The sequence below is a fragment of the Bacillus sp. G402 genome (assembly GCF_051172515.1).
In the GTDB taxonomy this organism is placed as follows: domain Bacteria; phylum Bacillota; class Bacilli; order Bacillales; family Bacillaceae; genus Bacillus; species Bacillus altitudinis.
This window is the reverse complement of the sequence record NZ_JBPIZC010000001.1, coordinates 1316515-1372144: the sequence shown is the minus strand read 5'-3', so window position 1 is coordinate 1372144 and position 55630 is coordinate 1316515. Positions and strand designations below refer to the sequence as shown.

Below are 55630 nucleotides of genomic sequence, written 5' to 3'. Positions count from 1 at the left end.
AACAGAAGTCCGAAACGGTTGAGGTGTAACTCAAAAACCCCCTGTAATTAACGGCAGGGGGTTTTAGCGTGCGCTCTCAACTTCTGGTCATCATTCTGAAAAAAAGAAAAAGAGCTAATCTCAAATCATTAGCTCTTTTCCAGCAATATTAAGAATGTTCTGTTGAACTTTCTGTTTCTTTCATTGGACTTACTTCAGCAAAGATGAATAAAATAACCGTAAACACTATGGCAAGAATGGAAGTTAACGTAAAATCATAAGCAGCTCCATTCATAGATGCAACGATGTAACCAGCCATATGTGTCAGCAGAAAAGTCCAAATGAGGGTGATAATGTAATGCATTATTCCACCGTCCTTTATGTAACAATCTATTGACTATCATACCATAGATACGAGTTCAGAGAAAAGACTGTTTTCCGCCTTTATGTGACCATTTTGAGACCTTCTACTATAAAAATAAAAAGAATTCTTCTGTCTTTAGGGGATTTCCTTATTCCTACAAGAGTTGTTGTTCATATCATAGAAAGCAGAATCACTGAAAGGAGGCTGGCCATATGGGTGTAAGCGAACGTTTTTTCCAGCTTGGTTCCCAGTGGAACGTCATTCACCTTCCTCAAAAACCAAATGGCTTTGGCATTCTAATCCTCGGTGACCGAAATCACTTTGTGCAGGAAAATACATCATTCTGGCTTCAGCATTACGGAAGAAACCAGCTTTTAACTGCTTTAAAGGATGAAGGATATACATTGTTTAATAGTCATCTTCATGGGAATCACTGGGGATGTGAAGATGCTGTTTTTAGTGCGAAACAGCTTGTTCATCACACATTAAAACAAGAAATATTAAACCGGGAAATTCATGTGCTGGCAGAGGGAATGGGTGCACTTGTCGCCATGAGTCTTGCCGAAGAAATGCCAGAAGTGCTAAGGTCTATAGCCATGATGAATCCATGTTTACACCTGCAAGCACAAAGAGAAAGAGAAAAGGAACACAAATTCTTCTACAAACAGTTCATGAAAGAACTCGCACAGAGCTATGGGTGCTCTGCAAAGGAAGCAGAAACGTATCCACTTCCTTCTTGCCCCGTTCATTCAGCTCATGTACCGATTCATATATGGCAGAGACTAAACGGCGCACCGTATGCCTATGAACTACACGCAAAGCCTTTTATTGATCAGCATATGATGAATCCAGACCATTGTCAGATGGACCTTACCTTGCATATGTTTGATCATCCAAGAAGAATCTTTCAGTCCATTCACAAGTTTTATAAATCGCATGAAAGAGAATTGTAATGAATAGGATGATAACAGCCCTTCATGGAAAGGGCTCTTCTTTTTATTCGATATGCTAAAAAAGGGGACATGAACATGGAAACAGGACTGATCATAGGTGCAGATGAATTTTTTGGCCTGACACTTTGTGAATATATGATGAAAGAGGGCATACAAGTGGATATCACATATCCTAAGGAGCAGTCAGAGGAGCAAAAAATGTTATTAGAAGAGCGGATGATGTGGCTTGGCCGCAATGATCTTGTCCGCGTTATTGATGGTCAAGATAGGAAAGAGGCATATGACCTGATCTTTTTTCAATCAGATGATTCAATGAACAGAGAGACAGACCTCGAAGCGAAGCATGGCATATACCGCTTGTTTTACGAAGAACCCCAAAGCCATTCGCATGAACAAAGCGTTTCGGCTGTTATCCTTCCACGCATGTTTGGTCCGTGGTCACTCCATGAAGAGAGACGAACAAAGGATGATCACGCATTTTTTGTAGAAGATGTCGCAAAGGAGCTTTTAAAGTGGGCACGGACTGATCAAAGGCAGGAAATGATCCATCAATTGAAGGTAGAAAGACAAACAGGTGACAAACAAGCAGAAGAAATCATAGCAGAATGGAAAAGACAAAACTCAACATTTTTCGACAAAAAGCAAGAATGATCTTCCATCTTATCTTTTTTCAGTATAAAATAAACCTATATTTAACATACAGGTTCATGCCTGCGTGTTGCAAAGGGAGTTGAACATGGCATGAAGTACCAGCGGCTTGTCATGATCTTTTCGTTCCTTCTTCTTATGCTATCTGCCTGCTCGCAGGCGCCGTTAAAAGGACATATTGAGAAGGTGGGTTTACTCGTCCCCGATACGATTAATGATCAAGTTTGGGGAACGAAAGGTTATAAAGGCTTATTAAATATCCAATCAACATTTGGTGTAGATGTTTATTATAAGGAAGGGATGGTCGACAAGGAGAAAATCGTTGATGCCATTGAAGAATTTCATAAAAAAGGAGTCAATTTGATTATTGGCCATGGCAATGAATACAGCGAAATTTTCAACTTGATCAGTGAAGATTATCCGAAAACACAATTTATCACGGTCAATGGAGGCAAGCCTCAAGCTGATAATGTCACAAACGTCACGTTTAAAGGAGAAGCAATGGGCTTTTTCGGAGGCATGACAGCAGCGCATATGTCCAAAACAAAAAAGATTGGTATTCTGGCTACATATGATTGGCAAAGTGAAGTAGACGGTTTTATCAAAGGTGCAAAATATCAGGACGAACATGTGCAAGTCCTAGCGGAATTTGTCGAAAACTGGGATGATGCTGACAAAGCGGTGAACCTCTATCAAAAATTGAAAAAACAAGGTGTAGATGTTGTGTATCCAGCAGGTGATGGTTATAATATCCCTGTCATTGAACAAATCAAAACCGACAATTTATCTGCGATCGGATATGTCACTGATCAATCCAACCTTGGAAGCCATACGGTGTTAACTAGCACAGTACAGCATGTCGATAAAGCGTACAGTATCATTGCGAAGAAGTTTAATGAAGGCAAGCTAAACGAACAAGGTGAGTACTCCTTTGACTTTAAAGAAGGAGTGATCGAAATGGGGAAATTTAGCTCAACCATAGACCGCGCTTTTGTGAAAGACATTGAGAAGGATATTGCGAATTACAAAAAAACAGGCAAACTGCCAAATGAAAAGTGAGGACGTTGAACATGCAGCACGAAAAATCGATGGAGTTTTTACAAATTGCGATGAAGTATTTTCCACAAGCAAAAGAAGAATTAGATAAAGCAGGGATTCAGCTTGATCCACAAGCACTTCAGCCGCTTCTCTCTTTGTTTACATCTGTCATGCAAGAGGCATATGAGCTTGGAAAAGCAGATGCAGCATCAGAAAAAGCCACAGAATAGTGGCTTTCAGCGTGTAGACAAACCCTCGCATTCTTTGTCAGTCCTGCGCGCTGGTGCTCACGAATGACAAATTCGCTCCGTGCAAGTAGCTGTCCTTCCTAGACTGCAAAGGTTTTCTATCACGCTGAGAAGAAGACAAAGGGCTAAAATATTTTAGCCCTTTGTCAACAATCAAAAAAAGCCACAGAATAGTGGCTTTTTTTTATGATAATTTTTTCTTGAATGCACTAATCATAGGACCAACATCTTTAAACACAGGCTTCAGCTCATCGATGGAGTTCATAATGTTTCCAATTTGATTCATGACATGCATGTAGTCAATGGAGTCATCACTTGAAGAAGTCTCTGCACGCTCCTCCTTTTTTTCTGTCTTGCTTTTCTCTTTTTCAAGTGGCTGACCAAACATCATTGCTGAGAAAATATCCTTTTGCGCCATATCACATGTTCCTTTCTACTATTGGTATATCATTAATCTATGAAAAAAGTGAGAGGAAAGGTTAGACGTTTGTATTGCCAAGGAGAAAAAAATAAGGTAAAATTAGTACCAGATACTAATATAAGATCACAATATCACATGCTCGTATGAGTAAAAGGAGTCTTATTCAATGAATGCTGGAATTATTGGCCTTGGCCGCTATATACCTGAAAAAGTATTAACAAATCGTGATTTAGAAAAAATGGTTGAAACTTCTGACGAGTGGATTCGTACTAGAACAGGTATAGAAGAAAGAAGAATTGCATCTGATGATGTCAATACATCTCATATGGCGCTTGCTGCTGCAAAAAAAGCATTAGCTGACGCAGATGTGGCTGCAGAAGATATTGATATGATTCTTGTAGCGACAGTTACGCCAGATCAAGCATTTCCGACAGTCGCTTGTATGATTCAAGAGCAGCTCGGTGCACATAAAGCATGTGCAATGGATATTAGCGCTGCCTGCGCTGGCTTTATGTATGGGCTTGTTACTGGAAAACAATTTATCGAATCAGGCACTTACAAACACGTGCTTGTCGTTGGTGTAGAAAAGCTTTCTCGCATTACCGACTGGGATGACCGCAACACAGCTGTTTTGTTTGGAGATGGAGCAGGTGCTGCTGTACTAGGAACAGTCAGCGAAGGCAAGGGAATTCTATCATTTGAGCTTGGAGCCGATGGAAGCGGCGGGAAGCACTTGTACTTAGATGAAAAAGATCATACAATCATGAATGGAAGAGAAGTATTTAAATTTGCTGTGAGACAAATGGGCGAGTCAAGCGTAAACGTGATTGAAAAAGCTGGACTATCAAAAGAAGACGTAGACTTCTTGATTCCGCATCAAGCAAACATTCGCATTATGGAAGCAGCACGCGAACGCTTAGAGCTGCCAGTTGAAAAAATGTCGAAAACAGTCCATAAATATGGAAACACATCAGCAGCATCCATTCCAATTTCACTATGTGAAGAAATCGAAGCCGGAAAAATTCATGACGGCGATGTGATTGTAATGGTTGGTTTTGGTGGAGGATTAACGTGGGGCGCAATCGCTATGCGATGGGGCCGATAAAAGAGTGGGGTGCACAAATTAATGGATAAGAAACGAGTAGTTGTTACAGGATTAGGTGCTTTGACACCTCTTGGCAACGATGTAGAGACAACATGGAAAAATGCTGTAGCAGGTGTATCAGGTGTTGGCCCGATCACACGTGTTGATTCAAGTGAATATACAGCAAAAGTAGCTGCAGAACTAAAAGATTTTAACATCGAAGATTACATGGAGAAAAAAGAAGCGAGAAAGATGGCACGCTTCACACAATATGCAGTCGTTGCTGCTCAAAAGGCTTTAGATGATTCACGCCTTGAAATTACAGATGAAAACGCACCTCGTGTTGGGGTATGGGTTGGATCTGGTATTGGCGGACTTGAAACATTCGAAGAGCAATTCGAAGTGTATTCGAATAAAGGAGCAAGACGCGTAAGCCCGTTCTTCGTTCCAATGATGATTCCAGATATGGCAACAGGCCAAATTTCAATTGCACTTGGCGCAAAAGGGGTTAACTCTTGTACTGTAACAGCATGTGCAACAGGAACAAACTCCATTGGTGATGCCTTTAAAGTCATTCAGCGCGGAGATGCAGATGCGATGATTACAGGTGGAACAGAAGCACCGTTAACGAAAATGTCGTTTGCTGGTTTCTGTGCGAACAAAGCTCTTTCGACAAATCCTGATCCAGAGACAGCAAGCCGTCCATTTGATAAAAACCGTGACGGATTTGTCATGGGTGAGGGAGCGGGAATTGTTGTACTTGAAGAATTAGAGCATGCGTTAAAACGTGGTGCGACCATTTATGCAGAAATCGTTGGCTACGGCTCAACTGGAGATGCATACCATATCACAGCACCTGCTCCAAACGGAGAAGGCGGCGTACGTGCAATGAAAGAAGCCATTCGTGATGCAGGTTTAACAGTGGAAGAAATTGATTATATCAATGCCCACGGAACAAGCACACCGTATAATGATAAGTTTGAAACAATGGCGATTAAAGAAGTGTTCGGAGAGCATGCGAATCAGCTTGCGATCAGTTCGACAAAATCAATGACAGGTCATTTACTTGGCGCAGCAGGCGGAGTAGAAGCGATTTTCTCTGTTCTGGCGATTAAAGACAGTGTCATTCCGCCAACGATTAACCTTGAAACACCAGATGAAGAATGTGATCTTGATTATGTAGCAAATGAAGCACGTTCAAAAGAAGTACAAGTGGCTTTGAGCAACTCACTTGGTTTTGGCGGGCACAATGCGACAATTATCTTCAAAAAATACGAAGCGTAATATGTCTTAAGAAGGTGGCGATCTATAAACAGATCGCCGCCTTTTTGCATATGATGAAAATGGAGGTGTTCAGCGGTATGGGTCTGATCAATACACAATATCTCATCCAACAATCATCATCATTTCAGGAGCTGGCGGCACGTTTTGTCCCTTATTTTAAAGGAGCGGAGAAAAAAGAAGGATCATCTATTCTCGCCCATTTACAACATCACGGAATGGTTCGATCATGGAACGCCTGCCAGGAAATGATCGACAAGCTCAAAGAAAAAGGGTATTTCAAGCTTGTGATGAAAGAATACAAAGCGCTGCAAAAAAAGTGGGGAGGTCCTGATGTCCCTGTCTTTATTTTGCCTGTTAATGAGAGCAGCAAAGAGATCAGAGAACAATTTTACTTTCAATCCGGCATGGCATTTGATGACAAAATCTTTCTTTTTTTATCCCCGCATACACCGAAGGAGCGAATCGGTACGTTGCTGACGCATGAATATCACCATGTATGCAGGTTGCATTTTCTCACGAAAGAAGAAAAAGATTTTACATTCCTTGATACAATCATGATGGAGGGGCTCGCTGAATATGCTGTGTATCATAGATATGGAGAAAGCTATACAGCAAAGTGGACGACTTTATATGACGAATCGCAGCTGCAGCGCATGTACAAGAAATGGGTATCCAGTCACCTTTATCAGAAAGTGCAGGACGACGAAAGGCTGATACAGAATCTCCTTTATGGAAAAGGGAACTACCCCAAAATGCTTGGCTATGCCACTGGATTTTATATCGTGAAAAAGTATTTCGATGAGCACCGAATCAGCGAGGAGTCTATGATTGCGGAGCCAGCGGAAACGTTTTTAAAGGCGATAGAATCATAAAGACAATCATTCGCAAAAAAAGTGACATATTACAATTTTACTAAATACTTCTTGATTTCGTCATGCTGATGTAATAATATACAAATATAAATTTTGATAATTCTTTTTATTCTAAAAAGACGGAATTTTTTGATTCGGTTCATTTGATCTATGGAGAAAGGGGCGAATGCATGAGCACACTGCTTGAAGTGCAAAACTTAAAAACCTATTTTTTTCGAAAAAAGGAACCAATACCTGCTGTTGATGGCGTTGATTTTAGTATCAAAAAAGGGGAAACAGTCGCATTAGTCGGTGAGTCTGGGTCTGGTAAAAGTATTACGTCTTTATCCATCATGGGTCTGATTAATGGGACTGGTGGGAAGATTATGGATGGTTCCATTATGCTTGATGGAAAAGACCTTGTTACATATAGTGAAAAGGAATTGTGCAGTATTCGCGGTAATGATGTATCCATGATCTTTCAGGAACCCATGACCTCACTTAATCCCGTCTTAACCATCGGGGAACAAATAACAGAAATCCTCATTTACCACAAAAAACTTTCAAAAAAAGAAGCGACCAAAAAAGCGATTGACTTGCTAAAGCTTGTAGGCTTTTCTAGGCCAGAACAAATCATCAAAGATTACCCGCACCGTTTATCCGGCGGTATGCGTCAACGAGTCATGATCGCCATTGCGCTAAGCTGTGATCCGAAGCTCCTCATTGCGGATGAGCCGACTACTGCTCTCGATGTGACCATACAAGCCCAGGTGCTGACCTTAATGAAAGATTTATGTTCGACCTTTGGTACATCTATACTTCTCATTACGCACGATTTAGGTGTTGTGTCGGAAGTAGCAGACCGTGTCATTGTCATGTACTGCGGACAGGTTGTTGAAAATGGAACCGTTGAAGAGTTGTTTGATCAGCCGCTTCACCCATACACAGAAGGACTGCTTGAATCCATTCCGGTCATTGACGGAGACATTCAGCCATTAACGGCGATAAAAGGAAATGTCCCTGCGCCAGATCAGCTTCCCGCAGGATGCCGTTTTGCGCCTAGATGCCCGAAAGCCATGGAACGATGCATAGGTGAATTGCCCAAACTGACAACCTTTGAAAATGGTAGAAGCGTCAGGTGTTTCTTATATGAGGAGGCAAGCCAAACATGACACTTGCTGAAAATCAACCATACATGACAGATCGATCTGAGAAAGAAACCATCCTGGAATTAAAAAATATACGAAAACACTTTCCGATTAAAGCTGGCGTGCTGCAAAAGAAAGTAGGAGCAGTCAAAGCGGTTGACGGCATCGACTTAAACATTTATAAAGGCGAAACGTTAGGCATCGTTGGAGAGTCTGGATGCGGTAAATCCACATTAGGACGGACGATGATTCGTTTATATGAACCAACAGAAGGACAAATTCTATTTAAAGGGCAAGATATTTCTCATGTATCTGAATCAAAACTAAGACAATCAACAAGGAAAAACATCCAAATGGTTTTTCAAGATCCCTTTGCATCACTCAACCCTAGAAAAACACTTCGAAGTATCATCAAAGAACCCTACAAAACACATCACTTATATTCCTTAAAAGAAAGAAATGAAAAAGTAGAACAGCTTTTATCCAAAGTCGGCCTTCACCCAAGTTTTGCGAATCGATACCCGCACGAATTCTCCGGCGGACAAAGGCAACGGATCGGTATCGCTCGTGCACTTGCCATGAATCCTGAAATGATCATAGCAGATGAGCCTGTTTCAGCGCTTGACGTCTCCATTCAGGCGCAGGTCATCAATTTGATGGAAGAGCTTCAAGAAGAGTTTGACCTCACCTATCTATTTATCTCTCACGATCTCAGTGTGGTCCGCCACATTAGTGATCGAGTGGGCGTCATGTATCTTGGCAAAATGATGGAACTTGCGGATAAGCACAGCCTGTACGATGATCCGCTTCATCCGTATACACAGGCGCTTTTATCTTCCGTTCCAGTCACCCGTAAAAAAGGTCAGGTGAAAAGGGAACGGATTATGCTGCAAGGAGATTTACCAAGCCCTGCAAATCCGCCAAAAGGCTGTGTGTTTCATACAAGATGCCCACACGCGAAAGAAGTCTGTAAAGAAAAAGTACCAGAATTTCAAGAATTAAAAACGAACCACTTTGTGGCCTGCCACCTCTACGACGCTTGATCACGCTTGTATGATCTCATCTTTGAGAGGGGGGATGAAACGGGCTTCTGTCATCATTTTTTAAAAAAGATAGGGGGAATTGTCTATGAAAGATAGAAAGAGAAAGTCCATTTTGGTCAGTTTACTGCTGATCTTTACATTGCTCCTTGCTGCTTGTTCTGGTGGAAATAAAACGTCTGGAGACAGTGAAAAGAAATCCACAGGTAAACCTGTACAAGGTGGAGATCTTGTCATTGGTTCGATTGCAGAGCCTACATTATTTAACTCACTTTACTCAACAGACGTGGCAAGTTCTGATATTGAAGAGAGAATCTATAGCTTTTTACTGCAAACAGATGGAAAGCTTAACCCACAGCTGGCGTTGGCAGAAGATATTAAAGAATCCGATGACGGCAAACAGTTTGATGTGACCATTAGAAAAGGCGTGAAGTTTCATGATGGAGAAGAACTGACTGCTGATGATGTTGTGTTTACATACAGCATTCCGATCAATAAGGATTACAATGGTGAGCGTGGATCAGGCTTTGAAGTATTAGAGTCTGTCAAAAAAACAGGGGACTATTCGGTCGAATTTAAGCTGAATAAAAAAGATCCATATTTTTATAACGTCACGCTAGGAAGCTATGGCATTTTACCAAAGCATATTTTAGGTGATGTCCCTATAAAGGATCTTGGAGAAAATGAATTTAACCGAAAAAATCCAATCGGCTCTGGCCCATTTAAATTTGCCGAGTGGAAAGAAGGAGACTATGTCAAACTTGAAGCATTTGATGACTATTGGGATGGACGGCCATACCTTGATACAGTCACCATTAAAACGATTCCTGATCAAAATGCAGCCATGGCTCAGCTATCCGCAGGTGATATTGATTTCTTTGCAGTGCCTGGAGCAGAACTGCAAACAGCTGAAAAAGTTAGTAACATCAAAATCGAATCTGATCTAGGGCTTAATTATTCATATATTGGCTGGAATCAGAAAAACGAACTGTTCAAAAGCAAAAAAGTCCGCCAAGCGCTTACCCATGCCATTGACCGTCAAACAATTGTCGATCAAGTGTTAAATGGAGACGGGAAAGTAGCCAACATCCCAGAAAGCCCGTTGTCATGGAACTACCCTAAAAATGAAAATGTCCCAGTATTTGAATTTGATCAAGAAAAAGCGAAGAAGATGCTGAAGGAAGAGGGCTGGGAGGATACAGATGGAGACGGTTATCTTGATAAAGACGGTAAGAAGTTCTCCTTCGTTTTGAAGACGAACCAAGGAAACAAAGTCCGTGAAGATATTGCTGTCGTTGTCCAGCAGCAGCTCAAAGAAATTGGCATTGAAGCAAAACCGCAAATTGTGGAGTTCAGTGCATTAATCGAACAAACAACTCCGCCAAAATGGGATTATGATGCGTTATTACTCGGCTGGAGCTTAGCGACATTCCCTGACCAATACAGCATTTTCCATTCAAGTCAGTCTGAAAAAGGCTTAAATAACATTTGGTATAAAAATGAAGAAGTCGATAAGCTGCTAGTTGATGCCAAAAACTTGAGTGATCGTAAAGAGTATTCAAAGGCGTATGAAAAAATTTATGAGCTGATTGCAGAAGACCAGCCGTATACGTTCCTTTATTATGCCAACTCACATCGCGCGATGCCATCTAATCTACAAGGCTACTCTTACCACCCGAAAGATGAATATTACAAAATCGAAAAATGGTGGATTGAACAGTAGTCTGCAAGTGAAGAAGGGGAGGTGTCTCCCCTTTTTTCATCATAGTATGGCCATCCGATGAAAAAGGAGTTGTGCACATGGTTACATATATCATTAGAAGGACACTTCTTTCCATCCCGATTTTGTTTGGTATTACGATTTTGTCCTTTGCGATTATGAAAGCAGCACCAGGCGATCCGATGTCACTCATGATGGACCCGACCATTAGTGCCGCAGACCGGGAAGCCTTTATTGATAAGTACGGGTTGAACGATCCTGAATATGTGCAATATATGAAATGGCTCGGTAATATGCTTCAAGGTGACTTTGGCACATCCATCGTAAAAAAAGGAACGCCCGTGGCTGATTTGATTTTTGCCCGGCTGCCAAATACCCTCATCCTCATGATCTTTTCTACATTAGTTGCCCTGATCATTGCCATCCCATTTGGTGTTCTTTCAGCAAAACGTCCGTATACAAAACTTGACTATGGTATTACGGTTACATCATTTATCGGACTGGCTATTCCGAATTTCTGGTTTGGTTTGATCCTTATAATGGTGTTATCAGTGAATTTAGGATGGTTTCCGACCGGGGGTGTCTCTACCTTAAATGCAGATTTTAATCTATTTGACCGGCTTCATCATATTATTTTACCTGCCTTTGTTTTAGCAACGGCTGATATGGCAGGCCTTACACGTTATACAAGGTCAAGTATGCTCGATGTGATGCGGCAGGATTACATTCGCACGGCGCGAGCGAAAGGTTTTAGAGAGAACAAAGTCATCTTCAAACATGGATTGAGAAACGGTCTGATGCCTGTTATTACGATCTTTGGACTCATGATTCCATCCTTTATTGGCGGCGCAGTCGTGGTGGAACAAATCTTCACATGGCCAGGGCTTGGGAAACTGTTTATCGATTCTGCTTTTTCAAGAGATTATCCCGTCATTATGGCGATGACTGTTATCTCTGCTGTGCTCGTGGTCGTTGGAAACTTAATAGCGGATATTCTCTATGCGATCGTTGATCCGCGTATTGAATATTAGAAGGGAGCTGAGGCACAATTGGCACAACCTAATATGGGAACACCTCCTGTTGATCTCAAATTAAAAGAAGGCCTTCCGCCAAAACCAGAGACGATGCTTCGTTTATTTTGTGAGAAATTTTTCAAAAATAAATTGGCGGTTGCCGGCTCCGCTATTTTATTGATCATTATCTTTTCAGCTATTTTTGCCCCGGTGATCGCACCTTACGCACCGGAACAGCAAGACTTGTTGAAACGGCTACAGCCTCCAAGTGCAGAGCATTTTATGGGAACCGACAAGTTTGGTCGAGATATTTTTTCAAGAGTGCTATACGGAGCGAGGGTGTCTCTATTAGTTGGCTTTGTCTCAGTAGTCGGAGCCATCACCATTGGTACCGTCATTGGGGCGGTAGCGGGATACTTTAAAGGTTTTGTCGATTCTGTGCTCATGAGAATGGTGGATGTCGTATTGTCTATTCCAGATATTTTTCTCTTGATCACGCTAGTGACAATTTTTAAACCGGGTATTGATAAATTGATTTTAATCTTTGCGCTGACTGGCTGGACAACAACCGCCAGGCTGATCCGCAGTGAATTCTTGTCACTTCGCACAAGAGAATTCGTACTCGCAGCAAGAACGATCGGAACGAAAAACCATGTCATCATCTTTTCGCATATTTTACCGAACTGTATCGGCCCTATTATTGTGTCTGCTACATTAAAAGTCGGTTCTGTTATTTTAGCTGAGTCGACACTTAGCTATCTAGGGTTCGGCATCCAGCCTCCAACGGCGAGCTGGGGAAACATGCTTCAAGATGCACAAAATTTCTCCATTATGGTGCAAGCATGGTGGTATCCACTGTTCCCAGGTTTACTGATTCTACTTACCGTTTTATGCTTTAACTTCTTAGGTGATGGACTGAGAGATGCCCTTGATCCTAAAAAGCTAAAATAAGGTTCTGCTTATAGAAAATCGTGAAAGGACTCTGCGAGACGTTCTCCTTTTCCCAGGAAATAAAGCCGTCCTTCCGTCAGGGAGAAGTTTTAATAAAGTTGGAATAATTTCTCTATCCCTTGCCCATACTGTGGACAACAGTTTTTAAAAAGTGAGGGATTGGTTATGTTATTTCTTCATGACGTATGGGTGAATTGGTTTGAAGGGGAAGAGAATGGCTATAATGTGTGCCATTTTCATGAGTGGCGCAAGGAGGACAGCGTGGAGCTGTTAGATCAAGTACCTTTACTCAAGGTGCAGAGTCCTTTGTTTGATTACATAGAGAATGATCTATCAGAGCTGCCGAAGACGCTGCTAGAGTCTGTATTTGAGAAATCATATATTCGAAAAAATCATGAACGCCGTAAATTAGAGTATTGCTTTGTGGTCACGGACGGGATTAGAATCATCGCTGTGGATACGATTGGTTATTCCATCCCTGTGAGAAAGAGCCGATTGATTCCAAGACAGGAGCAATTGGTGTATGAAATGGTGAAAGATGTGAAGGCAGAGGAGTATGAATTCACAACAGACAGCCTTGAATCGACGAAAGAATATCACATCCTATCATTACCACCGCAGCATATCAGCGGATTAACGAGAAAAGAAAGACAGCTGAAGCAGCTGATGTTTATGGCGTTAGATCAACTAAAGGGGCTTCAAAACCGGGCAGAAATTGCCTATTGGTATACAGAATGGAATCCGCGCATGTACAACCAGATCAAACGAATGTCTTTCGAGGAGATTTGGAACATGCTTTATAACGAAACCATTGATGGATGGTCAGAAAACCATTTAGCCTTTTGTGAAAAAATGATTAAAGGACAGCCATTTTTTGAAAAACTTTGGGAAATGGAAAACGAATCAAAAGTGAATTAGAAAAAGCTTGCAGCTGAATATGCTGCAAGCTTGTTTTATTTGCGTTTCCGGCCAAGACCCATCGCATTCTCCATTTTTTTCAGCATTTTGTTTGCCGCACGGTTAGCCTTTTCAGCACCTTCATCTAAAATGCGGTCAAGCTCATCTGACTCAATGAGTTCATAATAGCGATCTTGAATCGGTTTCAAAGCATCCACGACAACGTTCGCAAGATCTCCCTTAAATTCACCATAACCTTTGCCTTCGTATTTTTGTTCAAGCTCTGCAATCGATACGTTCCCTAATACAGAATAAATCGTCAGCAAGTTGGCTATTCCAGGTTTGTTTTCTTTGTCATATTTGACGATGCCTTCTGAATCAGTCACAGCACTTTTGATTTTCTTTTCAAGCTGTTTTGGCTCATCTAATAAGGTAATGAAAGATTTTTGGTTCGGATCAGATTTGCTCATTTTTTTCGTTGGGTCTGTTAAAGACATAATCCGAGCGCCTTCTTTTGGAATTTTGACTTCAGGTACAGTAAAGATGTCGTTATACTTTCGGTTAAAGCGTTCAGCAAGCGTTCTCGTTAATTCAAGATGCTGCTTTTGATCTTCTCCTACAGGAACTAAGTCCGTACCGTATAACAAAATATCGCCAGCCATTAATGGCGGATACGTTAATAGTCCTGAAACGACTGCTTCCTTACCAGCAGATTTGTCCTTAAATTGAGTCATTCTTTCTAATTCTCCAATATAAGCGACACATTGCAGCATCCATCCTGCCTGGGCGTGGGCAGGTACCTCTGATTGGATAAACAATGTTGCCTTCTCAGGATCAAGTCCCACTGCCAAATAAAGAGCGGCTAAGCTTCTTATATTTTGTCGAAGGGCTAAACGATCCTGACTCACCGTAATGGCATGCTGATCGACCACACAAAAGTAGCCGTTGTAATCATGCTGAAGATCGACAAATTGCTTCATCGCTCCAATGTAGTTCCCCAATGTCACAGAACCGCTAGGCTGAATGCCTGAGAAAATCGTCTTTTTTGTCATACTAAAACCTCTTTTCTTCAATATAAAAAGGCCCACCCATCACTTTTCAACAGAAAAGGGACGAATGAACCGTGGTACCACCCTTGTTATTTCAAATCAGAAATCACTCAAGACGTTGATATCGGAGACTGCTCCGTCTAAGCCTACTCACTCTATCAAGTGTTCGGTTAGCTGCTCCAAAGCCCATTCCATACATGCCATTATCTGCTTGCACCAACCGCAGACTCTCTGTAAATGGTGAATATATGTACTCTTCTTTTTCATCGCAACAGTATGTCTATCTATTATAAAGGATGACCATGAAAAAGTCACGAAGCCTATTTGTGACCTTCTCATCATGTCGTTTGACACTTAAAATTTTAGATAAAATAGTAACTATCTGTCAGAATTTTTTAAAAAAGGATGATTAATTATATGTATAAAACATTATTCCTGCTGAATTTGTTAAATTATTTTAATCAATTTACGCTTTAATTTGTTGAAGTGATTGAGACTTTAGTTTATAAAAATCAATCTTTATCCCCATTTACGTTTTTTAAAAATATGTGAAATTGATATTGCAATAAATTATTCTATTCATTATAATGAATTTGTTCACACGTTTGTGCTAGGCTCTTTACATAGTGAAAATTCAGAAAAAACAAAAGAAATAGAAAGTAAGCTATTCAGGGACTTTTTTACGCTATTTCTTAAATCTGAATCTCATCTTCTATCGAGACCTTTGAACTAAAAACATATTATAAGGGGGAATACAGTTGAAAAAGCGTTGGTCTGTTGTTACTTTAATGCTTATTTTCACACTTGTATTAAGCGCTTGTGGTTTCAGCGGAAACAAATCAGGCGACAGCACGAGCAGTTCTGGAGAGGCTAAAACAACATTAAATGTGAATATCTCCACTGAGCCTTTTTCTCTACATCCGGGATTGGCAAATGATTCAACTTCAGGAAGTGTCATCCGTCAGACTTTTGAGGGATTAACAAGAATTAACGCTGAAGGTAAGCCAGAAAACGCAATGGCTTCTGATATCAAAACAAGTGATGATGGTAAAACTTACACATTCACACTTCGTGATGCAAAATGGTCTAATGGTGACCCTGTCACAGCACAAGACTTCGAATATGCTTGGAAATGGGCATTAGATCCTAAAAATGAATCTCAATATGCTTACCAGCTTTATTATATTAAAGGTGCTGAAGCTGCTAACAAAGGGGAAGCAAAAGTTTCTGATGTTGGCATTAAAGCAAAAGACGACAAAACGCTTGTAGTTGAGCTAGAGAATCCAACACCGTTCTTTACTGAACTAACTGCATTCTATACGTATATGCCAGTCAACAAAAAAGTGGCTGAAAAGAATAAAAACTGGTACACAAATGCTGGTGAAAACTACGTATCTAACGGACCATTCGTTCTTTCTAAATGGAAGCATGGCGGTTCTATCACACTTGAAAAGAACAATGAATACTGGGATAAAGACACTGTGAAATTGAAAAAGATTAACATGTCTATGATCAAAGATACAAACACTGAACTTAGCATGTTCAAAAAAGGCGAACTTGACTGGGCTGGTTCTCCAACTGGAAGCCTTCCAACTGAGTCATTAAAAACGTTGAAAAAAGAAGGCGGTCTTGAAATTCAAACGATCGCTGGTATCTATAACTACAAATTCAATACAAAAGTAAAACCTTTAAACAATGCGAACATCCGTAAAGCCCTTGCATACTCAATCAACCGTCAAGCGATCGTTGACAAAATTACGCAAGGTGAACAAGTTCCAGCGATGGCAATCGTTCCTCCAACAATGGAAGGATTCACGGATAACAAAACTGGTTACTTCAAAGATCATGATGTAGCGACTGCTAAAGAACTTCTTGAAAAAGGTGCGAAAGAATTAGGTTATAAGTCAGTTTCTGATCTTCCAACATTGAAATTGTCTTACAACACAGATGAAGGCCACCAAAAGATTGCACAAGCAATTCAAGAAATGTGGAAAAAAGATTTAGGTGTGAACGTTGAACTTGATAACTCTGAGTGGAACGTATACATCGATAAAATCCACAGTGGAGACTACCAAATCGGACGTATGGGCTGGTTAGGAGACTTCAACGATCCAGTGAACTTCCTTGAGCTTTACAAAGATAAAGACGGTGGAAACAATGACACTGGATGGGAAAGCAAAGAATACAAACAATTATTGAATGATTCTGCAAAAGAAACAGACAAAACAAAGCGTGAAGAAATGCTGAAAAAAGCAGAAAAAATCATCATCGACGATATGCCTGTAGCGCCTATTTACTTCTACACTCAACTTTGGGTACAAGATCCAAAACTTAAAGGTGTGGTTGTATCTGGACTTGGTGATGTTCAATACAAATGGGCACATTTCGAAAAGTAAGAGTTATAGTGTAAGAGATCTACGGCAAGGATCTTAAGGTATATGGAGGATGTCTCTCCATATACCTTTCTTGCTGATTAGAGAAATTGTTGTAAAATCATGGAGGTGCAATTCCGTTGCTTAAATATATCGGTAAGCGATTAATATATATTTTAATCACACTGTTTGTTATTGTAACTGCAACTTTCTTTCTCATGCAGGCAGCACCTGGTGGTCCATTCTCTGGAGAGAAGAAACTTCCTGCTGAAATTGAAGCAAACCTAAACGAGCACTACGGGTTGGACAAACCCTTATTTGTTCAATACGTGAGCTACCTAGGTTCAGTTGCAAAATTAGATTTTGGTCCCTCATTTAAATATAAAGGACAAACTGTTAATGATTTAATCAGTTCTGGATTCCCCGTTTCCTTTACCCTCGGAATTGAGGCAATTCTCCTCGCATTAGCATTTGGTGTATTGTTTGGGGTCCTTGCAGCGCTCTATCATAACAAGTGGCAAGACTATACGATTGCCATTTTAACGATCTTTGGAATCTCAGTTCCAAGTTTCATCTTAGCGGCGCTATTACAATATGTATTTGCATCTGAGGCAAGCTTTTTAGCGATCTTCCCAGTTGCAGGATGGGAGTCTTGGGCAAGCACCGTACTACCTTCTATTGCACTTTCCTTCATGCCAATGGCATTTATCGCTAGACTTGCACGGTCAAGTATGCTTGAAGTATTAAATAGTGACTACATTAGAACGGCTAGAGCAAAAGGATTAACAAAATCAGCTGTGACGATCAAACACGCCATTCGAAACGCATTGTTACCTGTTATCACATACATGGGACCAATGGCAGCTTCAGTGTTGACAGGTAGTTTTGTCGTGGAGAAGATTTTTGGTATTCCTGGTCTAGGCTCTCACTTTGTTACAAGCATTACAAACCGTGACTACACCGTCATCATGGGTGTCACAGTCTTCTACAGTATTATTCTATTAGTCAGTATTCTAGTTGTTGACGTCCTCTACGGTATTATTGATCCTAGAATTAAACTGACGAAGGCGAAGAAAGGGGTCTAACACATGGAAGAGATGAGAAAAGATTTATTTGTGCCTGCGACAGCTGACGCAGCAGAATCTGAAAAAATTTCTAAACCTAGTCTATCTTTATGGAAGGATGCCATGCTTCGCTTCCGTGCAAATAAACTTGCAATGGTTGGACTTGCAATCATTTTCATTATTGTGATTCTAGCCATTTTCGTTCCAGTGTTCTCGAAATATGATTATTCGACGACAGATTTGCTAAACGCAGATCAGCCGCCATCAAAAGAGCATTGGTTTGGTACAGATGATTTAGGCCGAGACATGTTTGTTCGTACATGGGTAGGGGCAAGAATTTCGATCTTCATCGGTCTTGCTGCAGCGCTTCTTGACGTAATCATCGGGATCATCTGGGGAAGTATTGCTGCGTTTAAAGGCGGCCGTACAGATGAAGTGATGATGCGTATCGCAGACGTTTTATGGGCAATTCCAACACTATTAATGGTTATTTTAATGATGGTTGTTCTGCCAAAAGGATTATTAACGATTATCCTTGCTATGACAGTCGTAGGCTGGATTAACATGGCACGTATCGTTCGAGGGCAAGTTTTACAATTGAAGAGCCAAGAATACGTTCTTGCAGCACAAACATTAGGTGCAAAAACATCTAGACTTTTATTTAAACACTTGATTCCAAACTCAATGGGACCGATTCTTGTCACAATGACATTAACGATTCCTTCTGCTATTTTCACAGAAGCATTCTTAAGCTATCTAGGGCTTGGTGTACCGGCTCCATTAGCTAGCTGGGGAACAATGGCTTCTGACGGAATTCCGGCCATGACGTATTATCCATGGAGATTATGGTTCCCAGCCGCATTTATCTGTATTACAATGTTTGGTTTTAACGTGGTTGGAGACGGACTAAGAGACGCTTTAGATCCGAAGTTGCGTAAATAAGGAGTGATTAGGATGGAACGTGAACGTATTCTAGAGGTGAAAGACCTTGCAATCTCATTTAAAACATATGGTGGAGAGGTTCAAGCCATTCGTGGTGTGAACTTCCACTTAAATAAAGGCGAGACACTTGCTATTGTAGGTGAATCTGGTTCTGGTAAAAGTGTAACATCACAGGCCATCATGCGATTAATCCCGATGCCGCCAGGTTATTTCAAGCGCGGAGAGATTTTATTTGATGGGCAAGATATTGTCAAGAAAACGGAAAAGCAAATGCAAACCATTCGAGGAAAAGACATTTCGATGATCTTCCAAGATCCGATGACTTCTTTGAACCCAACCATGAAGGTCGGGAAACAAATTACAGAAGTACTTTTCAAGCACGAACAAATCTCAAAAGAAGCGGCTGAAAAAAGAGCCATTGAACTTTTAGAGCTTGTTGGGATTCCAATGCCTGAAAAAAGAATCAAACAATATCCGCATGAATTTAGTGGCGGGATGAGACAAAGGGTTGTCATCGCGATGGCACTTGCAGCCGATCCAAAGCTATTGATTGCCGATGAGCCAACGACTGCACTTGATGTAACCATTCAGGCGCAAATTTTAGAATTAATGAAAGAAATTCAGCAAAAAGTCGAAACATCTATTATCTTTATTACCCATGATCTAGGTGTTGTAGCCAATGTTGCTGATCGTGTAGCCGTTATGTATGCAGGACAGATTGTGGAGACAGGGACTGTTGATGAAATTTTCTACAATCCGAAACATCCGTATACATGGGGACTTTTAGCATCTATGCCAAGCCTAGACACAGATGGAGGAGCTGAAGGAAAACTAACAGCGATTCCAGGAACACCACCAGATTTAACAAACCCGCCGAAAGGAGATGCATTTGCACTCCGGAGCGATTATGCAATGAAAATTGACTTTGAACAAGAACCGCCAATGTTCAAAGTATCAGATACGCATTATGTGAAATCATGGCTACTTCATCCGAATGCCCCTAAAGTTGAACCGCCTGCTTCCGTAAAGGCGAGAATGCGTGAACTAGAAGGTAGCTACGAAAAACCTGTATTAGTAAAAGAGGGTGAATAGCATGGCAGAAAAACTGTTAGAAATTAAAAATTTAAAACAGCATTTCCATACAGCAAGAGGGACTGTAAAAGCAGTTGATGGTGTCTCATTTGATATTTATAAAGGTGAAACACTTGGACTTGTAGGTGAATCTGGATGTGGAAAGTCGACAACTGGCCGTTCGATCATAAGACTTTATGATGCGACAGATGGCGAAGTTCTCTATAAAGGAGAAAGCGTACACGGAAAGAAATCAAGACAAAAAATGCTTGAATTTAACCGTCAAATGCAGATGATTTTCCAAGACCCATATGCTTCACTTAACCCTAGAATGACAGTTCTTGATATCATTGCAGAAGGTATTGACATTCATGGCCTTGCGAAAACAAAACAAGCACGTAAAGAGCGTGTATATCAATTGCTTGAAACGGTTGGTTTGAATAAAGAGCATGCGAATAGATACCCGCATGAATTTTCAGGTGGTCAAAGGCAGCGTATTGGGATTGCTCGTGCGTTAGCTGTTGAGCCGGATTTCATCATTGCCGATGAGCCAATCTCTGCACTAGATGTGTCGATCCAAGCGCAGGTCGTCAACTTAATGAAAGAGCTGCAAGAAGAAAAGGGCTTAACGTATTTATTCATTGCCCATGACCTTTCCATGGTGAAATATATCAGCGATCGTATCGGCGTGATGTATTTTGGGAAATTGGTTGAGCTGGCACCAGCGAATGAATTATATGAAAACCCGCTTCATCCATATACAAAATCATTACTATCTGCGATTCCGCTTCCAGATCCTGATTATGAGCGTAACCGCAAACGGATTAAATACGATCCATCTGTTCATAAAGGAACAAATACGGAATTTCGTGAAGTGAAGCCAGGTCACTTTGTCAGCTGTACTGAGGAAGAATTCAAAGAGATCAAAGCAAAACAATAAGAACAGAGAAGAAGCACTGCGATATCAGTGCTTCTTTTTTTTATTTTACAAAAAAACAAGTTGATGGTAATTTTTATGTAAAATGAGTAAACCAGGAGGAAATCAAATGTTGTTATGGAAGACGTTTCGCTATTCATGTCTTCACTTTTTTATCGTCACGATGCTTTTTTCATTATCTTTTTTAACGGAACCAAACGGAGGAAAGTGGATGATCGCATTTTTAGTGCTCATTTGCATCATTTCGTTTTCGGTTGAATTTGCTCTGTATCGGCGCACGAATAAACAGAAGGAAGAAGTCCGGCGTATGAAGTACCTTTATTTCATCATGCTTCAGATCGCCATGACACTTCTTTTGTTTGCTTGCTTTCAAATGCTCATGAATCGTTCGATATAAAACTTTTTTGCTTTCTCTTGAAAAAAAGTGAAACCACCAAAGGCATTGTTGCGTCTTACTAGTACAGGCGTTTAAATAGCAGGAAATCGGGAATAGATAAGGAAGTGGTTCTTAACTACATCATAAGGAGCGGATCCATGAATTGGTATGAAAAGCTCAGTGAATACTTCCCGATAGAAGAAATGAAGTCAAAAGAGCATATGGAAGCTTTATTAAAGGAAAGAAGTGATATTTATCATAAAGAAGAAGGGCCTCATCATGTGATGATGTACGCTGAATTTGATTCTTTCATCTTTATTGATTATTTATTTGTTTCCAAGGATGCAAGAGGTGAAGGCCTCGGCTCAAAGCTCATTCATAAGCTGAAGGAAAAAAGAAAACCGATCTTGCTTGAGGTCGAGCCTGTAGATGAAGATGATGCAGATACTGCAAAGCGCCTAAAGTTTTATCAGAGAGAGCACTTCAAGCATGCTGAATCAATTGGTTATAAACGCAGGTCACTTGCAACGAATGAAGTGAACCGCATGGAAATTCTTTATTGGTCGCCTCGTACAGATAATGAGGAAGAAATGATGGAGGCCATGAGAAAGACGTACGAAGGAATCCATACGTATAAAGACGAAGAATGGTATGGACAATCGTATGAGGATGTTGATGATGTGCTGAAGCTCGTTGAAAATAGAAAACAAAAAAATATTTTCGATCATCTCGACTAAATGAGAATGTTCAGACTTCAAACATCAGCACAAAAAGAATGAAATTGTCTAGTTTTTGTCACAAAAATTGCAAGAAAATCTGTTCACACTTACTTTTTTATAGTATAATCACTATAAAGATTACTTATTTAGAACAATTTTAATTTAAGAATACAGATCAATATTCATTCTACAAATTGAGGAGTGAAGATTTATGGTAACATTATACACATCACCAAGCTGTACATCATGTAGAAAAGCAAGAGCGTGGTTAGAAGAGCACAATATTCCATACCAAGAGAGAAATATCTTTTCTGAGCCTCTTTCAATCGATGAAATCAAAGAGATTCTTCGTATGACGGAAGATGGTACAGATGAAATTATCTCAACACGTTCTAAAGTATTCCAAAAACTAAATGTAAATGTTGAGACAATGCCGCTTCAACAATTGTATAAACTAATCAATGAGCACCCTGGTCTTCTAAGACGTCCAATTATTTTGGATGAAAAAAGACTGCAAGTTGGGTACAACGAAGATGAAATTAGACGTTTCCTTCCTAGAACGGTTCGTACATTCCAACTTCGAGAAGCTCAGCGACTTGCTAACTAATAGAGAACACGAAAAGCTGCCGATCATTTGGCAGCTTTTTTTATTTATTTTCAGCCGTTTGTTCGTAAAAGAGACTGGCTAAAATAACGGTTGCGACGGTTAAAAAAGGAAGCAACAATTCAAGTGTTGTATGCTGCGCCATAAATTCATTCAGTTTTACATCACGGACAATCATTTCTCCGCCAGTAAAAGCTAAAAGGGCACTCCCTCCGTATAAAAGAATCGGAAACTTGGTTAGTGCTGCATGAATCAGCTTACTCCCCCAAATAATAATCGGAACTGAAATCATTAAGCCAAAGGCAGTGAGCACCATGTTCCCTTTAGCCGCCCCTGCAACAGCAATCACATTATCAAGTGACATAAAAAGATCTGCAATCACGATGGTCTGAACAGCACGCCAAAGGGAGCCGCTGCTTTTAATCCGAATGGATTCTTTCTTTTGTTCAATTAACAAATTGTATCCTATATAAAGGAGAAAGAGACCGCCGATAAATTGCAAATAGGGGATGGTCAATAAATAAACGGCAGCACCAGTCATGGTGATTCTCATCAGCACTGCCAAAAGTGTGCCGATCCATATGGCTTTGTTTCGTTTTTCATTTGATAAGCTTCGACTGGCCATCGCAATGATTAATGCATTATCTCCGCCTAATATGAGGTCTATGCCAATAATCATCAGTAAGGATACGATCCACTCTGTTTCCATCCAGTTCACCTCATTTCACTAAAATAGCTCGTACAACCAATATATGAAGACAATTCAAATATATGTTTCTGCAAGTTTTCTCTGCAAAAAATGCGTTTTTATTTCTTTTATTCATCTTTTATCATAAAATAGACAGTACACAGCAATACCTCATTTCTTTAAATGGTTAACATGTAGACGGAACGGGTAAAGTGTAGTAAAGTACTATTAATTGGGAGCTTGTATGTCCCTTCAACATCTTATATAGAAGGGAAGGTTGGCAAAATGGAAATCGAAAGAATAAATGAACATACAGTCAAATTTTATATTTCCTACGGTGATATTGAAGATCGCGGTTTTGACCGTGAAGAGATTTGGTATAATCGTGAGCGCAGTGAAGAGCTGTTCTGGGAAGTGATGGACGAAGTGCACGAAGAAGAAGAATTTGCAGTAGAGGGACCACTTTGGATTCAAGTACAGGCACTTGATAAAGGTCTTGAAATTGTCGTGACAAAAGCCCAACTTTCTAAAGATGGACAAAAGCTCGAATTGCCGATTCCAGAAGATAAAAAAGATCAAACAGATGAAGAAAGTTTAGATGCTCTGCTTGATGATTTTCATAAAGAAGAGCAAGATCAAGAAGATCATAATGAGAAGGACAAAAAACTTCAACTTCAGTTCGTATTAAAAATGGATGACTTTGAAGATTTGATTGCACTTTCTCAATTAAATATGCAGGATTTTACGACAAGTTTATATTCGTTTGAAAACCGTTATTATCTATATGTTGACTTCTACGAGGATTTGTCAGATGAGCAGGTGGAGAATAAGCTTAGTATTCTGCTTGAATATGCTCATGAATCAGTGGTCAGCATCTACAGACTGCAAGAATACGGTCAGCTGATTGTCAAAGAGAATGCGCTTGAAACGATTCAACAGCACTTCTCGTAACAACCAAAAGTCGATTTCTATAGAGGAATCGACTTTTTTATCTGAATGAAAAAGTAAATAAAGTGATCGGCAAGGAGAAAATGAAATGAGAAATGTAGTCAAAGTTCTATTTTTTCTTATCATTACGATAGGTGCTTATTTGATTATCCAAATTTTTGCCGGTGATCTAGCGGTAAGTGTATTAAGTTCCGTCAGTGTTCTATTCACTTTATCGATTATCTTCATCGGGTTTGTCATTTTCTTAGAAAACAGAAACCCCTCTCAAACGATTACGTGGCTTGTGCTGCTTGGGAGCTTTCCGCTTTTCGGGTTTTTGTTTTATATTTTCTTTGGACGCAATATTAAAAAGCGCAGACTTTTTGAAAAGAAAGCGGTGCTGGATGAACAGCTTGTCCAGGAAGATGAACGTATCCACAGAGAAGCAATTGAAAAGATGACTCATATGGGTGACCATCAGCAGCTCTTATTTAAGCTGGCCCACAGACTTGGACATACCCCTATTACGTATCGCACATCCTCTAAAGTTCTGACCAATGGAGAAGAAACGTTCTCTCATATTTTTGAAGAAATCAAAAAAGCAACACATCACATTCACCTAGAATATTATATTCTCCGTCATGATGATCTGGGACAAGAATTAAAGGACATTTTAATTGAGAAAGCAAAAAGTGGTGTGATTGTCCGCTTTTTATATGACGATGTAGGCAGCCTAAAACTTTCCCGTCAATATATTGCTGACTTAGAAAAGGCTGGCGTGCAGATCGTTCCGTTTTTACCAGTTAGACTGCCCTTATTAAATAATAAAATCAATTTCCGAAATCACCGGAAAATCGTGGTGATTGATGGAGAAGTAGGATTTGTCGGCGGACTTAACATTGGGGACGAATATATGGGTAGAAGCAGACAATATGGATTTTGGCGTGATACACACCTGATGATTAAAGGTGAGGCCGTTCGTGATTTGCAGCAGATTTTTATGCAGGATTGGTATTACATGACCAATGAAAGATGCTCGGGTGTGGATTATTTTAAAGATTTCAGCCATATGGAGAGTCGAGCAGAAGGCGTACAAATGATTGCTGGTGGTCCTGATAAACAGTGGGAAGTCATTAAAAATCTCTTTTTCTCCATGATTATCTCCGCCAAAAAATCAATTTGGATTGCTTCACCTTATTTTGTACCTGATGATGATATTTTGTCCGCACTGAAAATTGCTGCATTGAGCGGAGTCGATGTGCGAATCATTGCGCCGAAAAATCCAGATAAACGCATCGTATTTCATGCGTCCCGTTCATACTTCCCCGAACTTTTAGAAGCAGGTGCGAAGGTATATGAATATGATCAAGGCTTTATGCATAGTAAGTTTATCATTGTGGATAGTGAACTAGCATCAATTGGTACAGCAAATATGGATATGAGAAGTTTTCACCTGAACTTTGAAGTGAATGCTTTCCTCTATAAAACAAAAAGTACAGAGAAGCTGGTCAACGACTTCTTAGGTGATTTAGAGCAGTCGCATGAAATTGTTCCAGAAGAATTTGCGAAGAGACCTTTGAGGGTGAGGCTGTTTGAATCAACAGCAAGATTATTATCACCTCTTTTATAAAAATTGTATTTTCCCCCTTTTCTAAAAGGGGGATTTTTTATTTTACTTAGGGAAATTAGGTTGAAATCGTGTTTTGATACGATAAAAATTCATTTTCGATATTCGCTTCCTGATGAGAGAAAAAGCTATAATACGGTCATCAAAGAGCAAGGGGCGAAATATATGAATGCAGCGATCATGGAGAATGGCAAGCTGATTCGCATCACACAACATCTGACTAAAAGGCGGCTAGAGCATGTAAGAGCTACGTGCAAATTTTACTGTCCTGAATGTAGGCAGGAGGTTCTATTAAAGCTAGGTGAGCATCGTGTCCATCATTTTGCACATAAACAGCTCTCGGCATGTCCATTAGCGTCCACCGGTGAAACAGCTTATCATCAGGCAGGGAAAATGGCTCTTAAGGATTGGCTCACGCAGCTTGGATATGAGCCGTTACTAGAGAAATATGTCTCAAACATTCAGCAGCGCCCTGATGTGACCGTTGCTATAGAAAATAAAAGCTATGCCATCGAATTTCAATGTGCAAATATTTCGTGGAAAGAGCTACATAGACGAACGGAAGGTCTCCGTGCTGCGGGGCTCTATCCTATATGGATCATAGGTGCGAATCGTTTAAAACGAATGGCTGGCCAGCTCTTTTCATTCTCCTCCATTCATTGGGGAATTTTAAGGCAGTCAAAGAATAGGAGACTCATTTTTTATTGTCCGATTCAAAATAGATTCATCCACCTGGATCAACTTCTCGTGTTTCAGCCAACGAAAATATGTGCCTCAATGACCGTTAGACCGCCTTCAGCTTATCGCCAACTACCAGCACTCTTATCTGTTTCCTCGAGCAATCATCAATTGTATAAAGAGTGGCTCAAGTGTATTCGGCAATTTAGGGAGCGGCCACCCCGCATTTTAGCAAATGAAAGCAAGCGTTTAAGAACCATATTTTATGAGCATCATCAAACAGCATGGCCATTTCTACCGACAGAATTATTTATCCCCCTGACAGAAGCATATATCTTTTCAAGCCCTGTTTATGTGTGGCAAGGATGTCTTTATGATTGGATGGTTAGAAAGGGAAAAGAACAAGTGACCATTCATCTTCTTTTAAAAGAAATTGATCGATGTGTCCAGCATAAAGAAGTGAAGCTCCGATATGCCAATGTCACAATAGAAGAAATCAAAGAGGTGATCATTTCATATGTACGGGCGCTTGTGAAACTAGGGTTTTTATACATGACGAAAGAGGGTAATTATCAAGTAACGTCGAATCAAAAGCCTATACGAACAGCAGATGAAGCGATAAAACGAGATGCTTTCTTATTTCATTAGCATGTTTCATGCCCACTTTGATCATGATAAGAAAAAGGTGGTGCTGCTATTGAATAGAAAGAAACGCTTTTTTCTCATTTTTTTAGTTTGTTTGGTATTTATTTCTGCATATGATTTGACAAACATAGTTCAAAACAAAGAAGATAAATACAACACCAATTTCTTTCACTTTCCGAAAGGTTGGTTCAACACAACTCATGCAAGGGGGATTCATATGACTTCACAAAATAACAACAATCATTTACCAGACAGAAGCGAAGTAAAAGAAGAAAACAAATGGCGCCTTGAAGATATTTTTGAAAGTGTCGATTCTTGGAATAAGGAATTCGAAGCTGTAAAAAAAGAAATTCCGAAGCTCGCCCAATTTAAAGGCAAGCTGGCCCATTCTGCTGATGTCTTGTATGAAGCCCTAACATTTCAGGATCAACTTTCTGAAAAGCTTGGCAAGCTTTATACATATGCGCACATGAAATACGATGAAGATACAACAAATTCATCATTTCAGGCTTTAAATGATAAAGCATCCAATTTATTTACACAGCTGTCTAGTACATCTGCCTATATTGTTCCGGAAATTTTATCTATTCAAGAAGATAAGCTGCAGCAATTTATATTGGAAAAAGAAGAATTAAAACTTTATTCTCACGCTCTCGAAGAAATTAACAAAGAGCGTCCGCATATTTTAAGTGAGGAGCAAGAAGCTTTATTAGCTGAAGCCTCTGAACCTTTATCAACATCATCCACTACGTTTAGTATGTTTAATAATGCAGATATTTCGTTCCCTTCTGTTAAGGATGAAAATGGAGAAGAAAAGAAAATTACTCATGGCAACTTCATTACCTTTTTAAACAGTGATGATCGTGAAGTGAGAAAGAATGCTTTTAAAGCCGTTTATAAAACGTATGATCAATATAAGAATACTTTGGCGTCTACACTCAGCGGCTCGATTAAAAAGGATAATTTTTATGCGAAAGTACGTCATTACAAATCTGCAAGAGAAGCAGCGTTATCACGCAACAGTATTCCTGAAGAAGTGTATGACAATCTAATTGATACAGTTCATCAATATTTACCGTTATTACACCGCTACATTGAATTGCGTAAAAAGGTATTAAAGCTTGATGAAGTGCACAATTATGACTTGTATACACCATTAGTAAAAGATGCTGGCATGAAGCTGACCTATGATGAAGCAAAGGATTATATGCTGAAAGGGTTAGCGCCATTAGGAGAAGAATATGTTTCGGTATTAAAAGAGGGACTCGAAAATCGCTGGGTAGACGTTTATGAGAATAAAGGGAAACGAAGCGGCGCGTATTCTTCTGGAAGCTATGGTACGAATCCTTATATCTTAATGAACTGGCAAAATAATATTGATAATTTATTTACGCTGGCTCATGAATTTGGTCACTCTGTTCATAGCTACTATACAAGAAAGCATCAGCCATATCCGTACGGAAACTACAGCATTTTCGTAGCGGAAGTAGCTTCTACAACAAACGAAGCATTACTAGGTGAATACTTACTCAATCATTTAGAGGACAAAAAGCAGCGCTTGTATGTGCTCAATCACTTGTTAGAAGGATTTAGAGGGACGGTATTCAGACAAACGATGTTTGCAGAGTTCGAGCACCTGATTCATGTGAAAGCGCAAGAAGGGGAGGCATTAACGCCAGAGTTTATGACGAACCTGTATTACGACCTGAATAAGAAGTATTTTGGCGACGGTATGGTTGTGGATAAGGAAATCGGATTAGAATGGACGCGAATTCCGCATTTCTATTACAACTATTATGTGTATCAATATGCGACAGGCTATAGTGCGGCTCAGGCATTAAGTAAACAAATTTTAGAAGAAGGGAAACCTGCGGTAGAGCGCTATACAGACTTCCTTAAAGCAGGAAGCTCTGACTATCCAATCAACGTGCTGAAAAAAGCTGGTGTAGATATGGCATCAAAAGAACCAATTGAGGCAGCATGTCAATTGTTTGAAGAAAAATTAAAGGAAATGGAAGAGCTCATCTCAAAGACTGGTGAGTAACGAGAAGACTTCTGTCAGGTGTGTGAGTGCAAACTCACCTTTTGGCAGGAGTTTTTTCTTGAAATAAAAAAGACCAGATTGTTGACAAAGGGCTAAGATGAACTTGATTTTAGCCCTTTGACTTCTTTTTAGCGTGATAGAAAACCTTTGCACGCAGGACGACTGACACCGAATGCGAGGGTTTGCCTACACGATAGACCTCGTCTATATGAACGAGGTTTGTACATTCAATTGTTACGCTTTAAATCCTTTGAAGGTTTTTCGGTGATTCATTCGATAGAGTGTAAAGAGAATGGAAGCGAATAGGAGTGGAGATGTCAGGTATAGAGGCAGCATCTTCATTAAGCCTAATATATTTAAACAGAAACATAAGCCAATGGCAACAAGTCCAATGGTTGTGCTGCGCATGCAGATCCCCCCATTTTTTTGTTACTTTCACTATATGAAAGTGACAGTCCTCTTATGTTTTGTGACAAAAATATGAACATATAGTATATCGGTTGTCATAAGTCGACAAAATTTGATATACTACAGATGTGAAATTAATCACATACAAACATTACCCCTTTGTTTGACCGTGAAAAATTTCTCCCATCCCCTTTGTTGTCGTTAAGACATAGTGAAACCGCGCTTATCCCGGCGCGGTTTCTTCGTACTTATAAATAGAACAAGTGTTCTTTTGGGGGTAAAGAAAAAAACATGGGTCAGCACCCATGTTCATTCTCACAGCGGTAGACATCAAGATCTGAATGATTGTCTCCTTCTGTATAACGCCAAAACATTTCTTGATGTACTTGTACACGTTCTACCTTTTTAGCAAATGCGAGCTTTTTCATCTCGCGTTCAACTTCTTCAAGGGTCAGGTCATATACAACGGCAATTTCTTTTGCTGATGCAAATTGAAAGTAAGCGATAAACCATTCAATTGGCGGTCGTTCTGAAGGTGTTGGTTTTTCGCCAATCATTTCAAAGAGAATTTCCTCGTAAATATCGTAAGAATATGCACCTGAAATCTTTAATCCTTCTTCACCATTGATCGTATTAAAAAAGGCGAAAGTGGGAAGCTCAGACACATCCATTTCAGCTGCGATTTTCATATCACATTGGAGCGCTTTGACAGCACTTTGAGAATGGATATCTCGCTGGAACTCTTCAATGTCCAGTCCAGCCGTTTTTGCATTTTCTAGCAAGACTTGTTCACTGGTGACGTCCTGCTGATGGCAAAAAAGCGATTCTTGAATGAGTCGTAAAAATTTCATTCCGCATTTTCTGCCTTGAAGTTCAGCTGCTTTTAATGCAAGAGAGGCGAGATAAGGTGATGTCACAATTTGTTCAGACAGCATTTGTTCTTTTTTGGTCTGAGTTTTCGTGGCAAATTTCCCCCACGCTTCGGTTAGCAAATGTTTTTTTCGTTTCCGGTTCAAAGCATTAATACTAGAACTTGTAACCGTTCGTAAAGTGAAGAAACGGCCATATTTCATTTTCAACTTTTTAATTGATGGCTCTAATAACCAGCAGTCCGGGCTGAGAGGATCAATGAATACATAGATTTCAATCGGCTTTTGAGGATGTCCGTGACAATGTGAGAAATATTGCTCATGCGGATTGCAGCTCAAGATCGTCCGTCCTTTTCAGGTATTTGGTTGACCATGTGACGAGCCGTCAAAGACAGTCGCTCAAATAAAAAGTCACGAATATCGCCGGTTAGTCCTACTTGATCCATTGCATCCTCCATGCATTCAAGCCATGCGTCCGCCCGCTCCTCAGTAATCGGAAAAGGGAGATGTCTCGCCCGTAGCATTGGGTGACCATGCTCCTCAGTATAAAGCGGCGGTCCGCCTAAATATTGAGTTAAGAACTGTTTTTGTTTTCTTGCTGTTTCTTTTAAGTCATCCGGGAAAATAGGATGAAGCAAAGGATGACACTTTACATTTTCATAAAAAGTATCAACAAGTTGCGATAGAAGTTCCTCTCCAACCGCTTCGTAAGGTGCGTTAAACGATTGTACCATGTTGACTACTCCTTTAACTCGTAGCTAATAGGATGGCTCACCCTATTGCGAATTTCATGTATTTCAAAAGTGATATTCAGTTTGTTCTATTTTGTTGTTTCTATTCTTGTATACTTATTTTAACAACCTCTACTCAATTCCACAAACAAACCGCTTTGGTCCTTTGGGAATAGTGAGGGAGACAGGTTCCGTGTTCAATTGACCATATCATAACACATTCAGTCAAAAAAGGGTGAAAAGCGACATACAAAAAACCGAAGAGGTTATTCTCTTCGGTTTAGGCGAAATATTGAGCTGTGATTTTCTTTACATAATTTTGTGTTTCTTTAAATGGAGGAATGCCTCCGTACTTATCTACATTCCCTGAGCCTGCGTTATAAGCGGCTAAGGCGAGTGAGACATTTCCATTATATTTTTGCAGCATTTGTTTTAAATACTTCGTTCCGCCTTCAATGTTTTGGGCTGCATCAAAGGCATTGTTCACGCCAAGTGATTTAGCAGTAGACGGCATAAGCTGCATCAGGCCAAGTGCACCTGCATGGCTGACAGCATTCGTGCGATAACCGGATTCTTGCTTGATCACTGCGTGGATCAGCTTTTCTGGAACTCCGTGCTTTTGAGCCATTTGTGAGACGATTTGATTAATCTCTTTTGATGAAGAGCCTGAAACAGCTTTTTGAAGGGGCGGTGTGTAGCTGTTATTTAAGACGTTTCCAATACCATTTGCGGTATTCAATTGGCTGTCATTTGCATAAAGAGACTGAGATTGAAGCTGTTCACTGCCCGCTATCGCAGATAAATATGGATTCATGCGTGCATATTGCGTGTTCGGAGACGTTGATGGGTCCGATCCCATGAAAGCAGAAATGGAAAGCGGGAGACGAGATAATTCTGATCCGCCTAAAAAATCTTGCAACAGCGACTGGAATGAAGTCTCAGCGCTTGATTCTTGTCCAGCTGTGAGTTGTGTTTGTCCATTATCAGATTGTAACGTTTTGAGTGCTTGAAGCTGCATAAAGGATTGAAGTTGATTGACGTTCATCATGTTCCTCCTTCAAGGAATTCATCTATTCTTTTGTTTTCATTTTTTCTTCATAAAAACGTACGACTTTGTTTTTCGTGTGTCTTGGTGGGATCTGAAATTGCTGAAGCAATGCTGTGAAATCGGCTTGTCCAATGTCTAAATCGCTTACTTCAAATTCAAGTTCATAGTCCTCTACTGTTAAATATCGGCTGTGATCCAAAACAATTAAGCCTTCTTTGATCATTTTTTCTGCTCTTGACGTTTCCAGTGAACCAAAATACACGATTTGATCCTTTTGAATGTGAAGGTGTACTAATCTGTCTGCCACTTCACCTTCTGGCAGGTGGAAATGTTCAAGACTTGTGGGAGGATCGATCGTTTGGTGAGTTTCCAAAAGGCCGATCTCATGCGGTTCCTTTAATGTGAGGACCCACTGCCCGCCTTTTTCTCTCATTCGTAATGCAGCGAATTTGGATTTTATATCAAATTGAGGTGTATCAAAATAATAGTTGGTTTGAGTGTGGAAGTCCTCGTCCTTTAATTGAAAATATTCTTTTAGCTGTTCAAATTCTTCTTTCATTAATAATTGTTTTAGTTCTATCTCAATTTCCTGTGCCATTTTGACATCAACCTTTCATTTAGAGGAAATATGATTATTGTACATGAAAAGCGTCTTTTTTTCTTATTTATTCCTTAAAAAGAGACGTATATAGATGCTAAATGAGGCAAAATGAACAACGAAATGGAGAAATCAAATTTTCTCAAAAAGTTCGGTTTATCAATATTGAACTTGATATGATAAAATAAAGCTGTACTTTGTTGTAAAGGAGATCATGATGCAAAACAGAATTGAAATCACAGAAGCAACTTTAAAAGAAGACAGGCTGATCTTGACGGTCCAGTCAGATGAGCAAATTCAAAAAGCAAAAGCATCAGGACAAATGCTTGTTGATTCTGATCACTTTGCGTTCGTTTACATACTTGAGACTGAGGAGTCTTTTACGTATCTGATTTTAGGAGAACATACATGGGCTCCATTAAAAGAAGCAATGAATCGTGAAATCCCTGTCTATTTGGCGGCGGAAGAGCAAACGCTAGAACTCATTCAACTTCATCAGGAATTAAACTATTTAATCGACAATATTAAAGACAATGCCAATTACGGAGATATGGAAGAGAAAGTGAAGAGCACATTCCTCTGAAATAATTAGGTATTTGGAATTGGGGGAAGTTTCATGGACAAAAAACAATGGGATCAATTCCTCGCACCATATAAGCAAGCAGTCGAAGAATTAAAAGTGAAACTAAAAGGCATCCGAAAACTGTATGAATTTGAGGATGACCATTCACCAGTAGAATTTGTCACTGGCCGAGTGAAACCCGTTGCCAGCATATTGGAAAAGGCAAAGCGTAAAAATATCCCGATGCATGAGATTGAAACGATGCAGGATATTGCAGGGCTTCGCATTATGTGCCAATTTGTAGAAGATATACAAGTCGTCAAGAAAATGCTTCAGTCACGAAAAGACTTCGTGGTTGTAGATAAACGCGACTATATTGCAGAACATAAAGAAAGCGGATACCGCTCGTACCACCTTGTTGTGTTATATCCGCTGCAAACGATCAATGGAGAGAAGCAGCTCCTCGTCGAAATCCAAATCCGTACATTAGCCATGAATTTTTGGGCGACCATCGAGCATTCTCTGAATTATAAATATAGCGGGAATATCCCGGAGAAGGTCAAGCAGCGCCTTCAAAGAGCTTCTGAGGCAGCATCTCTTCTTGATGATGAGATGTCTGAAATCAGAGGGGAAATTCAAGAAGCGCAAGTGGCATTTTCCCGGAAAAAGAAAAACGATAGCTGAGCCTAAGCTTGATCAAATATGATGCTGCTTTCTCGTCGCAGCAAGGTGGAAAAGGAGAAGAATTCATGAAATTTGCAGTTTCTTCGAAAGGGAATTCTGTATCTGACACACTTAAAAATAAAATACAGACCTACTTATTGGATTTTGGAATGGAATTAAATGAAGAGGAACCCGATCTCGTCATTACAGTTGGCGGAGACGGAACCCTTTTATACGCTTTTCACCGGTATAGTAACCGTCTAAACGAAACCGCTTTTGTCGGCGTACATACAGGCCATCTTGGTTTTTATGCGGACTGGGTCCCGAGTGAAATTGAAAAGCTTGTGTTAGCCATTGCCAAAACGCCTTATCATATTGTGGAATATCCGATTCTTGAAGTCATCGTCAGGTACAACGATGGGGGCAGGGAAGAAAAATATTTAGCAATGAATGAATGTACGATTAAAAGTATGGAAGGTACACTTGTGGCAGATGTTGAGATTAGGGGTCAGCTTTTTGAAACATTCAGAGGAGATGGTCTTTGTTTGTCTACACCATCTGGCAGTACAGCCTATAATAAGGCACTTGGCGGGGCTATTATTCACCCATCCATTAGGGCGATCCAGCTGGCAGAAATGGCTTCAATCAACAACAGAGTGTTTAGAACGGTCGGTTCGCCGCTCATTTTGCCGGACCACCATACGTGTGTGATCAAACCGATTAATGATGTGGATTTTCAGGTGACGATAGATCATTTGTCGCTGCTGCATAAAGATGTGAAATCCATTCAATGCCGAGTGGCAGACGAGAATGTCCGGTTTGCCCGATTTAGACCATTTCCGTTTTGGAAAAGGGTGCAAGATTCCTTTATCGGCAAAGGAGAATAAGAAAGAGGTTGTTCTCGCTGGAATACTTTAAGATAAACAAAACCATATCAGACAAAGAAGAAGGCAGGCTGCTGAAGAACTACTTAATCGAACTTGGCATTTCAAAACGAATGCTGACAGATATTAAATTTGATGGCGGTGACCTTCTGATTAATGGAGAGCATGTGACCGTGAGATATGAGCTGCGCGAGGGAGACAGGCTCACCATTTTATTTCCCGAGGAAAAAGTGAGTGAAGGGCTAAAACCTTCGGCCATTCCACTTGATATTTTATTTGAGGACGAGCACGTGCTTGTGCTGAATAAAAAGCCGTATATCCCATCGATTCCTTCTCGAGAGCACCCTGAGCATAGTATTGCAAATGGACTGCTTCACCATTATGCTGAGCAGTCCGTTCGGCTGACTGTCCACTTGGTGAACCGTCTTGATCGTGATACTTCTGGTGTCATGTTAGTCGCTAAACATCGCTTTGCACACAGCCTTTTATCAAAGGCGCAGAAAAAAGGGGAAGTCAAGCGAACGTATAGAGCCATGACACATGGCATGATCACGCAAAAGGAAGGAACAATTAGAGCAAAAATTGCTCGAAAAGGGGACAGCATTATTGAACGAATGGTAGATGAGTCTGGTCAGGAAGCCGTAACACATTATACAGTGCGGGCGGTACATACTCATTTAGACATGTCTGATGTGTCCCTCACCCTTGAAACGGGAAGAACTCATCAAATTCGTGTTCACATGCAATTCCTTGGTCATCCGCTTGTTGGAGATACGCTATATGGTGGAACAAGCGAGAGAATAGGCAGGCAGGCACTTCATAGTGAAATCCTTGTTTTTCCGCATCCGATAACAGGGGAGTCCATGACCTTTTCGGCTCCTTTGCCGGATGATATGACACTATTGCTTCAGTAAACAAGTAAACCCGGTCACCTGTCATGGTGGACCGGGTTTTTTATTGCGTGAAATGCTGAAACCTTGAATCATCATATGGCATAGATGAAGGAACAGATACTGTCTCAAGTTCTGGGTATCTAAGAGCAGAGAGCTGGTGGCCAAAGACGCAGCCTGTATCAATATTAACCGTTCTACCGATAAATCTTGGTTCTTTTACGGGTGTATGCCCGTACACAATCCATGGTTTTCCGTGATATTCCTTTGCCCAGTCCTTCCTGACAGGTCGACCGTCTGGCCATGTTTCTCCGGTGACTGCTCCAAATAATAGATAAGACCTCATCTGTTTGTTCGGTTTTTTGCCAATATCCTTTTCCTTCATCGCTGCGTGTGCAATGATCAGTTCATTCGGAATGAGTACATCATAAAGCGGCGCCTTTTCAAATAAATGTTTAAATTCACGTGATAAAATGGTTTGTTCATCATGTGGCAGGTTTTTGATTTCGTTCACCGTTGTTTCAATGCCGTGCAGTAATTTAACGGGATTTCCTTTCAAATAGCGATACAGCTTAAAACAATGGTTTCCAGGCACATAGCGGATGGCGCCCTTAGAATAGGCGTGTATGACAAATTGCATGACGGCAACTGATCGAGGGCCGCGGTCTGTTAAATCACCTACAAGGGCCAGTGTTCTCTTATCAGGGTGGACAGGTAGTCCATGTTTGAGTTCGTATCCTAGTTTGTGTATGAGGGTAAGCAGCTCTTCGTAGCAGCCGTGGATATCGCCGATGATATCGAATTTCATAAAGGTTCCTCCTGATTTTTTCATCCATTTATCGGATATAAAGAAGTTTGAATTTTAGAAAATATAACGAATGGCTTTCATTTCATTTGGGCAATTGTTAGAATCAATGCTTTAACGTAAAACTTAAAAATTAAACATGAATGTTAGGAGGCTTTAGCCAATGGAGCATACATCTGTTTCATCACTCGTTGTCGTTATTATTGTAGCCTTTTTCACCCCCATTTTATTGCACCGATTTAAGCTGACCATCCCGGTCGTTGTCGCTGAAATCATCATGGGGCTCATCATTGGAAAAAGCGGTCTTCAACTAGTTGTTGAACACGACGCATGGCTAGATACGTTATCCATGCTAGGTTTTATTTTTCTTATGTTTTTAAGTGGACTTGAAATAGATTTTTCTTCTTTTGAATCAAAGAAGAAAGCGCGAGAACTGCCAAATGGTTTAAAAGAACCGAATACATTTAAAACAGCGACCATTATTTTTGTTGGCGTATTTTGTATGTCCTTTATCCTGTCTTATGCGTTTGTCCTTGCAGGATTTATTCAAAATGCCTTTTTAATGACGCTTATTATTTCCACCATCTCATTGGGTGTGGTAGTTCCTACCTTAAAAGAGGAAAAGTTGATGCAAACGAATATTGGTCAAATCATTTTGCTTGTAGCCGTCATTGCTGATTTGGTGACAATGATTTTACTTGCTGTGTTTTCCTCCATTTATGGCGATGGAACAGGGAACATGTGGTTGCTCTTATTATTATTTGCGGCAGGTATTCTTCTTTATTTATTTGGCCGGGTATTTAAGACAAAGTCCATTTTTCAGTCCATGTCAAAAGGAACGGTGCAAATTGGGACAAGAGCCATCTTTACTCTCATTATAGTCTTAGTTGCCTTATCTGAATCACTCGGTGCTGAAAATATTCTTGGGGCTTTTTTAGCAGGTGTGCTTGTGTCTCTTCTTTCGCCTAATAAAGAGCTCGTACAGCAGCTGGACTCGTTTGGCTATGGCTTTTTAATTCCGATCTTTTTTGTGATGGTCGGTGTGGACCTGAATATATGGTCACTCTTTAAAGATCCAACCATCATGATCATGATTCCGCTACTGTTTATCGCATTATTGCTTAGTAAACTCGTTCCGATTCTTTATTTAAAAAAATGGTATGACATGAAAAAAGTCATTGGTTCTGGTTTTTTATTAACCTCGACGTTATCCCTTGTCATTGCGGCTGCAACGATTGGTGAGCGGCTTGGTGTCATTGATCATAAAATGTCAGGAGCTCTTATTCTAGTCGCTGTGCTCACGAGTGTTTTAACACCTGTTTGGTTTAAGGCGTTATTTAAACAAGAACGTGAAACCAATCATAAAAAGCGTGTGACGTTTATTGGGGCGAATCAGCTGACGTTACCTGTGACGCTTGATTTACATCAGGATGAATATGACATCCGTATTTTACACGTCTTTCAGGAAAATAAAGAAGCCTTGCTTGCTGACTCCATCTTTGAAGTTGAAGCGATTGAACAATATGACGATGATACGCTCAGGCAGGCTGGCATCGGGCAAGAGGATGTGCTCGTTGTGGCTACAGGCAGTGAAACGAAAAATAAGGAAATTGCTTTATTTGCAAAAGAAGAAGGAGCTAAACAAGTCATTGCAAGTGTCAACAAAGCAGAAGCCGAGCTGACTTTAAAGGAAGCAGGGATCGATACCTTTTCTAACTTTTTATCATCTAAAACGGTGCTGAGGGCATTGATTGAAGCACCTGATGCGATTCGCTTGTTAACAAATGAGGATTCTTCTTTGTATCAAATTCAAATGAACAATCATCGGTATCATAATGTCATGCTGAGGGAATTTCCTTTTACCGGCGATTTGGTGTTTGTCCGTATTTTTAGAGGAATTGACAGCTTAGTGCCGCATGGGGATACGACGCTTAGAAGCGGTGACCGCGTGCTTGTGTCTGGCTCCCGGGAGTATGTGGCAGGACTTAGAGCCCAATTAGAGTTGCAATGAACCCTTGACCGATGAACAATTCCTGATTAAGATAGAGGTACAACAATATATGTTTGATCCACTAGGGGAGTCCTTTAAAAGGGCTGAGATAAAAGTGTAGACTTTTAGACCCTCATTACCTGAACAGGTTCATACCTGCGTAGGGAAGTGGTGCGGTTTTTGACTATGCTTTTTACAAATTCCAAACCACTTTCCACGAGGAAAGTGGTTTTTTTATATGGAAAAACAGGAGGAGAGGAACATGACATTTTCGAACGAATGTAAAGAAGCAGCAGCTAAATGGTGGAATGGGAGCTTTACACACCCTTTTGTGAAAGGGATTGGTGATGGCACACTTTCACTCGATCGTTTCACTTATTATGTGATGCAGGATTCGTACTATTTAACTCATTTTGCAAAAGTACAGTCGTATGGAGCCGCCATTAGTGAGGACTTACATACGACAGGCAGAATGGCATATCATGCGCAGGGTACGTATGAAGCAGAGCTATCACTGCATAGAAAGTTCACAGAACTGCTCCAGATCTCTGATGAAGCGCTGGCAAACTTTAAACCTTCTCCAACTGCTTATGCATATACCTCGCATATGTACCGATCTGTGAAAAGCGGTCGTTTTGAAGAAATTTTAGCCGCATTATTGCCGTGCTACTGGCTTTATTATGAGGTAGGAGAAAAACTGAAACAAACAACTCCTGACCATCCGATTTATCAAGAATGGATTTTGACATATGGCGGGGATTGGTTTAAAGAGCTTGTTTTTGAACAGGTGAACCGTTTTAATGAACTTGCAGAAAAAGCGCCAGAACATGTGCGGGCTAATATGAAAGAAAATTTCGTGATTTCGAGCTATTACGAATACCATTTCTGGGAGATGGCGTATGAAAAAGAAATGTGGCAGACAGCATGCTTAGATGGGGTTGGTGCAAATGGAACTCCATGCAGTGACAAATGATACGCTTCCTGTCAGGGAGCTCATCAAGCAAATAAAAGACATTGCGTCTGAAGTAGACTTTATTCATATTCGTGAACGATCGAAGGCAGCAGGTGAGCTGGTTCACCTCGTGAAACAACTTCTAGCAGAAGGTGTTCCGAAAGAAAAGCTGATTATCAATGACCGAGTTGACGTTGCGCTGCTGACCAATATTCACCGGGTTCATCTTCCAGGACACAGCTTTTCGCCAAAGGAATTAAGACAAAAATTTCCTCACCTCCATGCGGGGGTATCGGTTCATTCGATAGAAGAAGCCAAAGCAGCAGAGAAGAACGGGGCAGAGTATGTCATGTTTGGGCACGTGTATGATACCGCATGCAAACCCGGACTTCAGGCGAGAGGCATAAAGGTTGTGGAGGAAATGACTTCTGAGCTGTCCATTCCAGTCGTTGTCATTGGTGGAATCACACCAGAACGATTGCCAGAATTGATGCATGTTGAGTTAAAAGGAATAGCCGTCATGTCGGGGATTTTTGCTCATCCTCAGCCGCGCAAAATGGCGCAAACATTTTCTAAAAAGCGAAAGGAGAATCCTTATGAACAAGCATTATGATGTTGCAATCATTGGTGGTGGAATCATAGGGATGTCGATCGCTTATCACCTTGCAAAAGCAGGAAAGCAGATTGTCTTATTTGAGGCAAATGAGATCGGGAAGCAAACGACAAGTGCGGCTGCTGGCATGCTGGGTGCACATGCTGAAGGAGAAGGTGATGAGGATATTTTCTTTCAAGTAGGCAGACAAAGTCAGGCTTTATATGAAAAATTAACAGTCGACCTTCAGCATGAATCGGGCATTGATATTCGGATATCAGTGGGCGGGATTATGAAGGTGGCTTTTACAGAACAAGAAAAGCGTGCGCTTTGCCGGATGCAGCATTTGCCCACATTTGAATGGCTTGAAGCAAGCAGCGTAAAAGAACGTATGCCTCAAATTGCAGATGACATCTTAGGAGCAGGATTGATAGAAGATGATGTACATGTCGAGCCATATGCGGTATGCAGGGCTTTTTGGCAGGCGGCTGTTCGGCACGGAGCGGATGTGAAGGAGTTTACCCCTGTTATCGATGTGAAGAGGGGAAAAGAAACATTGACAGTCAGTACAGCTAAAGGCATCTTCACATGTGATCATCTGACTGTAGCAAGTGGTGTATGGTCGGGCCGTTTTTTAGAAGAACTGGGGTTATCACATTCTCTCTATCCAGTAAAAGGAGAATGCGTGTCTGTTTGGAATAACGGTCCAGCGCTTGCACACACCATCTATCATGATCATTGTTATATCGTTCAAAGGGATAGCGGTAAGCTAGTGATTGGTGCAACGATGAAACCGAATGACTGGCAGGCCGTTCCGACACTTGGCGGTATTGAAGCAGTTATTCACAAAGCATCTCAGCTCATGCCATCTATTCGAGAGATGCCGATTGATCAATGCTGGGCAGGTCTTCGGCCAGCGACAAGCGACCGGCACCCCTATATCGGAAAACATCCAGAAGACGAGCGTATTCTTTTTGCAACGGGACATTACCGAAATGGCATTTTACTTGCGCCAATTACGGGGGAAATCATTCGCGGCTTAATAGCGGGCGAGTCTGTTCACAAGGAATGGCTTCATGCGTTTCGTATTGGGCGAAAGGAGGCATTGTTCGTATGAAAATTCAATTGAATGGAAGAATGGTTGATTTCGATAAGGAAAATGGCACGATTTTTGATCTGCTATCAGCCTATCAACTTGAAAACCGAGTGGTGATCGTTGAAAAAAATCAAGAAATTATAGATAAAGAAGCCTTTCAACAGGTAAAAATTCAACCAAATGACACGATTGAAATCGTTCACTTTGTAGGAGGAGGATGACACCATGCTGCGCATTGGCGGAAAAACATTTACATCAAGACTATTACTAGGGACAGGAAAGTATCCATCATTTGAAGTTCAAAAAGAGGCGGTCAACGTATCAGAAGCTGAAATTTTGACCTTTGCTGTGCGAAGAATGAACATATTTGAACCATCACAGCCCAATTTTTTAGAGCAGCTTGATTTATCAGCCTATACATTGCTGCCAAATACTGCCGGGGCAAGTACAGCGGAAGAAGCGGTGCGGATTGCCCGTTTAGCGAAAGCTTCTGGACTGTGTGACATGATCAAAGTAGAAGTCATTGGCTGTTCAAGGTCTCTTCTGCCAGATCCAGTCGAAACGTTAAAAGCATCTGAAATGCTATTAGAAGAAGGCTTTATCGTGTTGCCATATACGTCAGATGATGTGGTGCTGGCAAGAAAATTAGAAGAACTTGGTGTTCATGCCATTATGCCAGGTGCTTCTCCAATCGGTTCAGGTCAAGGGCTTTTAAACCCTCTGAATCTATCGTTTATTATCGAACAGGCAAAGGTGCCAGTTATTATTGATGCGGGTGTAGGTTCGCCGAAGGATGCTGCTTTTGCGATGGAATTGGGCGCTGATGCTGTATTACTGAATACAGCCGTGTCTGGCGCAAAGGACCCTGTGAAAATGGCTAAAGCGATGAAGCTGGCGATTGAATCTGGAAGACTCGGTTTCGAGGCAGGCCGTATTCCACTCAAAAACTATGGAACAGCCAGCAGTCCGCAAGAAGGAATGCCAGCATTTTGAGCACACGTTATTCACGCCAAGAGCTTTTTAGGCCGATCGGTACAGAAGGACAAAAACGGCTAAATGCCTCAAATGCCGTCATTATTGGGGCTGGGGCACTTGGAACAGCGAGTGCTGAAATGCTCGTCCGTGCCGGCGTAGGATCTGTCACCATTTTGGATAGAGATTATATTGAATGGAGCAACCTGCAGCGTCAGCAGCTTTACACAGAGCAAGATGTTCTTGATCGGCTGCCAAAGGCTGTGGCTGCTGAGAAAAGACTCAAGCAGGTGAACAGTGACGTTCACGTGAGAGGAATCGTCATTGACGTGACCGCTCAAAATATTGATGAGTACGTCAGCGGGGCATCCATCATCGTGGATGCAGCGGATAATTTTGAGGTGAGAATGATTGCGAACGATGCGGCCGTCAAACATCAAATTCCGTTCCTTTATGGGGCCTGTGTAGCAAGCTATGGTATTCAATTCACAGTGATTCCTGGTGAAACACCATGTTTACACTGCCTACTTGAGCATTTACCTGCACAAGGCATGACATGTGATACAGCAGGAATTATTAGTCCAGTTGTGCAGCAGGTTGCGGCCTATCAAGTGGCGGATGCACTGAAGCTTTTAACAGGACACCAAATCACGCCGGTATTAAGATCGTTTGATTTATGGACAAACGAGCGATCTGATATTCGATCCGTTACGTCTTTAAAAAAGAAAAAATGTCCAAGCTGCGGTCTTAAGACATATCCATTTCTCTCATATGATCAAAGAGCAAAAGCAGATGTATTATGTGGACGAAATACTGTACAAATTCGCAGTGCACTAGGGGCACCCCCAGCGCTGCATGAAGTAGCCCGTCAGCTAAAGAAAGCAGGAATGGATGTGCTGGAAAATCCTTATTTGCTTTCGTGTCAGAAGGATGAGTACAAGCTTGTTTTATTCAAAGATGGCAGAGCGCTTGTCCATGGGACAAATGATATTGCGAAAGCGAGAACGATTTATCATCAATGGATTGGCTAATGAGAGGGTGAGATGACATGACGATTAAAAAAGCATTAACCATCGCAGGTACTGATTCTGGCGGTGGAGCAGGTATTCAAGCAGACTTGAAAACCTTTCAGGAGCTTGGTGTGTACGGAATGTCCGCCATTACGGCCATTACAGCGCAAAACACACTTGGCGTTCACGGTATTTATCCTCTGTCTATCGAGGCACTCGAAAGTCAAATTGATGCAGTAGCAGAAGACTTGTTGCCAGATGCCGCTAAAACAGGGATGCTGTGGAGTGCTGAAATGATCAGTGTCGTTGCTGAAAAAACGAAGCAATATGACTTGAAACTAATTGTCGATCCAGTCATGATTGCCAAAGGGGGCGCCTCTTTATTAAATGAAGATGCGGTCTCTGCTATGAAAACACAGTTACTGCCTGTCAGTTATGCAGTCACACCGAATCTCCCTGAGGCAGAAGTGCTGACAGGCATGCGCATTCAGACAAAAGAAGATCGCCATAGAGCAGCAGAACGACTTTATGAGCTTGGCACGTGCTATGTTGTGATCAAAGGAGGTCATAGTCCTTCAGGCGGCCTCATTACAGACCTTTTGTACGATGGAAAAAGCTTTTTTGAACTCAGTAATGAACATATTGATACACCACATACACACGGAACAGGCTGTACATTTGCAGCGGCATTAACGGCAGAAATAGCAAAAGGTCGTTCCATGAAGGAAGCCTTTGAAACGGCAGAAACCTTTGTCCATGAGGCGATCAAATTTCCTCTGAATATTGGCGCTGGGCACGGACCGACTAACCACTTTGCTTATCAGCAAAACAGAGTCAAAGCATAAAAAGAAGACTGTCTTCACTTGTGAGGACGGTCTTTTTTCTGAAATAAAAACTTTCTTTCAACGGAAATTGTCAATATCTCATGATATGTGATAAGATTATGATCAGGTACTAATACTATGTCTTGAAAAAATAGGAGGCTTTAATACATATGAACTTTTCTTTAGAAGGCCGTAATATTGTGGTGATGGGTGTTGCCAATAAACGAAGCATCGCTTGGGGGATCGCTCGTTCACTTCACGAAGCAGGAGCTCGTTTGATTTTTACTTATGTTGGAGATCGTCTTGCAGAATCAGTAAAAGAACTAGCAAGCACGCTAGAGCGTGATGATTCCATTATTCTTCCTTGTGATGTGACAAGTGATGAAGAAATCGAAAAATGTTTTGCAACGATTAAAGAAAAAGTACAAGTCATCCATGGTGTTGCACATGCGATTGCATTTGCGAACAAAGAAGAGCTTGTCGGTGAATATTTGAACACGAACCGTGAAGGTTTCCTTTTAGCGCACAACATTAGTGCCTATTCACTAACAGCTGTAGCAAAAGCAGCACGTCCGCTCATGACAGAAGGCGGAAGCATTGTCACACTTACTTACCTAGGCGGAGAGCGCGTTGTCTCTAACTACAATGTCATGGGTGTAGCAAAAGCAGCCCTTGAAGCAAGTGTGAAATACTTAGCAGCTGATCTTGGAGCGGAAGGCATCCGTGTGAACAGCATTTCTGCTGGTCCAATTCGTACGTTATCTGCAAAAGGAATCAGCGGCTTTAATACGATCCTGAAGGATATTGAAGAGCGTGCACCGCTTCGCCGTACAACGACTCCTGAAGAAGTTGGCGATACAGCACTATTCTTATTCAGTGATTTATCCCGCGGCATGACAGGTGAGAATCTTCATGTTGATTCTGGCTTCCATATCATTGCCCGCTAAACGAATAATTGATTTGCAGCATACCAATCACTGGTATGCTGTTTTTTATTTTTCTTCTGATTTGGGGTGTCCTCTCATATATATAAGGAATGAATCATTCGGGAGGGATTAGTATGTCAAATAAAGGTGATGAGAATCAAAAGCCGCTTATGTATATTGTTCAGCCGAGCTATGATGAATCAGCGCCGGCCATGCAAAATATTGTGAGAAAGCGCAAGAAGTCAGAAAAACCTTCAGAAACCAAAAAAAGCGCCAAAGAGGATGCAATCGAAGAGAGCGTGCAAGAACCTGTATCACAGGAAGTAAAGCAGAAAAAAGAAGAGCCGCCTGCGCTACAGCAAGAGCGGGAGATCAATCAAGAAAAAGATAATTCACAAAATCGAGAGCCAGTACAAGAACAAGAAAAACAGCCAGAAGGCGTATTTCATGAAACAAAAGAAGAACCAAGAAGAAAACGAGTGAAGAAGCCGTTAAGCCAAATGAATATCGAGGAGAAAGTCGATTTTCTTACAAGTCTGCCGCATAATATGCCGAGAGCGCTTTGCCTCATTGAAGCCGATGGAAAAACATATAGAGGGATCATCATGGAGAGAAAAGACAATATGGTGGTCATCCGCACGGCAGGCGGCGGTAATCCAGTGGAATTAGCAATTGGTGATATTTCTTCTATTCATCCACTTGGTTTTTAATGAACATAAAAAAAGTCCCATAACGGGACTTTTTTTGTTAGCAGCTACGGTTGATGAGTCTTGGATTTAAGCACTCTATTGCGCAGAAGCAGTCAAGGTCTACTTCAATGCAATACTTTGATTTTTCTAAACGGAACACATCACATACGGAATCTTTATCTGTAAAATCTAAAATATGACGATCTTTGTCAAATGCAATAAGCAAGCTGAGTGTTGCGCAGTGATCAGAGATGTGTTCGACTCTGAAAAATGCAGTGCTGAAGCAAGGGCCAGCATCTACTTCTCCGACGTTTCCGAATGCGACGAATGGTTTTGATTTTGAGGTAAATAGAACAAACGGGACAGTGTCACCTAATGAATGTGATGGAGAAAGGAGATTGCTGTAACAGCTGGTCGGGCAATCCTCTTCGACGGCATTTTGTAAGTCGTTTATGTTTTCAACAGCCTCTGCTACACAGTTCCATGAATGTTTGCGGCTCATATTCAACCCTCCTATACAAGGAAATTTGTTTGAGTGTTTGAGCACTGTCATCATCATCTATAAGCTTTATTACGTGTCTCGCCGGTTGATGCATCTAATGTCAATCAATGCGGAAGCGGCCGCCTTTTGCTGACTGCTCCGCATGATTGGTTGTCATTCGTGAGGAAGGGGATGCTTTGACTTATGACAAGTTAGATGAGCGGGCGATTGGTTTAGCCGTGGTGATGATGCTTTTTATCTTTTGCCGGCATGACTCTGTCGACAAGTTCTGGATTTAAACATTGGATCGCGCAGAAACAGTTCAAATCAACTTCGATACAAAAGTCCGCTTTTTCTAAACCAAAGAAGTCAGGATCGCAAGGGTGACAAACGCTTAGCGTATGTCCGTGTACATCAACAGGTCTTAATACAGATAATGTGGCACAGCAGTCATGCAATTTTTCAACCCGGAAGAAAATGGATTCGAAGCATTGGCAATCGTCAACAAATCCTCCAATGTTTCCGAAAGTAGAGAACAATCCGCCCTTTTTATCAAAAAGTAAAAACGGAATCGTATCTTTTCCAGAAACTGTCGGGCTTAATAAATTACTGTAGCAGCTCGTAGGACATTTATCTTCTACAGCTTCCTGCTCTGCTAAAATCTTATCAACCGCATCGCATACACAGTTTTCATCATGTCGGCCATGGTGTTTTCCGCAGCTCATGGATTTCAGCTCCTTTAACAAGGTATTTGACTTTAGTCCTTAACAACATATGTATGCGCCCTCTAGTTGGTGTGGGTAAATGACTATTTATCTTTGTTGTATTTTTAGAAAAGGAAAAGCAGAGCTTTTCGCTCTGCTTTTGTACATTAGAGGATACCAATTGCAACGATCGTCGCAACAAGTGTCTGTGTAAGCGTTTGGATGGCAATAGAGATGTCTGCATCGATTGTAGAGACTGTAACGTTTCTAGAGTTTTCGATAACAAGTTTCTGGCGATTTGTTTGTTTATGGCTAGCTGCTTGTAAGAGATCTTGCGTGACGCGGTCAGCTAGGTCACCATCAGCGATTGAGATGTTTGTAATGGTGATGATCGCTGTTTGAACAGCTGCTTGGATAGATGCTGCAACCTGTGCATCAACAGAAGAGACGTTAATGTCACAAGAATCTCTAACGATAATGACTTCCTCAGATGTCTGCTTTGTCACACTCACTTGATCAAAGTCTTGTAAAACATCTTCATCATCATAATAGTTGCCGTCACAGACTGCTTTTCTTTCGTAGTTATGATGGTAATCGCCGTGGTGTGTACAGTTACGATCTAGAGCGACCCAAGAGTATGGTTTAGAATCCATTTCTTTTCCTCCTTCCGTTTACTTTATTAAATGCTGGAATGATTGGTTTTGTCTCGGGCATTTATCCTAGCAGGCAACCCATTTTTATTTAATCGTTATTTTGCTGCGCTTGACGGCGCTGCTGGATACGATCTCGAAGTGAATTTCGTTTAGGGCGCACTTGTGGTTCAGGCTCGACCTCTTCTGCATGTTTTGCTGCCTCTGCCTGACGCTTTTTCTCCTGCTGCTGCTGTACGAAATCATCTGCTTTCTTTTGTAAATCCTGAACCAGCTTCAAAATCATCTTTCTTTGATCTTCTGAAAGGTTTGCTTTCTGATCATCTGTGACATTATTTTTGTTTAAAATATCACTCACAAGAAGGCTTGTTAATGGATCAACATCAGTGTTGATTTGAAACTCCTTTTTTTCGTTCTCTTCAGCCACGATTATTTCACCTCTTTCATACGTGATGTTAGAAAAAGAAAGGGTCAAAGAATGCCGGCTTCAACTAAAAGTACATTCAGTGTTTGAGTGAGAATTTGGACGGAGTTCATAATGGATGCATCAGATAATGTAATCGTGACGTTATAACAATTGATGATTTGAATCACTGTTTTCTTTTGAACTGTCACTTGTTGTGCAGCTAAAAGCTGTTCTGTGATGTCTGCAGCCAATTCATCATCTGGTACAAGAATTTGAATTAAAAGAGTAATGATTGTCGTTACGGTCGCTTGAAGGGAGAGTGCGGCTGTTACATCTGTTTTATGAATCGTGACATTTTCGGAATCCTTGATCTCGATGAAATCATCATAATTGCTGATTAATTCGTTTAACAGTTGTGTGTATAATAAATCAGCACTTTCTTCAATAGACAATACTTTCACTCCTTTCTTATCTATACATTATTTAATGCAGCAGAGGCTCAAGGTGGAATCGGAAAGCATGAAAAAGTACAACCCAATTTTATTTCCACTCGATTCATCATGGCGGTCTTTCTTTTTGCATATATAAAGAAAGGACGGAAAAAGAAGAATGAAGGAGGTGGAGGTTCCATGAGCGGCGCTTTGTCATTTGCTATATTTGCCCTCGCATCCTTTAGGCTGACGAGATTGATCGTGTTTGATACGATTACAGCCCCCTTTCGCCGTCTATTTCATGAAGAGCAAGAAGAGATAAACGAACAAGGTGAAGTCGAGACCTATATTGTCATTAAGGGGAAGGGACTGCGATCTTGGATAGGAGAGCTGTTAAGCTGTTATTGGTGTACGGGTATGTGGTGCACTGCTGCTTTACTACTGATATACATATTTTTTCCTGTCATCAGCATGTGGCTTAATTTACTATTAGCGATTGCCGCCGCAGCAGGCTTGATTGAAGCAGTCGTGTCGAAGCTTGTGAAATAAACAGGCATTCTGATCAGACACGCTTAAAGAAAATGCATATACTAACATGGAATAGGAAAGGAAGGGTTGCGATGAAACAAACTGAAACACCGTCACATATGCTTCAAGGGTATCCAGCGCAGTCAAATCAACAATCTGTATATACGAAGAAAATCAAGAAGACGGGCTGCGGCTGCGGGAAGAAAAAGAAACCTCAATAGGGAAAAACAAAAGCCGGATTTATCCGGTTTTTTTGTTGCCCTTTTTTTGGGTGATGCATATGTAAGAGAGAAGGGGTGACCAGAATGGATGCATTCGAACAATTAATCGGTTCCTTGTTCACTAAACCCCATGATGGGAAAGAGCAAGCGCACGAAAAAGCTGAAATGGATCTAGCGAATAAAGCGAAGGATCTTGAAGAGCACTTAAAAGTATTTGGCGAGAAAATGGATACTTTTGCGAAAGAAACAGAAGCATTCATGATCCGTCATGGAGAGGCAGATTACGTCTTTAAACAGCAGAAATAAAAATTCCGCACTTTTTTATGTGATCGTCCAAACCATTTCATGTATTTTTCATATTTTGTAAGGGAGAAGAGGAGGTGCTTAAATATGAGTTGTTACGGTTACGGTGGCGGTTATTGCGGAGGTTATGGCGGCGGCTACGGCGGCGGTTATGGTTCAACTTTTGTTCTTGTCGTCGTGCTTTTCATTCTTCTAATCATCGTTGGTGCTTCTTTCTTTAACTAAACAGTAAGAAGGTGAGGGAAGCAATAGGGAAGCCTTTTGCTTTCCTTTCTCTTTGCTAACAAGGCAGCAGGATAGGCACATATCTCGCCTATTTTCATATAGTAAGGTGATTACTCCACAAAGAGGAGGCAAAGGAATGGATAATAAGTTCTTTAAAAGTGTGGAAAATAAAACAGGTGTAAATATGAATGATGTCTTTAAGCTTGCAGGTTCTTTGCAAAACGCGAACTTTAAAGATGAGAATACCGTTCGAGGTGTCATTAAAAAAGTGGCGCAGCTTGCAAACAAACGTGTACCTAAAGAAATGGAAGACAAAATCGTTCAATCGATTACAAGTGGAAAAGAAAAGCTTGATTTTAATACAATCGCTAAAATGATGAACAACAAAAAATAAACAACAGGCTCTCCGTTTAAAGGGGGGCCTGTTGTTTTTGTGTGAATAATTCACGATTTTTCTTTAAAAGAGGGTACAAAAAGCGGGAGCGGTGAGCCGTTTTTCCTCTTCTATATGATGGAACGGATAGATAAAGGGATTGTTCTGCTCTCGTCATGGCAACGTATAATAAACGCCGCTCCTCTTCAATGGCTTCTTCATCACCGTTTCTCAGCTCATCAAGTGCAAAGTCATGAGGGAGCGCCCCATCAACCACGCTCGTGATGTACACTGTTTGGAATTCTAGTCCCTTCGCACGGTGGATCGTCATGAGCTGAACGCCTGGTTCATCTGATTTTTCCTTTTCAGCAGATTTCATATGTACGGCATGAGCGAGGAAGGCTTCAATTGTTTCAAAACGTTTCGCCGCTGTTTTCACATCTCGTACATCATCTTTTCCTTTTTCAAGCACATTCGTATCATTCACTCGTTTTTTTAAATAATCACCAAGTCCCATCCTTTGTTCAATAAACGCTACAGCTTCAGATGGCTTTAACGTTTTTAACGTTCGAAACAGGGGAACGATCGATTGCAGTTTTTTGCGCTGAAACGGCTGAATGTCTGTTAGCTTTCCAAGTGCCTCTACCATAGAACAATCTTCCGTAATGGTCAGCGCCTTCATGGTATTCAGTGTTTGCTGCTTTAAAAAGAAAACGGGCAGCAGCAGCTTCATTGCGGCGACATCATCTGCATCCTGACTTAGCGAAAGAAAAGCGAGCAGCACCCGAACAATTCTTCTGCTATAAAAGGCTTTTACGCCAGCATCGGTTTGATACGGAATCGCCGATTGATGAAGACGTTCATAAATCGCACGGCCTCCTGTATTCGTTCTAAACAGCACGCAAAAGTCATTCGGTTTTGCACCGTTTTTAATTTTCTCCTGAATATCTGCTACGATCATGGTCGCTTCCTCTTCCTCGTCATATGGATAAAAAAGAGTCGGCGGAATTTTCTCCACGCGAACGGCTTTTAACGTTTTCTCGTAACGATGCTGGTTCTTCTTAATAATGGCGTCTGCACTTGCGACAATCGTATGATGAGAGCGGTAATTTGCATGTAAATGGACGATCTCGGCCGAAGGATAGTCCTGTTTGAAGTCAAGAATAAAAGCAGGATTGCTTCCTCTAAATGCATAGATGGCTTGATCATCATCACCTACACAAAATAGCTGCTCGGATTCTCCAGCTAAAAGCTGGATTAATTGATATTGTACGGGATTAATATCTTGAAATTCATCTACTAAAATATACTTGAATCGTTCTTGATATTGTTTGAGCAATTCAGGCTGCTTATTCAGCATGTGTAAACAGGCAATGGCCATGTCATCAAAGTCAAATTGTTGATTTTCACGCTTTTGCTGTTCGTATGACTGATAGATTGTCCACATTTGCTTTTCCTTTTCATCTTTCAGCTCAGGAAGTTCGTTTGGTAAAAAAGCATTTTTCCAATAGCCGATTGATTGCAGCACTTGATCGGTTGGATAGTCTTTTTCATCAAGTCCTTCACTCATGATCGCTTTGCGAATATACTGCTCTTTTTGCCAGTCGAATTTAATCAAATGCTGTCCGTTCCATTTGCCCCGATTATCGTGAAGCAGCATTTTATAAAATAAACTGTGGAATGTACCTGTCACAACTTGGCTCGCCTGTGATGGATGAAGCTGATACTGCATACGTAGTCTTTCTTTCATTTCACTGCTTGCTTTTGTGGTGAAGGTCACGAGCAGGATATGGTGAGCAGGGATTTGATGGTGCGACATCAGATAAGCAGCTCTTGCTGTCAGTACCCTTGTTTTCCCGCTGCCGGCGCCAGCCAGCACAAGCATCGGACCGTCTTTGTGTGTGACAGCTTGAAGCTGCGGTGCGCTAAAGGTGATGTGTGGAAAGAGGTCAATGGTATGGACTTCTTCATTCTTTTCTAAATGAAAGGTTTCGCCAAATTGAATGGACCGTGGTTCCTGCCAGTCATCCGATTCTTCTGTTTGTGAGATGATCTGTTTGCCGGTTGGAAAGCGAAAGCCGCCAAGTTCTTTGTAGGATGCATGTACCTCTCGTTCAGCCGGTTTCTTTTCCTCTTGTTGTTCTCTTTTTTCGCAAATCTCTTGCTGAGATATTTGCTTATGGATAAAGGCAGGTTCTTCATGTATATTTAATCTGAAAAAGACGGGTTGTCCGCAATATGGGCAAGATAAATGCCCTTTTTTGCCCTCATCATGGAGGAATTGATAGTGTTCTCTCGAATATGTATGTAATGAGATCGTTCGATCATGTCGTCGTGCGCATTTCAAAGCTAGTCCTCCAATAGTCAATCAATGTTAAAAAGAAACACATCTAATCATATCAAATGAGGCGTGTTTCAAACAGTCATAATTAGGGAATAGTAGAGTAGAAGAGAAGCAAAGGAGGCGTTCTTGATGGGATATATAGCCCCGATTCAGCCGGATCTGTATTTTCAATATATCAATCGTCCTGCTCCTCAGGATAAAGAAGACTATGCGAAAGTGACGAAGGTCACCCGCACCTTTCATGACAAGGTATACAGAGAGCTGGAGAAAAAAGAGGACTTAGTGACAGAAGCGGAAACGAAAGTACAGCAAAAAAAGCGGGAACGCTTTGTACGAGATATGTTTATGGAAGAAGGTAAGGGCGTTCATATCAATACTTACGTCTAAATGACTGCGCTTTCTTCCTGAGCGAACGAGATGGAATCAATAAAAAGCCAGAGCATCCATGATGCCCTGGCTTTTTATTGTCGTTAAACGGATAGTGTTTTTGTCATTTTGACATGTGTAATTCCTGCTTCTTCAAACGGTTCTGAAACGGCTTTGTAGCCTTTCTTTTCGTAAAAAGGAAGAGCTTGGACTTGTGCATGCATGACAGCTTCTTTCGCCCCGTTTGCCATCGCTTCAGACTCAAGTGCTTCTAAAAGCTGGTGGCCAAGACCGAAAGAGCGCGCCTCTTTTAATACACAAATTCGTTCAAGCTTTGCCTTATGACCTTCAATTATGCGCAGTCTAGCAGCAGCTTGTGGTTTGTTGTCATCATTATAAATGACAAAGTGAATGGCTTCGTCCTCAAGTTCATCAATTTCGATCTCTAACGGGACTTCTTGTTCTTTTACGAAAACTTCTTTTCGAACATAATAAGCATCTTCTCGTTGTGTTTGTTCTTTTACGATGACTGTATTCAAATGTCTTTAACCCTCTTCTCCTAAGATAAATGTTTCATAAACGGTCCAAGAACCGTTCTCTAATTGATATAAAAGATGGAAGCGGTCAACCGTTTCCTCGTGGTCAATTTTTCTCAGCTTCAATGTGCCTAGAACGTCTGAATGCTCATCGTCTGATAACTTTTGAGCCACTGTCACATGCGGAACAAATGCATATTCAGGTGTACCAGCAAGCGGATCAGTGTACAACTTCTCATTGAGAGCCATTAATTCTTCGTTCGGTTCTACTTTCATATAAATCACGTTGTTTACAGGAGCGAATGAACTGAATTTTTTAATACGTAACGTAATAGGAGAAGCATTTTTTGCGTACTCTCGCAAGGTGGAGACGACCTCAGCTGCTTCTAGATCCGTTAATTCAAAAGGTGTTCTTAATGTTAAATGAGGTGGTATGAGTGCATAGTTCGGATCATAACGTTTCCGATAAGAGTTCGCAATGTCTTGCAATTTTTTTGATGGAAATAAAACAACTCCGTATTTCATCATGTTCCCTCCTGATTAAGAAAGTATTTATTATTTTTTATTATAACAAAATTCAGTTGATTAACGAATATGGGAGCATTCTTTTTAACGAAGGCGAAATGAGCGGCTGCCAAAACGTCCATTTATGATCGCCTTCGAATGTCTCAAATAAATAATCCGCACCGGACTTCTCCAAAAGGACCTTTAATTCTTCGTTCGGCTGAATAAAGTCAAGCACTTGCCCATCTGTCGTTTTCACAGCTGTTTCTTCTAACCCGATTTGATGGATAATGGCATAATGAGCAAGGGATGATGACTGTTTGACTGCTTGCAGAACCGACTCATCCACGTAAGGAGACTGCAAAATCAGTCCGCCAAATAACGAAGGATAATCAATGGCTGTCATAAGTGAGATCGTAGCACCTAATGAATCACCAATAAATGTACGACCTGATCCAACTTGATACGTTGGATAGTGTTCATCAATATACGGAACGAGTTCATTTGCCAAAAAGCGTTTATACGCCTCGAACTTTGGTCCGTCTGGATGATACGTATTTCGCCTTTCAGTCACATTTTCATATGGGACACCAATGATAATCGAGCGTTCCATTTCTTTGTTTTGCATTAATTCTTCCGCTTGTCTGCCTATTTTACCTAAGCGGAAATAATCATGACCATCTTGTGCAATGATGACATGATATGTATAAAGGGGGGAGTAATTGACTGGTAAATAAATCAAAATGGTCATATCTGCCCCAAGTTCTTTTGACTGTAAGGTTTCTTCTTGAATGATGCCTGTTTTCTTCACCATAATCCATTCCTCCAGCTAACCAAATTCATCATAAGTGAAACGTTTCCATTCATTGTAACACGAAAAACAGCGTTGTTCCTATATGCTAACATGCAATCAAATTGGCTGACATCCAATCTGCTGCAAAATACAGAAAATTTTAATTAATCGTTACATTTCCCCTTGAAAAATGAGGTTTAATGCGTTACAGTATTAAGAATTAGAACAGACAGACAACACATTCTTATCGTGAGAGGTGGAGGGACTGGCCCTTTGAAACCTCAGCAACCGGTATGCATCACTTCATGTGATGTACCAAGGTGCTAAATCCAGCAAGCAGCTTTTTTGCTTGGAAGATAAGAGGAAGCGATTAAACCCCTTCTTCTTATGAAGAAGGGGTTTTTCTGTTTTGAAATTAGATTTTTACTTAGGATGGTGTCAAATGACAGAACATGTGGAAACGAAGTTAGCGCAAATTGGAAACCGCAGCGAAGAGGCGACTGGAACTGTCAGTCCTCCCGTTTATCTTTCAACAGCTTACAGACATAGAGGCATTGGGGAATCAACAGGATTTGATTATATTCGGACGAAAAACCCAACAAGGCAGCTTGTAGAAGATGCGATTGCTTCACTCGAAGAAGGAACGGCCGGTTTTGCCTTCAGTTCGGGAATGGCTGCCATCCAAACGATCATGGCGCTGTTTGAGAGCGGGGATGAACTCATTGTTTCATCAGATTTATATGGCGGTACATACCGTCTATTTGAAAACGAATGGAAAAAGTACGGACTGCGCTTTGTTTATGATGATTTTTCAGATGAAGACTGTTTACGCTCTAAAATGACGCCAAATACAAAAGCCGTCTTTATTGAAACG

Annotated in this window: 66 protein-coding genes, 2 riboswitches and 1 other annotated feature (2 of these 69 running past the window's edge); of the genes, 47 read left to right on the top strand and 19 right to left on the bottom strand. The window is 40.9% G+C overall.

From position 1 onward, the window contains the following. A protein-coding gene (locus ACSBQP_RS07250) for an MFS transporter (RefSeq protein ID WP_007499050.1) crosses the window boundary here: on the top strand, positions 1 to 29 show its end. 1237 nt of this gene lie to the left of the window's left edge; 29 of the gene's 1266 nt are visible here — the last part of the coding sequence; its start codon lies off the left edge, out of view; it ends in the stop codon at positions 27 to 29. Between the two features lie 119 nt (positions 30 to 148). Here the strand turns inward: ACSBQP_RS07250 and ACSBQP_RS07245 are convergent, their stop codons facing one another. Next, positions 149 to 343 (bottom strand): YjzD family protein, encoded by a 195-nt coding sequence (locus ACSBQP_RS07245; RefSeq protein ID WP_008348514.1) that lies wholly within the window; start codon positions 341 to 343, stop codon positions 149 to 151. A 212-nt stretch (positions 344 to 555) separates the two neighbouring features. On the opposite strand from ACSBQP_RS07245, the gene ACSBQP_RS07240 reads away from it, so the two are divergent. The 4 genes from ACSBQP_RS07240 (at position 556) to ACSBQP_RS07225 (ending at position 3212) form a co-directional block, all read left to right on the top strand. Then, on the top strand, positions 556 to 1296 hold the full coding sequence (locus ACSBQP_RS07240) for a hypothetical protein (protein WP_007499048.1): 741 nt from the start codon (positions 556 to 558) through the stop codon (positions 1294 to 1296). A gap of 75 nt (positions 1297 to 1371) precedes the next feature. Further along, entirely contained in the window at positions 1372 to 1947 is a 576-nt protein-coding gene (locus tag ACSBQP_RS07235; RefSeq protein ID WP_144684663.1) for a nad binding enzyme, read from the top strand. A gap of 90 nt (positions 1948 to 2037) precedes the next feature. Continuing rightward, on the top strand, positions 2038 to 3003 hold the full coding sequence (locus ACSBQP_RS07230; RefSeq protein WP_017360174.1) for a BMP family ABC transporter substrate-binding protein: 966 nt from the start codon (positions 2038 to 2040) through the stop codon (positions 3001 to 3003). Positions 3004 to 3014: 11 nt separating this feature from the next. Further along, complete coding sequence (locus ACSBQP_RS07225; protein WP_008348507.1) at positions 3015 to 3212, top strand: ComZ family protein; 198 nt, start codon at positions 3015 to 3017, stop codon at positions 3210 to 3212. A 202-nt stretch (positions 3213 to 3414) separates the two neighbouring features. On the opposite strand, the gene ACSBQP_RS07220 is transcribed toward ACSBQP_RS07225, so the two are convergent. Further along, a complete protein-coding gene (locus tag ACSBQP_RS07220; protein ID WP_008348506.1) occupies positions 3415 to 3648 on the bottom strand; it encodes a hypothetical protein in 234 nt (77 codons plus the stop codon). A 169-nt stretch (positions 3649 to 3817) separates the two neighbouring features. Here ACSBQP_RS07220 and ACSBQP_RS07215 point away from each other — a divergent pair, with 169 nt between their 5' ends. From ACSBQP_RS07215 to ACSBQP_RS07175, 9 genes are all read left to right on the top strand, one after another. Beyond that, positions 3818 to 4756, top strand: coding sequence for a beta-ketoacyl-ACP synthase III (locus ACSBQP_RS07215; RefSeq protein ID WP_008348504.1), 939 nt, complete (start codon positions 3818 to 3820; stop codon positions 4754 to 4756). Positions 4757 to 4777: 21 nt separating this feature from the next. Then, positions 4778 to 6019 carry a beta-ketoacyl-ACP synthase II gene (gene fabF, locus ACSBQP_RS07210; RefSeq protein WP_191218898.1) on the top strand — a complete coding sequence of 414 codons (1242 nt, stop codon included), beginning with the start codon at positions 4778 to 4780 and terminating at the stop codon, positions 6017 to 6019. A 77-nt stretch (positions 6020 to 6096) separates the two neighbouring features. Beyond that, positions 6097 to 6891, top strand: coding sequence for a DUF2268 domain-containing protein (locus ACSBQP_RS07205; protein ID WP_056407963.1), 795 nt, complete (start codon positions 6097 to 6099; stop codon positions 6889 to 6891). A 170-nt stretch (positions 6892 to 7061) separates the two neighbouring features. Continuing rightward, positions 7062 to 8042, top strand: coding sequence for an ABC transporter ATP-binding protein (locus ACSBQP_RS07200; protein WP_216894896.1), 981 nt, complete (start codon positions 7062 to 7064; stop codon positions 8040 to 8042). A 23-nt stretch (positions 8043 to 8065) separates the two neighbouring features. Continuing rightward, on the top strand, positions 8066 to 9061 hold the full coding sequence (locus ACSBQP_RS07195; RefSeq protein WP_025207148.1) for an ABC transporter ATP-binding protein: 996 nt from the start codon (positions 8066 to 8068) through the stop codon (positions 9059 to 9061). Positions 9062 to 9146: 85 nt separating this feature from the next. Then, positions 9147 to 10781, top strand: coding sequence for a peptide-binding protein (locus tag ACSBQP_RS07190; RefSeq protein WP_017360170.1), 1635 nt, complete (start codon positions 9147 to 9149; stop codon positions 10779 to 10781). 77 nt (positions 10782 to 10858) lie between these two features. Further along, positions 10859 to 11809 carry an ABC transporter permease gene (locus tag ACSBQP_RS07185; RefSeq protein ID WP_007499031.1) on the top strand — a complete coding sequence of 317 codons (951 nt, stop codon included), beginning with the start codon at positions 10859 to 10861 and terminating at the stop codon, positions 11807 to 11809. A gap of 33 nt (positions 11810 to 11842) precedes the next feature. Continuing rightward, entirely contained in the window at positions 11843 to 12742 is a 900-nt protein-coding gene (gene opp4C / locus ACSBQP_RS07180; RefSeq protein WP_017360169.1) for an oligopeptide ABC transporter permease, read from the top strand. 165 nt (positions 12743 to 12907) lie between these two features. Next, positions 12908 to 13660: a YjbA family protein gene (locus tag ACSBQP_RS07175; protein ID WP_008348490.1), complete on the top strand. Its 753-nt coding sequence runs from the start codon at positions 12908 to 12910 to the stop codon at positions 13658 to 13660. 35 nt (positions 13661 to 13695) lie between these two features. Here ACSBQP_RS07175 and trpS read toward each other — a convergent pair whose 3' ends face one another. Then, positions 13696 to 14691: a tryptophan--tRNA ligase gene (gene trpS, locus ACSBQP_RS07170; protein WP_008348488.1), complete on the bottom strand. Its 996-nt coding sequence runs from the start codon at positions 14689 to 14691 to the stop codon at positions 13696 to 13698. 53 nt (positions 14692 to 14744) lie between these two features. Continuing rightward, positions 14745 to 14964 (bottom strand) — a binding site (T-box leader). Positions 14965 to 15446: 482 nt separating this feature from the next. Between trpS and ACSBQP_RS07165 the strand changes: the two genes are divergently transcribed. The 8 genes from ACSBQP_RS07165 (at position 15447) to spxA (ending at position 22776) form a co-directional block, all read left to right on the top strand. Next, positions 15447 to 17084, top strand: a complete 1638-nt coding sequence (locus tag ACSBQP_RS07165; protein WP_007499024.1) for a peptide ABC transporter substrate-binding protein — start codon at positions 15447 to 15449, stop codon at positions 17082 to 17084. A 116-nt stretch (positions 17085 to 17200) separates the two neighbouring features. After that, positions 17201 to 18145, top strand: coding sequence for an ABC transporter permease (locus ACSBQP_RS07160; protein WP_007499022.1), 945 nt, complete (start codon positions 17201 to 17203; stop codon positions 18143 to 18145). A gap of 3 nt (positions 18146 to 18148) precedes the next feature. Then, a complete protein-coding gene (locus ACSBQP_RS07155; RefSeq protein WP_007499020.1) occupies positions 18149 to 19066 on the top strand; it encodes an ABC transporter permease in 918 nt (305 codons plus the stop codon). A 12-nt stretch (positions 19067 to 19078) separates the two neighbouring features. Beyond that, positions 19079 to 20158 (top strand): ABC transporter ATP-binding protein, encoded by a 1080-nt coding sequence (locus tag ACSBQP_RS07150; protein WP_007499018.1) that lies wholly within the window; start codon positions 19079 to 19081, stop codon positions 20156 to 20158. Position 20159: 1 nt separating this feature from the next. Next, positions 20160 to 21077, top strand: a complete 918-nt coding sequence (locus tag ACSBQP_RS07145) for an ABC transporter ATP-binding protein (RefSeq protein WP_007499016.1) — start codon at positions 20160 to 20162, stop codon at positions 21075 to 21077. 106 nt (positions 21078 to 21183) lie between these two features. Then, positions 21184 to 21471, top strand: coding sequence for a hypothetical protein (locus ACSBQP_RS07140; protein WP_435028282.1), 288 nt, complete (start codon positions 21184 to 21186; stop codon positions 21469 to 21471). Between the two features lie 137 nt (positions 21472 to 21608). After that, on the top strand, positions 21609 to 22187 hold the full coding sequence (locus ACSBQP_RS07135; RefSeq protein WP_007499012.1) for a GNAT family N-acetyltransferase: 579 nt from the start codon (positions 21609 to 21611) through the stop codon (positions 22185 to 22187). A 193-nt stretch (positions 22188 to 22380) separates the two neighbouring features. Next, positions 22381 to 22776, top strand: a complete 396-nt coding sequence (spxA, locus tag ACSBQP_RS07130; RefSeq protein WP_003211421.1) for a transcriptional regulator SpxA — start codon at positions 22381 to 22383, stop codon at positions 22774 to 22776. A 40-nt stretch (positions 22777 to 22816) separates the two neighbouring features. On the opposite strand, the gene ACSBQP_RS07125 is transcribed toward spxA, so the two are convergent. Next, positions 22817 to 23482: a TerC family protein gene (locus ACSBQP_RS07125; protein WP_007499010.1), complete on the bottom strand. Its 666-nt coding sequence runs from the start codon at positions 23480 to 23482 to the stop codon at positions 22817 to 22819. Between the two features lie 264 nt (positions 23483 to 23746). On the opposite strand from ACSBQP_RS07125, the gene mecA reads away from it, so the two are divergent. The 4 genes from mecA to pepF all read left to right on the top strand — a co-directional run bounded on the left by mecA (position 23747) and on the right by pepF (position 29382). Further along, positions 23747 to 24412: an adaptor protein MecA gene (gene mecA / locus ACSBQP_RS07120; RefSeq protein ID WP_039963417.1), complete on the top strand. Its 666-nt coding sequence runs from the start codon at positions 23747 to 23749 to the stop codon at positions 24410 to 24412. Between the two features lie 85 nt (positions 24413 to 24497). Continuing rightward, positions 24498 to 26018, top strand: a complete 1521-nt coding sequence (gene cls, locus ACSBQP_RS07115; protein ID WP_008348473.1) for a cardiolipin synthase — start codon at positions 24498 to 24500, stop codon at positions 26016 to 26018. Between the two features lie 162 nt (positions 26019 to 26180). Continuing rightward, complete coding sequence (locus ACSBQP_RS07110) at positions 26181 to 27341, top strand: competence protein CoiA family protein (RefSeq protein WP_039963479.1); 1161 nt, start codon at positions 26181 to 26183, stop codon at positions 27339 to 27341. Between the two features lie 214 nt (positions 27342 to 27555). Beyond that, a complete protein-coding gene (pepF, locus tag ACSBQP_RS07105; protein ID WP_282706805.1) occupies positions 27556 to 29382 on the top strand; it encodes an oligoendopeptidase F in 1827 nt (608 codons plus the stop codon). Between the two features lie 234 nt (positions 29383 to 29616). On the opposite strand, the gene ACSBQP_RS07100 is transcribed toward pepF, so the two are convergent. From ACSBQP_RS07100 to ACSBQP_RS07080, 5 genes are all read right to left on the bottom strand, one after another. Further along, on the bottom strand, positions 29617 to 29790 hold the full coding sequence (locus tag ACSBQP_RS07100) for a hypothetical protein (protein ID WP_008348466.1): 174 nt from the start codon (positions 29788 to 29790) through the stop codon (positions 29617 to 29619). 296 nt (positions 29791 to 30086) lie between these two features. Continuing rightward, entirely contained in the window at positions 30087 to 30998 is a 912-nt protein-coding gene (locus tag ACSBQP_RS07095) for a ClpXP adapter SpxH family protein (protein WP_007499002.1), read from the bottom strand. Next, positions 30995 to 31393, bottom strand: coding sequence for a thiol management oxidoreductase (locus ACSBQP_RS07090; RefSeq protein WP_007499001.1), 399 nt, complete (start codon positions 31391 to 31393; stop codon positions 30995 to 30997). The genes ACSBQP_RS07095 and ACSBQP_RS07090 overlap by 4 nt, the downstream gene beginning before the upstream one ends. A gap of 277 nt (positions 31394 to 31670) precedes the next feature. Then, positions 31671 to 32435 carry a lytic transglycosylase domain-containing protein gene (locus ACSBQP_RS07085; protein ID WP_008348461.1) on the bottom strand — a complete coding sequence of 255 codons (765 nt, stop codon included), beginning with the start codon at positions 32433 to 32435 and terminating at the stop codon, positions 31671 to 31673. A 25-nt stretch (positions 32436 to 32460) separates the two neighbouring features. Further along, on the bottom strand, positions 32461 to 33036 hold the full coding sequence (locus tag ACSBQP_RS07080; protein WP_048003217.1) for a CYTH domain-containing protein: 576 nt from the start codon (positions 33034 to 33036) through the stop codon (positions 32461 to 32463). Between the two features lie 217 nt (positions 33037 to 33253). Here ACSBQP_RS07080 and ACSBQP_RS07075 point away from each other — a divergent pair, with 217 nt between their 5' ends. From ACSBQP_RS07075 to ACSBQP_RS07060, 4 genes are all read left to right on the top strand, one after another. Then, on the top strand, positions 33254 to 33619 hold the full coding sequence (locus ACSBQP_RS07075) for a hypothetical protein (protein ID WP_008348459.1): 366 nt from the start codon (positions 33254 to 33256) through the stop codon (positions 33617 to 33619). A 33-nt stretch (positions 33620 to 33652) separates the two neighbouring features. After that, positions 33653 to 34282: a GTP pyrophosphokinase gene (locus ACSBQP_RS07070; RefSeq protein WP_008348457.1), complete on the top strand. Its 630-nt coding sequence runs from the start codon at positions 33653 to 33655 to the stop codon at positions 34280 to 34282. Between the two features lie 65 nt (positions 34283 to 34347). Further along, positions 34348 to 35148, top strand: a complete 801-nt coding sequence (locus ACSBQP_RS07065) for an NAD kinase (RefSeq protein WP_008355343.1) — start codon at positions 34348 to 34350, stop codon at positions 35146 to 35148. A gap of 17 nt (positions 35149 to 35165) precedes the next feature. Next, positions 35166 to 36059, top strand: a complete 894-nt coding sequence (locus tag ACSBQP_RS07060; RefSeq protein ID WP_076822034.1) for an RluA family pseudouridine synthase — start codon at positions 35166 to 35168, stop codon at positions 36057 to 36059. Positions 36060 to 36099: 40 nt separating this feature from the next. Here the strand turns inward: ACSBQP_RS07060 and prpE are convergent, their stop codons facing one another. After that, positions 36100 to 36843 (bottom strand): bis(5'-nucleosyl)-tetraphosphatase PrpE, encoded by a 744-nt coding sequence (prpE, locus tag ACSBQP_RS07055; RefSeq protein ID WP_017367020.1) that lies wholly within the window; start codon positions 36841 to 36843, stop codon positions 36100 to 36102. A 160-nt stretch (positions 36844 to 37003) separates the two neighbouring features. Here prpE and ACSBQP_RS07050 point away from each other — a divergent pair, with 160 nt between their 5' ends. The 10 genes from ACSBQP_RS07050 (at position 37004) to ACSBQP_RS07005 (ending at position 45912) form a co-directional block, all read left to right on the top strand. Continuing rightward, complete coding sequence (locus tag ACSBQP_RS07050) at positions 37004 to 38851, top strand: monovalent cation:proton antiporter family protein (RefSeq protein WP_206114277.1); 1848 nt, start codon at positions 37004 to 37006, stop codon at positions 38849 to 38851. 53 nt (positions 38852 to 38904) lie between these two features. After that, positions 38905 to 39014, top strand: a riboswitch (TPP riboswitch). Positions 39015 to 39092: 78 nt separating this feature from the next. Beyond that, the gene (gene tenA, locus ACSBQP_RS07045) at positions 39093 to 39803 is read left to right on the top strand and encodes a thiaminase II (protein WP_046343186.1); all 711 of its coding nucleotides are present in this window, start codon (positions 39093 to 39095) and stop codon (positions 39801 to 39803) included. Beyond that, the gene (gene tenI, locus ACSBQP_RS07040) at positions 39778 to 40395 is read left to right on the top strand and encodes a thiazole tautomerase TenI (protein ID WP_046527495.1); all 618 of its coding nucleotides are present in this window, start codon (positions 39778 to 39780) and stop codon (positions 40393 to 40395) included. Before tenA ends, tenI begins: the two co-directional genes overlap by 26 nt. Further along, on the top strand, positions 40379 to 41491 hold the full coding sequence (thiO, locus tag ACSBQP_RS07035) for a glycine oxidase ThiO (RefSeq protein ID WP_046527494.1): 1113 nt from the start codon (positions 40379 to 40381) through the stop codon (positions 41489 to 41491). Before tenI ends, thiO begins: the two co-directional genes overlap by 17 nt. Continuing rightward, entirely contained in the window at positions 41488 to 41691 is a 204-nt protein-coding gene (thiS, locus tag ACSBQP_RS07030) for a sulfur carrier protein ThiS (protein ID WP_017367025.1), read from the top strand. Before thiO ends, thiS begins: the two co-directional genes overlap by 4 nt. A gap of 4 nt (positions 41692 to 41695) precedes the next feature. Continuing rightward, complete coding sequence (locus tag ACSBQP_RS07025; protein ID WP_048003220.1) at positions 41696 to 42463, top strand: thiazole synthase; 768 nt, start codon at positions 41696 to 41698, stop codon at positions 42461 to 42463. After that, positions 42460 to 43473: a thiazole biosynthesis adenylyltransferase ThiF gene (locus ACSBQP_RS07020; protein ID WP_048003221.1), complete on the top strand. Its 1014-nt coding sequence runs from the start codon at positions 42460 to 42462 to the stop codon at positions 43471 to 43473. The genes ACSBQP_RS07025 and ACSBQP_RS07020 overlap by 4 nt, the downstream gene beginning before the upstream one ends. A 17-nt stretch (positions 43474 to 43490) precedes the next feature. After that, entirely contained in the window at positions 43491 to 44297 is an 807-nt protein-coding gene (thiD, locus tag ACSBQP_RS07015) for a bifunctional hydroxymethylpyrimidine kinase/phosphomethylpyrimidine kinase (RefSeq protein WP_025207163.1), read from the top strand. A gap of 149 nt (positions 44298 to 44446) precedes the next feature. Then, positions 44447 to 45223, top strand: coding sequence for an enoyl-ACP reductase FabI (gene fabI / locus ACSBQP_RS07010; protein ID WP_003211867.1), 777 nt, complete (start codon positions 44447 to 44449; stop codon positions 45221 to 45223). 113 nt (positions 45224 to 45336) lie between these two features. Beyond that, positions 45337 to 45912 (top strand): CotO family spore coat protein, encoded by a 576-nt coding sequence (locus tag ACSBQP_RS07005; protein WP_047945549.1) that lies wholly within the window; start codon positions 45337 to 45339, stop codon positions 45910 to 45912. Between the two features lie 37 nt (positions 45913 to 45949). Here ACSBQP_RS07005 and ACSBQP_RS07000 read toward each other — a convergent pair whose 3' ends face one another. The 5 genes from ACSBQP_RS07000 to ACSBQP_RS06980 all read right to left on the bottom strand — a co-directional run bounded on the left by ACSBQP_RS07000 (position 45950) and on the right by ACSBQP_RS06980 (position 48584). Beyond that, positions 45950 to 46393 carry a CotY/CotZ family spore coat protein gene (locus tag ACSBQP_RS07000; protein WP_008348434.1) on the bottom strand — a complete coding sequence of 148 codons (444 nt, stop codon included), beginning with the start codon at positions 46391 to 46393 and terminating at the stop codon, positions 45950 to 45952. 212 nt (positions 46394 to 46605) lie between these two features. Next, a complete protein-coding gene (locus tag ACSBQP_RS06995; RefSeq protein WP_025207165.1) occupies positions 46606 to 47097 on the bottom strand; it encodes a CotY/CotZ family spore coat protein in 492 nt (163 codons plus the stop codon). Between the two features lie 146 nt (positions 47098 to 47243). After that, positions 47244 to 47729 (bottom strand): spore coat protein, encoded by a 486-nt coding sequence (locus ACSBQP_RS06990; protein WP_008355374.1) that lies wholly within the window; start codon positions 47727 to 47729, stop codon positions 47244 to 47246. Positions 47730 to 47817: 88 nt separating this feature from the next. Next, positions 47818 to 48153, bottom strand: a complete 336-nt coding sequence (locus ACSBQP_RS06985) for a hypothetical protein (protein ID WP_008348429.1) — start codon at positions 48151 to 48153, stop codon at positions 47818 to 47820. A gap of 44 nt (positions 48154 to 48197) precedes the next feature. Then, positions 48198 to 48584 (bottom strand): spore coat protein, encoded by a 387-nt coding sequence (locus ACSBQP_RS06980; protein ID WP_007498962.1) that lies wholly within the window; start codon positions 48582 to 48584, stop codon positions 48198 to 48200. 177 nt (positions 48585 to 48761) lie between these two features. Between ACSBQP_RS06980 and ACSBQP_RS06975 the strand changes: the two genes are divergently transcribed. The 5 genes from ACSBQP_RS06975 (at position 48762) to ACSBQP_RS06955 (ending at position 50234) form a co-directional block, all read left to right on the top strand. After that, complete coding sequence (locus ACSBQP_RS06975) at positions 48762 to 49112, top strand: DUF1360 domain-containing protein (RefSeq protein ID WP_025207166.1); 351 nt, start codon at positions 48762 to 48764, stop codon at positions 49110 to 49112. A gap of 71 nt (positions 49113 to 49183) precedes the next feature. Next, entirely contained in the window at positions 49184 to 49312 is a 129-nt protein-coding gene (locus ACSBQP_RS06970) for a hypothetical protein (protein ID WP_265786067.1), read from the top strand. An 84-nt stretch (positions 49313 to 49396) separates the two neighbouring features. After that, positions 49397 to 49618: a hypothetical protein gene (locus ACSBQP_RS06965; RefSeq protein ID WP_041507451.1), complete on the top strand. Its 222-nt coding sequence runs from the start codon at positions 49397 to 49399 to the stop codon at positions 49616 to 49618. Positions 49619 to 49702: 84 nt separating this feature from the next. Next, on the top strand, positions 49703 to 49840 hold the full coding sequence (locus tag ACSBQP_RS06960) for a YjcZ family sporulation protein (RefSeq protein ID WP_008348419.1): 138 nt from the start codon (positions 49703 to 49705) through the stop codon (positions 49838 to 49840). A gap of 136 nt (positions 49841 to 49976) precedes the next feature. Continuing rightward, a complete protein-coding gene (locus ACSBQP_RS06955; RefSeq protein ID WP_008348417.1) occupies positions 49977 to 50234 on the top strand; it encodes a stage VI sporulation protein F in 258 nt (85 codons plus the stop codon). A 16-nt stretch (positions 50235 to 50250) separates the two neighbouring features. Here ACSBQP_RS06955 and ACSBQP_RS06950 read toward each other — a convergent pair whose 3' ends face one another. Continuing rightward, positions 50251 to 52560: an ATP-dependent helicase gene (locus tag ACSBQP_RS06950; protein WP_435028281.1), complete on the bottom strand. Its 2310-nt coding sequence runs from the start codon at positions 52558 to 52560 to the stop codon at positions 50251 to 50253. A gap of 126 nt (positions 52561 to 52686) precedes the next feature. Between ACSBQP_RS06950 and ACSBQP_RS06945 the strand changes: the two genes are divergently transcribed. Beyond that, positions 52687 to 52944 (top strand): hypothetical protein, encoded by a 258-nt coding sequence (locus ACSBQP_RS06945; RefSeq protein WP_008348414.1) that lies wholly within the window; start codon positions 52687 to 52689, stop codon positions 52942 to 52944. A gap of 83 nt (positions 52945 to 53027) precedes the next feature. On the opposite strand, the gene ACSBQP_RS06940 is transcribed toward ACSBQP_RS06945, so the two are convergent. From ACSBQP_RS06940 to ACSBQP_RS06930, 3 genes are read right to left on the bottom strand one after another with little or no spacing between them, the layout of a single operon-like run. Further along, the gene (locus ACSBQP_RS06940) at positions 53028 to 53462 is read right to left on the bottom strand and encodes a GNAT family N-acetyltransferase (RefSeq protein ID WP_008348412.1); all 435 of its coding nucleotides are present in this window, start codon (positions 53460 to 53462) and stop codon (positions 53028 to 53030) included. Between the two features lie 6 nt (positions 53463 to 53468). Then, complete coding sequence (locus ACSBQP_RS06935; protein WP_017359656.1) at positions 53469 to 53984, bottom strand: YjcG family protein; 516 nt, start codon at positions 53982 to 53984, stop codon at positions 53469 to 53471. 52 nt (positions 53985 to 54036) lie between these two features. Beyond that, a complete protein-coding gene (locus ACSBQP_RS06930; protein WP_019743058.1) occupies positions 54037 to 54777 on the bottom strand; it encodes an esterase family protein in 741 nt (246 codons plus the stop codon). A gap of 220 nt (positions 54778 to 54997) precedes the next feature. Next, a riboswitch (SAM riboswitch) is annotated at positions 54998 to 55119 on the top strand. A 79-nt stretch (positions 55120 to 55198) separates the two neighbouring features. Between ACSBQP_RS06930 and ACSBQP_RS06925 the strand changes: the two genes are divergently transcribed. Then, on the top strand, positions 55199 to 55630 hold the beginning of the coding sequence (locus tag ACSBQP_RS06925) for a methionine biosynthesis PLP-dependent protein (RefSeq protein ID WP_435028280.1). It continues 687 nt past the right edge of the window; 432 of the gene's 1119 nt are visible here — the first part of the coding sequence; its start codon is at positions 55199 to 55201; its stop codon lies beyond the right edge, outside the window.

Coding starts and splice junctions, on each gene's coding strand:
- thiO (WP_046527494.1), top strand. CDS start 40,379: ATGAACAAGCATTATGATGTTGCAATCATTGGTGGTGGAATCATAGGG.
- spxA (WP_003211421.1), top strand. CDS start 22,381: ATGGTAACATTATACACATCACCAAGCTGTACATCATGTAGAAAAGCA.
- ACSBQP_RS07005 (WP_047945549.1), top strand. CDS start 45,337: ATGTCAAATAAAGGTGATGAGAATCAAAAGCCGCTTATGTATATTGTT.
- ACSBQP_RS07185 (WP_007499031.1), top strand. CDS start 10,859: ATGGTTACATATATCATTAGAAGGACACTTCTTTCCATCCCGATTTTG.
- ACSBQP_RS07085 (WP_008348461.1), bottom strand. CDS start 32,435: ATGAACGTCAATCAACTTCAATCCTTTATGCAGCTTCAAGCACTCAAA.
- ACSBQP_RS07245 (WP_008348514.1), bottom strand. CDS start 343: ATGCATTACATTATCACCCTCATTTGGACTTTTCTGCTGACACATATG.
- pepF (WP_282706805.1), top strand. CDS start 27,556: ATGACTTCACAAAATAACAACAATCATTTACCAGACAGAAGCGAAGTA.
- ACSBQP_RS07065 (WP_008355343.1), top strand. CDS start 34,348: ATGAAATTTGCAGTTTCTTCGAAAGGGAATTCTGTATCTGACACACTT.
- prpE (WP_017367020.1), bottom strand. CDS start 36,843: ATGAAATTCGATATCATCGGCGATATCCACGGCTGCTACGAAGAGCTG.
- tenA (WP_046343186.1), top strand. CDS start 39,093: ATGACATTTTCGAACGAATGTAAAGAAGCAGCAGCTAAATGGTGGAAT.
- ACSBQP_RS07145 (WP_007499016.1), top strand. CDS start 20,160: ATGGCAGAAAAACTGTTAGAAATTAAAAATTTAAAACAGCATTTCCAT.
- ACSBQP_RS06945 (WP_008348414.1), top strand. CDS start 52,687: ATGGGATATATAGCCCCGATTCAGCCGGATCTGTATTTTCAATATATC.
- ACSBQP_RS07140 (WP_435028282.1), top strand. CDS start 21,184: ATGTTGTTATGGAAGACGTTTCGCTATTCATGTCTTCACTTTTTTATC.
- fabF (WP_191218898.1), top strand. CDS start 4,778: ATGGATAAGAAACGAGTAGTTGTTACAGGATTAGGTGCTTTGACACCT.
- ACSBQP_RS07050 (WP_206114277.1), top strand. CDS start 37,004: ATGGAGCATACATCTGTTTCATCACTCGTTGTCGTTATTATTGTAGCC.
- ACSBQP_RS07225 (WP_008348507.1), top strand. CDS start 3,015: ATGCAGCACGAAAAATCGATGGAGTTTTTACAAATTGCGATGAAGTAT.
- mecA (WP_039963417.1), top strand. CDS start 23,747: ATGGAAATCGAAAGAATAAATGAACATACAGTCAAATTTTATATTTCC.
- ACSBQP_RS07000 (WP_008348434.1), bottom strand. CDS start 46,393: ATGAGCCGCAAACATTCATGGAACTGTGTAGCAGAGGCTGTTGAAAAC.
- ACSBQP_RS07135 (WP_007499012.1), top strand. CDS start 21,609: ATGAATTGGTATGAAAAGCTCAGTGAATACTTCCCGATAGAAGAAATG.
- ACSBQP_RS06975 (WP_025207166.1), top strand. CDS start 48,762: ATGAGCGGCGCTTTGTCATTTGCTATATTTGCCCTCGCATCCTTTAGG.
- cls (WP_008348473.1), top strand. CDS start 24,498: ATGAGAAATGTAGTCAAAGTTCTATTTTTTCTTATCATTACGATAGGT.
- ACSBQP_RS07195 (WP_025207148.1), top strand. CDS start 8,066: ATGACAGATCGATCTGAGAAAGAAACCATCCTGGAATTAAAAAATATA.
- ACSBQP_RS07075 (WP_008348459.1), top strand. CDS start 33,254: ATGCAAAACAGAATTGAAATCACAGAAGCAACTTTAAAAGAAGACAGG.
- ACSBQP_RS07100 (WP_008348466.1), bottom strand. CDS start 29,790: ATGCGCAGCACAACCATTGGACTTGTTGCCATTGGCTTATGTTTCTGT.
- tenI (WP_046527495.1), top strand. CDS start 39,778: ATGGAACTCCATGCAGTGACAAATGATACGCTTCCTGTCAGGGAGCTC.
- opp4C (WP_017360169.1), top strand. CDS start 11,843: ATGGGAACACCTCCTGTTGATCTCAAATTAAAAGAAGGCCTTCCGCCA.
- ACSBQP_RS07110 (WP_039963479.1), top strand. CDS start 26,181: ATGAATGCAGCGATCATGGAGAATGGCAAGCTGATTCGCATCACACAA.
- ACSBQP_RS06935 (WP_017359656.1), bottom strand. CDS start 53,984: ATGAAATACGGAGTTGTTTTATTTCCATCAAAAAAATTGCAAGACATT.
- ACSBQP_RS07205 (WP_056407963.1), top strand. CDS start 6,097: ATGGGTCTGATCAATACACAATATCTCATCCAACAATCATCATCATTT.
- ACSBQP_RS07070 (WP_008348457.1), top strand. CDS start 33,653: ATGGACAAAAAACAATGGGATCAATTCCTCGCACCATATAAGCAAGCA.
- ACSBQP_RS07215 (WP_008348504.1), top strand. CDS start 3,818: ATGAATGCTGGAATTATTGGCCTTGGCCGCTATATACCTGAAAAAGTA.
- ACSBQP_RS06960 (WP_008348419.1), top strand. CDS start 49,703: ATGAGTTGTTACGGTTACGGTGGCGGTTATTGCGGAGGTTATGGCGGC.
- fabI (WP_003211867.1), top strand. CDS start 44,447: ATGAACTTTTCTTTAGAAGGCCGTAATATTGTGGTGATGGGTGTTGCC.
- ACSBQP_RS07230 (WP_017360174.1), top strand. CDS start 2,038: ATGAAGTACCAGCGGCTTGTCATGATCTTTTCGTTCCTTCTTCTTATG.
- ACSBQP_RS06970 (WP_265786067.1), top strand. CDS start 49,184: ATGAAACAAACTGAAACACCGTCACATATGCTTCAAGGGTATCCAGCG.
- ACSBQP_RS06930 (WP_019743058.1), bottom strand. CDS start 54,777: ATGGTGAAGAAAACAGGCATCATTCAAGAAGAAACCTTACAGTCAAAA.
- ACSBQP_RS07155 (WP_007499020.1), top strand. CDS start 18,149: ATGGAAGAGATGAGAAAAGATTTATTTGTGCCTGCGACAGCTGACGCA.
- thiD (WP_025207163.1), top strand. CDS start 43,491: ATGACGATTAAAAAAGCATTAACCATCGCAGGTACTGATTCTGGCGGT.
- ACSBQP_RS06990 (WP_008355374.1), bottom strand. CDS start 47,729: ATGGATTCTAAACCATACTCTTGGGTCGCTCTAGATCGTAACTGTACA.
- ACSBQP_RS07175 (WP_008348490.1), top strand. CDS start 12,908: ATGTTATTTCTTCATGACGTATGGGTGAATTGGTTTGAAGGGGAAGAG.
- ACSBQP_RS07235 (WP_144684663.1), top strand. CDS start 1,372: ATGGAAACAGGACTGATCATAGGTGCAGATGAATTTTTTGGCCTGACA.
- ACSBQP_RS07090 (WP_007499001.1), bottom strand. CDS start 31,393: ATGGTACAATCGTTTAACGCACCTTACGAAGCGGTTGGAGAGGAACTT.
- ACSBQP_RS07025 (WP_048003220.1), top strand. CDS start 41,696: ATGCTGCGCATTGGCGGAAAAACATTTACATCAAGACTATTACTAGGG.
- thiS (WP_017367025.1), top strand. CDS start 41,488: ATGAAAATTCAATTGAATGGAAGAATGGTTGATTTCGATAAGGAAAAT.
- ACSBQP_RS07150 (WP_007499018.1), top strand. CDS start 19,079: ATGGAACGTGAACGTATTCTAGAGGTGAAAGACCTTGCAATCTCATTT.
- ACSBQP_RS06965 (WP_041507451.1), top strand. CDS start 49,397: ATGGATGCATTCGAACAATTAATCGGTTCCTTGTTCACTAAACCCCAT.
- ACSBQP_RS07190 (WP_017360170.1), top strand. CDS start 9,147: ATGAAAGATAGAAAGAGAAAGTCCATTTTGGTCAGTTTACTGCTGATC.
- ACSBQP_RS06955 (WP_008348417.1), top strand. CDS start 49,977: ATGGATAATAAGTTCTTTAAAAGTGTGGAAAATAAAACAGGTGTAAAT.
- ACSBQP_RS07080 (WP_048003217.1), bottom strand. CDS start 33,036: ATGGCACAGGAAATTGAGATAGAACTAAAACAATTATTAATGAAAGAA.
- trpS (WP_008348488.1), bottom strand. CDS start 14,691: ATGACAAAAAAGACGATTTTCTCAGGCATTCAGCCTAGCGGTTCTGTG.
- ACSBQP_RS07125 (WP_007499010.1), bottom strand. CDS start 23,482: ATGGAAACAGAGTGGATCGTATCCTTACTGATGATTATTGGCATAGAC.
- ACSBQP_RS07220 (WP_008348506.1), bottom strand. CDS start 3,648: ATGGCGCAAAAGGATATTTTCTCAGCAATGATGTTTGGTCAGCCACTT.
- ACSBQP_RS06995 (WP_025207165.1), bottom strand. CDS start 47,097: ATGAGCTGCGGAAAACACCATGGCCGACATGATGAAAACTGTGTATGC.
- ACSBQP_RS07200 (WP_216894896.1), top strand. CDS start 7,062: ATGAGCACACTGCTTGAAGTGCAAAACTTAAAAACCTATTTTTTTCGA.
- ACSBQP_RS07240 (WP_007499048.1), top strand. CDS start 556: ATGGGTGTAAGCGAACGTTTTTTCCAGCTTGGTTCCCAGTGGAACGTC.